We start from the raw sequence: 57,671 nt of genomic DNA, 5'->3' as shown, positions 1-57,671 counted from the left end.
AATCTCTACTTGTAAATTGCGTTCACGAACCATGTCAGCAACTTGTTTAATTTTTGGCAATACAGAATGAATGAACTTTTGACCACCAAAGCCTGGGTTTACCGTCATAAGTAGCACCATATCTGTATCTTCTAATACATGCTCAATCATCGAAACTGGTGTATGTGGATTTAAAACAACACCCGCTTTAATACCCTGCGACTTAATTAATTGAATCGTACGATGCAAGTGCGGACACGTTTCTACATGTACTGTAATAATATCCGCTCCCGCTTTCGCAAAAGCAGGAATGTACTGATCCGGATTTTCGATCATAAGATGAACATCTAGTGGTAAAGAAGTAATTGGACGAATTGCTTCTACAATCAACGGACCAATCGTAATGTTTGGAACAAAATGCCCGTCCATTACATCGACATGTATGTAATCTGCTCCACCTTTTTCTACATCTTTAATCTCTTCTCCCAATCTTGAAAAGTCTGCTGATAAAATCGATGGTGCAATTTTAATCATCATTAATACCTCGGCTTTCTATCTCTAATTTCTTCAACGAATTGCATATAGTGCTCATAACGATAGCGTGTAATGCTACCTTCTTCTACAGCATCTTTCACCGCACACTTCGGTTCAGAAAGATGTGTACAACCTCTAAACTTACAGTATTGACTCTGTTCTTTCAACTCCGGAAAACAATATGTGAGATCTTCTACTTCCATATCGATAAAATCCAGCGAACTAAACCCAGGTGTATCCGCAACAAGGCCGCTCCCTACTTCAATTAATTCCACATGCCTTGTCGTATGCTTACCCCGGCCTAAATGAGCTGAAATTCCACTCGTTTTTAACGCTAAATCTGGACGTAGCACGTTTAAAAGAGAAGATTTCCCTACACCAGATTGACCCGCTACAACAGAAACACAACCTTGTAAAAACGGCTTTAACACTTCTATACTCTCTGAAGTTGTTGTTGAAGTAAATACCACATCGTAACCAATTGCAATGTAATCCCGTGCATACGCTTCAATCGTTTCACGTGTTTTCTCATCTATTAAATCCATCTTACTAATACAAATAATTGGTTTAATATTATGAAACTCAATTAAAACTAAAAAACGGTCTAATAACAATGGATTAAACTCTGGTTCTACTGCAGAAAACACAAGCAGCGCTTGATCAACGTTGGCAACCGGTGGGCGCACAAGTTCATTTTTTCGCTCTGATATTTCTAGAACGTATCCTTCACTCGGATTTTCAGCTTGGAATACGACTTGATCGCCAACAAGCGGTGTAATTTTATGTTTACGAAATACACCACGTCCGCGGCACTGCGTTACCCCCTCTTCATGCTGCACATAGTAGAATCCACTTAAAGCTTTTATAATTTTCCCTTCTGGCATACATTCTCTCCTTCATTTATCTTGTTCTAAAGAACATAAAAAGCCAACTTCTTTTCATAGATATTCATACTGAACTTTAGAACGAGATTCGTTCAACTCACCATTTGTAAGCATTCCTAACGGGAGTTTCACTTTATTCTGTTGGATACAGAACATCTTTTTCAATTAACGTCGTTCCGTCACGAACAATTTTATAACGTCCTTTTTTTCCTTCTTCAATAACAAAATCAAGAGAAATTGTCGTAGACTCCGTTATCGTTCTCGTTTCAAACGGCTTATCCATAGTATTCTGCATATCTTCTTTATATATTTCAATTGTTTGTGGTTTTTTCTCTCCAGTTGCCGGTGCTTGGTACTCAATTGGAATATTGTCGACTTTTACAGTTTTCGTCGGCTTTTCTTTCGGTCCTTCAGAGACAACAATTGTTACTTTTGCCCCTTCTTTTAAATTCGTATCTGGCTTTGGTGATTGTGAAATAACAAGCCCTTTATCAACTGTATTTGAATACTCTCTCCTTATTTCTGGCACAAGCTTTTTCTCGTTCAAATAGCTGTTCACACTATTTTCTGTCCAACCGGAAAAATCAACGAGTCGAATTTGTTTCGGACCCTTACTAATCCACACTTTTATTTCCTGCTCTTCCTCTACAATAGATTGTCCTGCTTCAGGAATTTGTTCTACAATTTCATCCTTCGGCTTTTCGCTTTCAATATAATAAGGAACAACACCCTTATATTGAGTCAATTCATCTTTTATCTGACTATATTCTTTCCCAATTAAATTAGGCATTTTTTTCTTTTGTTTCCCACCTGATTGGAAAATCGTAATTTTTGTATTCTCTCTCACAACTCTTCCTGCAGCTGGATTTGTTTTAATGACCTTACCTTCTTCGACTTCATCTGTATATATAACTTGCGGTGCCGTCAATTCGAATCCTTTATCAACAAGTGTATTGACAGCTTTTTCATATGTCATATCAGATACATCAGGCACTTTAACTTCTTTTGGAATAAAGAAACCTGGAATAACTGTCACTGCCAATATTCCACACACAACTAAAAATATGAAAGTCGCAAGTAAAATCTTGAGCCATCGATTGCTTTTCTTTTTTTGTTGTTCTTCTTGTTTTAGTTCATTTTGCTGCTTTTCTTCTTTCGAATTTCCAGATAAAATAATTGTTTCTTCACTATTCGTATTTATCAATTGCTCCTGCTGAATGATAGGAATTGCTTTTGTTGCTTCCATATCTTCAGGTATATGGAAAGGTTGTTCATTTATTCGCTCTGGATATAATGCTGTTTCAATATCACGTTTCATTGCATTTGCAGATTGATAGCGATGAAATGGGTCTTTCGTTGTTGCTTTTAAAATAATATTTTCTACACTTTGTGGAATATCAGGATTCCACCTTTTCGGAGATGGTGTTTCATTTTGCAAATGTTTAAGAGCAATAGAAACAGCAGATTCTCCGGAAAACGGCGGCCTTCCTGTTAATAGTTCAAACATCACAATTCCAAGTGAATAAATATCTGATTGCTTATTGGCAACACCGCCTCTTGCCTGTTCAGGAGATAAATAATGAACAGAACCAAGAACAGAATTTGTATGTGTGATTGTCGTTGCGCTTGTCGCTGTTGCAATACCAAAATCTGTAACCTTCACAACACCGTCACTTCGAATTAAAATATTATGAGGCTTAATATCACGGTGAACAATTTCAAAATGATGCGCATGGGCCATCGCAGCAGTTAATTGTTCCATAATATCAAGTGCTTCTCCTACGGGAAGAAGACCTCGCTGTTGTATGTATTGCTTTAACGTTTGGCCAGGTACATATTCCATAACAAGATAATAAATTCCGTCTTCTTCTCCAACATCATACATATTAACAATATTTGGATGCGACAACGTTGTAACCGATTGCGCTTCTCGATGGAAACGCTTAATAAATTCCTCGTTATTTGAATAATCAAGCCGTAACATCTTTACAGCTACATCGCGATCAAGTATGTCATCATGCGCCAAATATACATTGGCCATTCCCCCGCCACCAATCATTTTAAGCAGCTTGTAACGGTCATTTAGGCGTCTTCCAATCATCACGTTGTAATTCACCTACTTTCGTTCGCCGAATCCGCATAATCAATAATGACAAGAGTAATGTTATCTTCCCCTCCAAGGTCATTTGCAAGCTGCACAAGTTGTTCACTTTTTGTTTGCAAAAGCTCATGAGATTGTAAAATCTCTTTCATACGACTCATTGCAACTTTATTAGATAATCCATCAGAACAGAGCAACAATAGATCTCCCTCTTCTAATACTAAAGTTTTCACATCTAATATAACGGTTTCTTCCGTACCAAGCGCTCTTAGTAAAACATTTTTCCTTGGATGATATTCAGCATCTTCTTTTGAAATTTCTCCATGTCGCACGAGTTCGTTTACAAGGGAATGATCTTCCGTTACAAGTGACATATAATTGTCCGATAATATATAACAGCGACTATCTCCAATATGGGCAATTGTAACAAAAGTAGCTGTGCATAAAGCAACAACGATTGTCGTTCCCATTCCACTACATTCTGGATGCTCTCCAGAATATTTGTATACTCGTTCATTAATAATTTGAGCATGATTATGTAACCATTGTTCTGCTTTTTTAGGCGTATCCATATTGTACGTTTGTTTCCAATAGTCATGGAACAATTGGATTGCCATCGAGCTGGCAACATCGCCTGCTCGATGACCTCCCATTCCATCTGCTACAACCGCTAAAACATCTCCATCTAGATTATGAAACACTCCTGTACTATCTTCATTATGTTGGCGAACTTTTCCTTTATCTGATAGAAACACGGTTTTCATCATTTCACCTCGTCTCTTCTTTGCGCTCCTTTGCACGCAATTGACCGCAGGCTGCATCAATATCATGACCTTGTTCACGACGAATCGTTACATTAACACCACGATCTTTTAATGTTTTTTCAAACAAGAAAATTTGTTCGCGCGGTGTTCTCACATAATCGCGTTCTGGTACATAGTTAACTGGAATTAAGTTAACATGACATTTCACACCTTTTAACAGCTGAGCTAATTCTACAGCATGTTCGACTTGGTCATTTTCTCCTCCAAATAAGCCATATTCAAACGAAACACGACGCCCGGTTTTCTCGATGTAATATTTGATAGCTTCCATTAAATCTGGTAGCTTGTATGCCCGGTTAATTGGCATTAATTTTGAACGCAGCTCTGTATTTGGAGCATGTAAGGAAACCGCAAAGTTAATTTGTATATTTTCTTCAGCAAACTTATAAATTTTCGGGATAATTCCACTTGTTGATACCGTCATATGACGCGCTCCAATGTGAAGTCCTTTTTCATGATTCACGATACGTAAAAACGCCATTAAGCTGTCATAATTATCAAACGGCTCTCCGATTCCCATAACAACAAGAGAGCTTACACGCTCATCTGTAGTATCTAGCTCACGTTGTACTTCGACAACTTGTGCAACAATCTCACCAGCTTCTAAATTACGTTTTAAGCCGCCAAGTGTTGATGCGCAAAACGTACAGCCAATTCGGCAACCAACCTGTGTTGTTACACAAATTGAATTTCCGTAATCATGGCGCATTAATACTGTTTCAATAGAATAGCCATCATGCAGTTGGAATAAAAATTTAATTGTTCCATCTGAAGATGTTTGCTTTACTAATGTTTTTAAAGTTGTAATATCAAAGGAATTCGACAATTTTTCACGCAATCCTTTAGAAAGGTTTGACATATCCTCAAAAGTTGTTACACGTTTTTTATAAAGCCAATCAAAAATTTGACCAGCGCGGAATTTAGGTTCCCCTTGTTCTTTTAACCATTGTTCCATATCATGAAGCTGCAGGGAATAAATAGACGTTTTTTTCGTTTCTAATTCTTTGTTTTGTTTTTTTGCAGTTGTTTCCATGATGCTACACCTTCTTTCTTAAACAAGCGATATAAAATCCATCCGTCGCAAAGTAGTGCGGTAAAATTTGTACTCCACCTTCTACTACATACGGATGCACTGCTTTTGGCAATCGTTCTTTCATTGTTGTATCCCATTCAAATTCAGGATGTGATTGTAAAAACAGCTCTACCACTTGTTCATTTTCTATTTTTTCAATTGTACACGTACTATAAACAAGGCGTCCTCCCTTTTTCAACAAAGGAGCTACCTTTTCTAAAATAGATAGTTGAATATTTGCAAGTCTTTCACTATCTTCTTTTTGTTTTCCAATTTTAATATCTGGTTTACGGCGAATGACACCAAATCCAGAGCACGGAGCATCTACTAATACTTTATCAAAACTCTCTTGTTCAAAATGCTCTTGTACTTTCCGTGCATCGAGGGTTTTCGCTTCTACATTTTCTAATTGAAGACGCTTTGCTTGCTGCTGAATTAAACGCACTTTGTGTGGATGTAAATCAAGAGAAATGACTTTCCCTGTTCCTTGCAAGCGTTCTGCAATATGCGTTGTTTTCCCGCCAGGAGCAGCGCAACTATCAAGGATAGTATCTCCCGCTTCTGGATTAAGTGCACGAGCTACAAGCATAGAACTTTCATCTTGAATAGATAGCAATCCTTCTTGAAATGCTTTTGTATGAGCTACATTTCCTTTTTCAATTTGAACTGCATCTTCTGACAAATCACCATATTTTGCTTGAATTCCTTCTGTTTCTAGCGTTTTAAGCGCCTCTTCTATAGACGCTTTCGCCACATTAACTCGGGCGGTTGGAACTGGTGGAAGTAGGTTTACTTCACACATTTTTTGTGCCGTTTCAATTCCGTATGCCTCTATCCATTCTTTTACAAGCCATTCTGGATGGCTTGTTGCAATTGCAAGTCGCTTTTCAGAACTTTTAATCTCATCTAATGATGGAACGCCTTCACGCTGAATGGAACGGAGTACTCCGTTAACAAGCCCTGCAATTCCTTTATGACCACGGCGTTTTGCAATTTCAACCGCTTCATGAATTACTGCTCGCTCTGGAACACGATCTAAATATAACATTTGATATAAAGATAAGCGAAGTAGAACTTTTACCCACAGTTCAATCTTTTTTCGCAAAAACGGCTGTAAATAATAATCAAGTGTATCACGTCTTTGAATTGTTCCATATACAATTTCTGTTAACAATCCAACATCTTTTTTATCAATATTGCTTTTTTCAATAAGATTGTTCAAAAGCAAATTACTGTATGCACCGCTTTTTTCAACTTGTACTAAACCGTCAAGAGCTAATTCACGAACGTTTTGTTTCATGCGTCTACTCCTAACTTCGTACCAATTTCAGGCTTTGTTCCACGCAAAAATTGTGAACAGCTCATGCGCTTTTTACCAGATGGTTGCAACTCGGTAATTTTAATTGCCGTTTTATTTCCTGTTGCCACAATAAAACCATCTTCTTCAACTGCTATAATTGTTCCCGCTTCGGCTTGCTCTTTTACAGAAACCTTTTCTCCCCACCATACTTTTACAACTTGTCCCGCTAAAGTCGTATAAGCAACTGGCCATGGGTTTAAACCACGAATATGATTGTAAACCTCTTCACCTGTTTTCATCCAATCAATCTTTTCTTGCTCGCGTTTAATATTGTAAGCAAATGTTGCTTCGTCCTCATTTTGTTTAATTGGTTCCAATTTCCCTTGTATTAACAGCGGAACAGTTTTTGATAATAAGTGCGCTCCAGCTTCACTTAATTTATCAAATAATGAACCAGTTGTTTCACGTTCTTCAATTTCTACTTCTACTTGCGTTAAAATATCACCAGCATCTAATTTTTCTGCCATATACATAATGGTAATGCCTGTTTTTTCTTTTCCTTGCATGATGGAATAATGAATAGGTGCACCGCCGCGAAGTTCTGGGAGTAATGAAGCATGAACATTAATACATCCGTACTTCGGTGCTTCTAAAATTTCGTTTGGCACAATTTGCCCGAACGCAGCTGTCACAATTAAATCAGGCTCTAGCGCCAACACCTTTTCATATTCATCTTTTTCACGAATTTTTAAAGGTTGTAACACCGGAATACCATGTTTTTCTGCTTCCACTTTAACAGGTGTTGGTGTCATAATCTTTTTTCTACCTACTGGACGATCCGGCTGTGTCACAGCACCAATCACATCATACCCATCTTCAATAAGACGACGAAGCACCGGCACTGAAAAGTCCGGTGTTCCCATAAATACAACTTTCACCATTCAAAAAACTCTCCTTTTACATCTCTTCTAATTCGTTTTCCTCATAATATCGCGTTACTTTAGATATAAATAATACACCGTGTAAATGATCGATTTCATGTTGAATTGCACGAGCTAAAAACCCGTCTGCTTCTAGTAAAAATACTTTTCCACGGCGATTTTGAGCACGTACTTTAATATACTCGGCACGTGTTACATCACCAAAAAGCCCCGGAAAACTTAAGCAGCCTTCGGGACCTACTTGTTCACCACGTTGCTCTAAAATAACAGGATTAATCAACTCAATTTTCCCGTTATCATCATCAATGTCTACAACAGCAACTTGCAGACTTACGCCAACTTGCGGTGCTGCTAAGCCAACACCATCTGCAATTAACATTGTTTCGTGCATATCTTTTAAAAGCTTCACTAACTTTTTATCAAAATTTATAACACGTTCACACGGCGTTTCTAATACTTCATTTGGATGTTTTACAATTTCTAACATTGCCATTTTTTCCTCCGCTACATTAACATAGTTGGATTAAAATCAATTGAGATTTGCAAGTCTTTCTGCATTTCTGCCTGATAATGTTCATTTACCATTTTGAGCACGTACTTTAAGTTTGGTTCCCGTTTGTATTTTATCACGCATTGGTAGCGATATCTATCTTTTATACGAGGAATTGCCGAAGCAACCGGACCTAAAATCATCGTTTGCTGGGCACAATGTTGCCGTAAAAAACCAACGATCTTCTCCGTTACCTGCACTGCTTTTAATAATTCTGGATGAGATACTGTAACTAATGCGACATAATAATATGGTGGATATTGCCGAATTTTCCTCATATACATCTCGCGTTCAAAGAACATATCATACTGCTGCTGTTTCGCTAATTGTACACTATAATGCTCGGGTGTATACGTTTGAATAACGACTTCACCTGGAAGTTCGTGACGTCCAGCTCGGCCGCTCACTTGCGTTAAAAGCTGATATGTTTTTTCGCTCGCCCTAAAATCCGGCAAATGCAGCATCGTATCTGCTGTTAATACACCTACAAGCGTCACATTTGGAAAATCAAGACCTTTAGCAATCATTTGTGTTCCAAGTAAAATATCTGCCTCTCCTGCACCAAATGACTTCAGGAGCTTTTCATGCATCCCTTTACGACTTGTCGTATCAACATCCATTCGAATGACGCGCGCTTCGGGGAACAGTTTTGTAATTTCTTCTTCAACCTTTTGTGTTCCTGTCCCAAAGAAGCGGATATAGGAACTATTACAAGCAGGACAAGCATTTGGTAAATTTTCCTCATAACTACAATAGTGACATTTCAAGCGATTATTCATCCTGTGATATGTAAGTGAAATATCACAGTGCGGACATTGTACTACATAACCGCAATCACGGCACATGACAAATGTCGAATGACCTCTTCTGTTTAAAAAGAGTACCATTTGTTCCTTTTTCTCTAACCGATCCGCTATTTTCTCATGAAGAAGCTGAGAAAACATAGAACGATTTCCCTCCCGAAGTTCTTCTCTCATATCAATAATCTCAACTGTCGGCAAATCTCTTTTATTCATACGCTTTGTCATTGTAAGCAGCTTATATACACCTTTTTTTGCACGAGCAAATGATTCTAGTGTAGGTGTGGCACTTCCTAGTACAACAGGACAATTGTGATATTCTCCCCGCCAAATTGCAACAGAACGTGCATGATAACGCGGATTGTCCTCTTGTTTGTAACTTGATTCATGCTCTTCATCAATAATAATGATTCCTAAGTTCTCAAATGGTGCAAAAATTGCTGAACGTGCCCCTACAACTACTTTTACTTCTTTTCGCAGAATTTTACGCCATTCATCATATTTTTCCCCAACAGATAGCGCACTATGAAGAACCGCAACTTGCGAACCAAAGCGCCCTTTAAAGCGATCAACCATTTGGGGAGTTAACGAAATTTCCGGTACAAGTACAATCGCTTCTTTTCCTTTTCGCAACACTTCTTCAATTGACTGTAAATACACTTCCGTTTTTCCGCTCCCAGTTACACCGTACAGTAAAAATGTCTCATGTTTCTCTTTTGTAATAGAAGTTAGGATCGGTGCAATAACTTGTTGTTGTTCTTCTGTAAGCGGGAATGGTTTTGTGCGCTCAAAAGCATCGTCATCATACGGATTTCGATATATCTCCACATATTTTTCAGCTAACAGACCCTTTTTCACAAGAGATTTTATCGGAGCATCTGTAATTTGCAATTCTTCCGTTATTATTTTTAACGGTATGGACCGATAATGTTCCATAAAGTAATACAATACATCTTGCTGTTTTTTACTTTTTAGGTTAAAGGCTGCTTCCTCTAATTCTTCATAAGACAAAACAGGTTGGATTATTTTTTGTTTTTTCTTTTGCGCCTTATCTTTTACTTCATAGACAACTTCCACTGTTCCTTTAGCAATTTCTGTTTGGACCGCACGGTATAAATGTGGTCGTTCATCGAGCACACTCCAATCGATACTTTCTTTTCCTTGAAAGAGAATTTTTACATTCTCAGCTATATCTTCAGAACGATGAAGATGTAACTGCTTTTTATATGTCGCTTTAATCGCTGCTGGCAGCATAACTTGGAACGCTGAAATTGTGAAACAAAGTGTTTCTTCCGTAAGCCAATTTCCAAGTTGCAACAATTCTGCATTTAATACAGGTGTTACGTCTAACAATTCATGCAATGTTTTCAACTTATTTACATCTACATCTACTGTATCTTTTATGTCAATAATGAATCCTTGTAATTTTCGTGGTCCAAATGGAACAACAACTCGCATGCCTGTTTGGACAAGATCTTCCCAGCGCTTAGGAATTATATAATCGAATGGCCTATCCGTTTGCCTTGCTGGAACATCAACAATTACGCTTGCAAATTTCATGCGGGATCCTCTTCCAGCATTTTTTCAATTTGTAGTAAAATTTCTCTAGCTACTTCCTGCTTTGTTAGCAGTGGCAATTTAATTATAGCGCCATTTCGTTTATACATCGTAACAATATTTGTATCCGTACCAAACCCTGCACCTTCTGCTTTTACATCATTAGCAACAATCATGTCAGCATTTTTCTCACGTAATTTTTTCGTTGCATACTCTTCAACATTTGTTGTTTCTGCTGCAAAACCAATGAGTAATTGATGTTCTTTTCGCTCACCTAATGTTTTAAGAATATCTATCGTGCGTTCAAGTTCAATAACCATATCGCCATTTTGCTTTTTCATTTTTTCATCAAAAACAATTTTCGGCCGATAATCTGCAACGGCAGCTGTTTTGATCACAACATCCATATTGGAATAATGATGTAAAACCGCCTCTAACATATCTTGCGCTGATTGTACTTGTATTGTTGTTACATTCGCAGGTGGCGTTAGTGCTGTTGGGCCAGAAACAAGAATGACTTCTGCTCCAAGACTTGCCGCAACTTCCGCAAGTGCATAGCCCATTTTGCCAGATGAGAAATTTGTCATAAAACGAACTGGATCAATCTTCTCACGCGTTGGTCCCGCCGTCACTAATATCCGTTTTCCTTGAAGTGGCTTCCCTTGTGAAAAATGTACTTCTAACATCGCTACAATGTTTTCCGGTTCTTCTAATCGACCTTTAGCGACATATCCACAAGCTAAAAATCCTTCACCAGGCTCAATAAATGTATAACCTAATTTTTTTAATGTTTGCATGTTTTTTTGAACAACTGGATTTTCGTACATATGAACATTCATGGCAGGTGCAATCCACACTGGAGCTGTGGTTGCAAGAAGCGTCGTTGAAATCATATCATCTGCAAGACCATTTGCTAATTTACCAATAATGTTTGCTGTCGCTGGTGCAACAAGAACAACATCAGCCCAGTCTGCTAAATCAATATGAGCAATGACTGCTGAATCTTTTTCATCAAATGTATCTGTATATACATCATGACGAGAAAGCGCTTGAAATGTAAGCGGTGCAACAAACTTCATTGCCGACTCACTCATTATTACTTTCACAAGCGCACCTGCTTGTGTTAATTTACTTGTTAACGCAGCTGCTTTAAATACAGCAATGCCTCCTGTAACACATAAAAGTATTTTTTTCCCTTTTAGCATAGGTCTCGTCCTCTTTCTTTCATGAAACTTAGTCCTACTCGAACTTCAAATCATTCACCATCACAACATAAAATACAAGCTGTCGTTATTCTCCATCCTATATGAATTCATTTTGATTTTTCGACATATAGATTGCTGCTATGTAGAAGAACCTGCACTCGCTTTCTCTCTTTGTTTTCACTTCGCATGTGGCAGAAAAAGGCCCTGACCGCTTCTATGCATGGCCAGATGCTCTCGCCCACCTAAAAAGAAAGCTTTTATGTCGTTTTTTTAATGTTGATTTATCTATATCGTAAAAAAATAACAACCTACTTGTAAATAGGTTGTTACTGTTACATAGAAAAGTATAGTATCTATGCCTCTATTTGTCGAAAAGAAAGCTTTATTTATCGTTATTATCTTCACTTGGTTCGTAGTTTAATAATTGTGCATTAATCTCTTCTAATGCTTTTCCTACAAACTTATGAGATACTGGTTGCTCAACACTACAATCGTTATGCTCTTGCATTTCACGAGCGCGCTTTGCAGCTACTGTTACTAGCGTATATTTAGAATCAATTTTTTGTAACAATGCATCAATAGATGGGTTTAACATATTACATTTCCTCCGTCATTTCTTTATAGTATTTTGCTACTCGCTCACGGCGACAATGTTCACCTATCACAATTGCCTTAATACGTTCGCAAGCAAGTTCCACTTCATCATTTTCTACTACGTAGTCATAAGCATCCATCATTTCGATTTCTTCTTTTGCTACTGTTAAACGATTTTGAATTACTTCTTCTGTTTCTGTACCACGACCAACAATGCGGTTTTTTAGTTCCGATAAACTTGGAGGAGCTAAAAAGATAAATACTCCTTCTGGAAAAGCTTTCTTTACTTGAATCGCGCCTTGCACTTCGATTTCTAGAAAAACATCTTTTCCTTGCTGCAATGTCTGCTCTACATAATCAATTGGTGTTCCGTAATAGTTTCCAACAAATTCTGCCCATTCAAGCAGTTTATTGTTACGAATCATCTCTTCAAACTCTTCTCTCGTTTTAAAGAAATAATCAACACCATCTACTTCTCCTTCACGTGGTTTACGCGTTGTTACCGAAATAGAGTACTGCAAATTTGTATCTTCTTGACTGAACAATTCCTTTCGAACCGTTCCTTTTCCAACACCAGAAGGCCCTGAAAGAACAATGAGCAACCCTCTTCTACTTCTCATATATATGTTAAACCTACCCTTCGTCACTTAAATCTTCTTTATTGTTTAATCGATGAGCAATTGTCTCCGGTTGTATTGGACTTAATACAATATGCCCATCATCCATAACAATAACTGCTCGTGTTTTTCGACCATAAGTAGCATCAAGCAGCACATTTTGTTCGCGAGCTTCCTGTACTAACCTTTTAATCGGTGCTGATTCCGGACTTACAATGGAAATAATTCGATGTGCAGATACGATATTTCCATATCCAATATTTAAAAACCGCATGGCCATAATTTGCGCCTCCTAGTAAGTCTATCCGATTTCTCTCTCTCGTATAACTCCGTATACAATTGACAGCTACTCAATATTTTGTACTTGTTCACGAATTTTTTCAAGATTATTTTTCATTTCAACAACATATTTTGAAATTGTTAAGTCATTTGCTTTCGAACCAATTGTATTTATTTCACGATGCATCTCTTGTACAATAAAGTCCATCTTTCTTCCAACTGGTTCTGTACTTTGTAGCGCCTCTTGAAATTGTTCTAAATGACTTTGCAGACGAACTAACTCTTCATGAATATCACAGCGGTCTGTAAACACCGCTATTTCTGTAAGTAATCGTTGCTCCTCTAATTCTTGATTATGTAATTCTTTCAAACGGTTCTCCAAACGCTCACGATATTTTTGAATAACTGACGGCGCATAGGGAACAATGGCATGCACGCACGTGTGAATTTCTTGCAAACGATGCTCCAAATCTTTATGTAGTCGTTCTCCTTCACCGTCACGCATCGTTTTTAACATACTAGCTGCGCGGCGAACCGCTTCATACAAACTATGTTCAAACGTTTCATTTACATTTTCAACTTCTTCAATTGCTGTCACTTCCGGCATTGCAATAAGCTGCTGTAATGTAATCGAATCCTGTAATTGAAATTTCTCTTTCGCTTCTTCCATAATGAGCTTATATTGCTCTAAAAGGGACCAGTCCACACGTAATTTCCGTTCAACGAGCCCTTCCCCTTCAACAATAATCGATACTTCAATACGTCCGCGGCCAACTTGTTCTGCAATTAATTTACGGATTTTATCCTCGAACACCATCATTTGCTTCGGAAGACGAATATTCATCTCTAAAAAGCGATGATTGACCGACTTCATTTCTACTGTAATTTGAAACGCATCACTTTCTACTTTTGCGCGTCCAAACCCTGTCATACTCGAAATCATTTTATCACATCCAAGCCATGATCTTACTCAATGAAAAAGGTAATAGAGACTCTACTCTACTACCTTTTGAAATTATATCATACTTTTATCCCATTTACTATTTCAAGTTTACACCTCTTTTATATACAATTGGTTTCTTCTTTTCAGGCTTCCCGGTTAGTAAAGATCCCACTAATAAGAATGTTGGAATAGAAGAAAGACCAACAATCAAGAGCCAATCTCTCGCTTTAATTGGCATGGTGTTAAAGATCGGTTGCAATGGTGGATAATAAATCACTACTAACATTAGTAAAATCGAAATAAGCACCGCTCCTACTAAGTACATATTTCCAAATGGATTACGGTGAAATACAGAATGCTCACTGCGACAATCAAACACATGAATAAGCTGTGCTAAAACAAGTGTTGCAAAAGCAACTGTTTGCGCATACTTTAATTCATTTGGATTTTGATTGTGTGCAATAATAAACGCTAAGAGTGTCATAGCGCCGATTAAAAAACCGCGGCTAACAATTTTCCATGCAAGTCCTCTCGCAAATACTCCTTCTTTTGGATGGCGCGGTTTCCTACGCATAACATCACCTTCTGGTGCATCAAGTCCGAGTGCCATTGCTGGTAAACCATCCGTTACTAAATTCACCCATAATATTTGAATTGGTACGAGCGGCAATGGTAATGCTAGTATCATCGCAAATAACATAACTAAAATTTCTCCAACATTGGATGCTAATAAATAACGAATAAACTTCCGAATGTTTTCGTAAATATTTCTTCCCTCTTTAATTGCTGCTTTAATAGTAGCAAAGTTATCGTCTAATAACACAAGAGATGATGCCTCTTTTGCGACATCTGTCCCCGTAACTCCCATCGCTACCCCAATATCAGCTGCTTTTATAGCAGGGGCATCATTCACACCATCACCGGTCATCGCCACAATATGATCTTTATTTTGCAGCGCCTTCACAATTTTCAATTTATGTTCCGGAGAAACACGTGCAAAGACATACGTTTCATCCACAATATCTTCTAATTCTTCAACCGACATGTTTGCGAGTTCAATTCCTTCCACAACGCGGCCACCAGGTGGTAAAATCCCAAGCTGCTCAGCGATTGCCATCGCTGTTACTTTATGGTCTCCTGTAATCATAATTGTTTTAATACCCGCATCTTTACATTCTTGCACCGCTTGCTTCACTTCTGGTCTTGGCGGATCAATCATTCCTTGCAATCCAATAAACATTAAATCTTGTTCTGCTTCTCGTTCATTTTGCAGGGGATCTGTTGTTTTTAATGGTTTAAAAGCAATTGCAATTGTACGAAGTGCTTGACTTCCTAAATGATGAATCGCTGTTTGCACTTCGTTTCTATACAATTCTGTTAATGGCTGCTGTTTATTTCCCCATAAAATAGTTTGACTCATTTTTAATAAAACATCAGGTGCTCCCTTTGTTATCACAAATTTTTTCCCTACTTTGTCACGAACAATTACACTCATCATTTTCCGCGTTGAATCGAACGGAAACTCGTGAATAATTTCAAATTGATCCTTTATACCTTCTCTTGAAATACCAGCCTTCATCGCTGCTGCAACGAGTGCCCCTTCTGTCGGGTCACCGTCTAATACATACGTTTTTTTCTTTTTCACAATATTTGCGTTGTTACATAAGCATCCGAATGTGAGGAGCTGATATAAGGAACGAGCCGCTGTTGGATTTATTTTCTTTTCATCTTTTATAAATTCACCTTTTGGTTCATAGCCCTGCCCCGTTACATTCCAGATCTCACCGCTCGACCAGACGTGTGTAACCATCATTTTATTTTGCGTCATTGTCCCTGTTTTGTCTGAACAAATGACAGATGCACATCCCAACGTTTCAACCGCTGGAAGCTTTCTTACAATTGCTTTTTTCTTAATCATACGCTGAACGCCAAGTGAAAGTGCTACTGTCACAATCGCAGGCAATCCTTCCGGAATCGCTGCAACAGCAAGCGAAACACCTGCTAAGAACATATGGTACATTTCATTACCTTGATAAACACCAACTAATACAACAAGTGCCGTTAAAATTAATGCGACGATAATTAATATTTTCCCCAGCTGCTCAAGTCTTCTCTGCAGCGGCGTTTCATTTTGCTCGGCATTTTGCAGCATATTTGCAATTTGTCCCATTGCTGTATTCATTCCTGTGCCAATAACAACTCCAATGCCTGATCCTCTTGTAATCATAGTACCCATAAATGCCATATTTGTTTGATCACCAATTGAAACATCCGAACCATGCAAAACATCAATTTTCTTTTGCACTGGCACGGATTCTCCTGTTAATGCTGATTCTTCAATATATAGACTCGAAGCTTCAATGAGGCGCACATCAGCACCGATACGATCCCCGCTTGAAAATTTAATAATATCTCCAAGCACAAGGCCTTTCGAAGGAATTTTCATCCACTTTCCATTTCGAAGTACAGTTACTTGCGGGGCGGCAAGCTCTTTTAATGCTTCCAACGATTTCTCTGCTTTTCTCTCTTGAAAGAAACCGAGGATTCCATTGATAATGACAATTGCAACAATAGCAATTGCATCAACATATTCTCCTAAAAAAGCAGAAATAATCGTTGCTCCAAACAAAACAAGTACCATAAAATCTTTAAATTGTGCTAAGAACACGACAAGTGCAGAAGGACGTTTTGCTTCTTGGAGTTCATTTGGGCCAAGTTTTTTTAGTCGACCTTGCACCTCTTGCTCTGTCAACCCTGTCTTTACATTTGTATTCGTTCGTTCTTCAACTTCATGTGCACGCAGTTCATACCAATTCATCTCGCCACCTACCTCCTGATTGCAGACATGCTCTAATGAAAGCTTATTCAGCCTCGTCCGAAAAAATGCTATAATTAACTTTTAGTGAGAAAGGAGTGTTCAACGTGGCATTCGATGGATTATTTACTAGAGCGATCACACACGAAATTGCAAATTCTCTTCAAACGGGAAGAATTTCAAAAATATATCAACCGTCAAAATATGAAATTTTGTTACATATTCGGGCAAACGGAAAAAATCAAAAACTACTTCTTTCCGCACACTCAACGTACGCGCGCATGCATCTTACAACACAAAATTACGATTCTCCTGCATTGCCGCCAATGTTTTGCATGCTTCTTCGTAAACATTTAGAAGGTGGATTTATTGAGAAAATTGAACAAATTGATTTAGAACGAATTATTCAAATTACGATTCGTAGTCGCAATGAAATTGGTGATGAATCGTTAAAAACATTAATTATTGAAATAATGGGGCGTCATAGCAATATCATTTTAGTAGACTCCAAAACAAATATAATTTTGGATAGCCTAAAACACGTTTCCTTAGCGGTAAACCGTCACCGCATTGTATATGCTGGAGCTGAATATATTGCACCGCCTGCACAACAGAAAATCAATCCATTGCAAATTGAAACGCAAGAAGAATTTATTCGACCGCTAGACTTTTTAGCAGGAAATATGGATAATCAACTCGTAGGAGCTTTTATGGGGATTTCTCCCCTATTTGCAAAAGAAGTAGTTGCAAAGGCTGGAATGGTGAATGAACATGCATTATCCGAAGTATTTTTCACATTACAAAAACTATTACTAAAACATCAGTATACTCCTTCGATGACCATAGCTAAGGGGAAAGAATTCTTTTATTTATTCCCACTTTCACACTTAAAAGGTGAAGAGAAAGCATTCTCATCTGTAAGCGAATTACTAGATCGTTTCTTCTTCGGGAAAGCAGAGCGGGATCGAGTGAAACAACAAGCCCATGATTTAGAACGTTTTATGCAAAATGAAAAAGCAAAAAACGAAAAAAAATTAATTAAATTGCAAAAAACTTTAGAAGACGCAAGTAAAGCAGATAAATATCAACTATTTGGTGAATTGCTTACAGCCAATATGTATGCAGTAAAAAAAGGCGACAAAGAAGTTGAGGTTATCAATTACTATGATGAAAATAGCGGAACTGTAAAGATCACCTTAGATCCATTACGCACACCGTCAGAAAATGCACAGCGTTATTTCCAAAAATATCAAAAAGCAAAAAATTCTGTAGTAATCGTTGAAGAGCAAATTGAAAAAACAAATGAAGAAATATTTTACTTTGATAGTTTACTACAGCAAATGGAAGTTGCTTCTTCTAAAGATATTGAAGAAATTCGTGAAGAACTAGCCGAAGAAGGATATATGCGTAATCGCAAGTCAAAAAACGCAAAAAAGAAACCATCAAAACCTGTATTAGACAAATATATTGCAAGTGATGGAACAGAAATTTTAGTCGGAAAAAATAACAAACAAAACGACTATTTAACAAATAAACTTGCACGCCGTGATGAATTTTGGCTTCATACGAAAGACATTCCAGGCTCACACGTTGTCATTCGTTCATTAGGGCCAAGCGAAGAAACATTAATTGAAGCGGCAAAGCTCGCTGCTTACTTTAGTAAAGCAAAAAAATCGAGCTCAGTTCCGGTCGATTATACAAAAATTCGTCATGTGAAAAAGCCGAGCGGAGCGAAGCTTGGATTTGTTACGTATGATAACCAGCAAACGGTGTATGTAACACCTGATGCGGATACTGTTATGAAGTTGAAGGCTTAAAGACAAAGAGATGATTACAATATCGTAATCATCTCTTTCAATATGAAGAAGCCTGTTATTTTTGTTCCACACCAACAAGTAATCAGAACCTATTTTCTTTCACTATGACTTAGTGAGAAAAGCTATATTCTTTTGTTTTCTTAAACTGGATAACCTCCACTCGGTGGCGGCCATGCCTCAAATAAACGACGCAGCAATACAATTTCTCCTAAATGGTAACTATTATGTGAAGCAATATTACGTAACGTATCGGCCCGCGTTACATCTGGATAATGTGCTAAAGGCTCATCAAGTTTTGTAGTTTGAGCAATTGTACAAGCAGTATCAATTCCCGCTAGAAATTGTCTTATAATCTCCGCCCATTCTTCTTGATTTTTCGCCATATTTTCAACTGGCCAACTCTCCTTCACGTGCGCTGGAAGTTGTGGTTTTTCTCCATGTAAACCACGTAAGAGGAAATCTTGCCAATACTTCATATGCATCACTAGTTGGTAGATGGAATACGGAATGTTTTCTACTTGTTTTCCTGATAGTTCCCAATCAATATCTGCAATTGCATTTTTAATTGGAATATGCCCGCGTTCTCCTTGTAATGATTTTACTAACGTTCTAGCAAATGATTCATTCAGCAAATGCTTGCTTTCTGTATGCACATCATCCCATCCTTTTCCTTTTCAATTGATTTTTTATAGATTACCAATCTTAATATCGATTACCAAACGTATCACCAATAGGTGCAATCGTATTTAAGTATGCTAGTTCTTCTTTTGTTAAAGTTATTTCAAGAGCCGCTACGTTTTGCTCCAAATACTTCACTCGCTTTGTTCCTGGAATTGGTACGATTTCTTCACCTTGTGCAACGACCCAGGCAAGCGCTAATTGTGCAGGCGTACATTCTTTCTCTAATGCAAGCTGTTTAATTCCTTCAACAATTTTCATATTAGAAGCAAATGCTTCTTCTGAAAAACGTGGATTATAGTATCTCCAATCATCAGGTGTTAATTGATCACGGCTTGTTAAATTACCCGTTAAAAATCCGCGGCCAAGTGGACTATATGGAACAAACCCAACTCCTAATTCACGACAAATCCCTAAAATATCTTTCTCTGGATCGCGAGACCAAAGAGAATATTCTGTTTGAACAGCTGAAATTGGATGAATTGCATGAGCTGTTTTTAATTGCTCACCCGTTACTTCAGACAGTCCGATATAACGTACTTTTCCTTCTTGCACTAACTCTGCCATCGCACCTACAGTTTCTTCAATTGGTGTATTTGGGTCAACGCGATGTAAATAATATAAGTCGATATAGTCTGTCCCTAATCTTCTTAAACTTGCTTCACATGCTTCCTTCACATATTGAGGGGAACCGTTGTATCCTAACGCTTTTGTTGCATTTCGCAGCGCTCCAAACTTTGTTGCAATTTTCACATCATGCCGAAATTTCTGTAACGCTTTCCCTACTAGTTTTTCATTTGTTCCCATTCCCTCTTCATCATATCCATAAATATCCGCTGTATCGAACATTGTAATTCCAAGTTCAAAAGCATGATGAATTGTTTTTGTCGCCTCTATCTCATCTGTCTGACCATAAAATTCAGACATTCCCATACAACCTAATCCCATTTCCGATACTTCTAATCCTTGTGAACCTAACTTCTTCTTTTTCATAAGTTCGCCTTCTTTCGAAAAGATAATGTAAAAAGAGAATAGCATACATCTGAAAACAAGTAAACTTTTTTTACTTTTTTAGTTCAATTAGTTTAATTTGTATAAATTCATAAATTTATTTATAATAAATGAATTGCAAGGAGGGTTGTTATGTTAAATAAAAATATTGATAATCAAGTAGAAATGAGAAAAAAGCTCATATTCAAATTATTACCGATCGTAAAAAAACAAGGAATAAGCCCGTTACGAACAGATGATATTGCTCGTTATATGGATATTAGTAAAGCAACTATGTACAAATACTTCTCATCAAAAGAAGAAATTATCCAATACATCGTCAACATTTATGCCGAATATATTACTAGTATTGATCAAACCATTTTTGAAGAAACAGTTCCGTTTGGAGAACGATTTCAAAAAACATTTGAACAATCATTACTCATTTCTTTTTACATATCTGATGCCTTTCTATCAGATTTAAAACATAATGCTCCAGTACTATATGAACAAATAATACAAGCTCAAAACGAACGAAATAATCAATTAAAAAAATTCTATGAGGAGCATATAGAAAAAGAAGTGTTCAACGCTGTAAATCCAGTACTTATCCTTATCCAAGACGATGTACTACTACGAAAGCTCTTTGAACCTACAATCTTAATTCAAAACAATATGACTTTATATCAAGCACTCTTTGATTATTACATGCTAAAAAAACAGCAAGTCATTCACCATGAATATAGAAATAATGTAGATGATGAAAAAATGAAAGCAACGATACAATACATCGTGCAAAAAGTATCCAATTATATATAGACAGGACACCAACTAACACTTGTTTCGTCTAAAGTGAACTTAAATACACGAAAAAGCAGCTCTATAATTCATACTAAAAATATGAATTATAGAGCTGCTTTCATTTTGTTTTACGCAATACAACAGGAATCTCCTCCTATTACGAGAAATTAGATAAAGTGAAACTTCCATCAGTGGAGGCCTTACTGCCCGCAAATAGCGGGATAAAAGATTGTATTTCATAACAGGGGGATTTCTATGGAAAATTTATTTTTAATTGATAAGATTGACGGATTAAAACACGACAGAGCACGCCTATTCAGTAGAAGCGTGCTCTGATGATTATTGGATTAATATGTTATATTTATTCCCATCATGAATTTAACTTATATGTTTTAGTTGTGTGTCTTCTTTCTTTCTACTCCGTCCTTTAAGTAAAGCCAAACCAATTAAAATTGCTAAAGTTGTAAAACAAACCACTGTTCCGACTGAAATTCCATTACTAAACGTTGAGCCTATGAAAATAACACATAATCCCACGATTCCAATAATAGTCGTAGTTGGAAAAAAACTCACTTTAAAATTAGGCATTGTTGAATAATTAGGACGTAATTTAAGTTGCGCAAAGCAAATACTTAACCAAAGCAATAACATTGTAAATCCTGGAATTGTCATCATTGTTCCAATAATACTATCTGGAGCAAAGAATGCTAGTCCTGCACCTATCAATAATAATAAGCCATTAAAAGAGATTGCAATGATTGGTGCACCTGATTTTGCAGTATGTTTCAATATTTTTGGCGCTTCTCCTTTTTCAGCTAACGCAACCATTGTTCTGGAAGTAGCATAAACTCCTGAATTCGCAGCTGAAAGAACTGCAGTTAATAAAACAAAATTCATGATGTGTGCAACACCTGGGATACCAATGGCATTCATTACTTGTATAAACGGACTTACATTTCCTGCAACCTCATTCCAAGGTATTAATCCCGCAATAATTGTAATAGGTAAGATATAAAATATGATAACGCGCCAAACAACACCCTTTATCACTTTAGGTAAAACCTTTTCAACGTCTTTTGTCTCAGAAATTGCTACCCCTATTAACTCAGATCCTCCGAACGAAAACATTACAATAAAACAAGCACTAAATACCCCTTTAATACCATTTGGAAAGAATCCCCCATGCCCAAGTAAATGTTCCGTTGGTGTCGATGGGGCAAAACTCGTTAGCCCAAATAAGACTGCTCCACCTAAAAGGATGAATAATACAAGTGCCAAAATTTTTATACTAGCAAACCAAAATTCCATTTCGCCATAAAATTTCACTTGAAAACTGTTAATTCCCACAACTATAAGCGCACAAATAGCACTTAGTAACCAAAGAGGTACATTCGAAAACCAAAATTGTAAAAAAGAGCCTGCAGCTAATATTTCTACAATTGTAACAAGTGTCCAGTTAATCCAGTATAGCCATCCAACTACAAATGATACATGAAATCCAAAAGCCTTATGAACTAAATGTTGAACATTATGATTTGGATAAACAACAGCCATTTCAGCTAAAGCCACCATAACAATCATCATTAATAATCCACCAAGTAAGTACGAAATAATTACGCCAGGCCCGGCAATCCCTAGAGTATCTCCACTCCCTTTGAAAATGCCCGTACCAATCATTCCCGCTAACGCTAAAAATTGAACATGTCTAGGTAATAACTCTTTCTTTAAGCCATCCTTCTTCATTCTTTTTTCCTCTTTCTGTTCCTAATTTTTTTAATTGTTTTGCAAGTAATTTTAAATAATAATAGCCATCTTCCATGGCTATTCACCTCCTTTACATCACTATTTTTACTTGGTGAATGAATTGATTTATATGATCAAAATCCATTTTTTAAGAATAAAGGTCTGTAAGCCTCATCCACAATGAAGCCTCCTAAAAACATAATCATCATTCATACATTTAGGTACTTTCACTTTTAAAAACAAATAAAAAATCCCTACTGAAATTAATCAGTAGGGACGATTTTATTCGCGGTACCACCCTAATTATTGACAAACTTTATATGTCAATCTCTTCATTCTCTATAACGGCTCTTCACCGTCTTCCCCTTACAATTCGCTCGAAGAAGATGCTCCTGGACTGTAATTCATGTTGTTCTATGTACTGACTTACACCAACCGTCAGCTCTCTTTAACAGGGAGAACATACACTACTTTATTCCATTCATCGCTTATATATTATTTAGTTGTTATGAAAATACAAAAAATCCCTACTGAAATTAATCAGTAGGGACGATTTTATTCGCGGTACCACCCTAATTATTGACAAACTCTATATGTCAATCTCTTCATTCTTTATAACGGCTCTTCACCGTCTTCCCCTTACAATTCGCTCGAAGAAGATGCTCCTGGATTGTAATTCATGCTGTTCTTTGTACTGACTTACACCAACCGTCAGCTCTCTTTAACAGGGAGAACATACATTACTTTATTCCATTCATCGCTTGTCTTATTTACTTATAAAGTATCCTATAATAAATATAATAAAAAATCAATATTTTTTATTCCTGTAATTTTCTGTTAACTATACCCATATCCTTTACGAAACATCATCTTAACCATTACAAAAATACAGGATTTACTAATTTTTCGTACGAGTATTAGAGAGAGGAATTGTTTCCCCTTCTGATGAAATTAGATTAATAGAACAAAATAAACATCACATAACAATTGCCTTCGCAAATGACATCATGCACCATGATAAACATAATATAGAAGGAATGCAACGTATATTAGCAGTTAATCCCTTGTCAAAAAGCTGGCGAAATACATTTACAAAGCGATTAGAAGGAAAAGAAACGAGTGCAAAAAAACGTTTAACAGGAAAATAATAAATTTATAGAAAAGAGGGCAGCGCATGAGTGAATTTATATTCGTATTATTTGTTTGTCCATTACTTATCTTTATTTTTTCTGTTATTGGTACACGAATTACAAAGACGTATTATATAATGCCTATTATTACGTTTGCGATTTTTCTTATTGTAGCAGTAGCGTTATTTAATCGATCATTTTTCTTTTGGGTAGGGATGTATAGTATTTTTTCGTTTCTTGTTTCTTATGTGACTTTATTATTTGTAAAGAGGGATGAAGCTGTAGAGGGAAAACACTAATATCTTTTCTTTACGAAATTTAACGGTTCTGTTTAAAAATCATATTGGTAATTAGTAAAAACTTAGGACTTCTATTCGGTAGTCCTATTTCTTCGTATACAAGTAATCATCACCCAACGAAATTATTATTTATCCCGCTATTTGCGCCCCACCTCAAAATTCAGCAAAAGCATAGAAGTTAGGCGGGGATAGGGATGCCCGTAAAAGCTCGATTCGTGAAGGCTAATAGTCAGCGAGGGATGAAGAACCCCCCCACTGATTAAAGTTTCACTTTATTAATTAAATAATCTTTCAATAAAAATTTGCCTTCCTTGACATTAAGGACGGCGAATTTTTAAGTTTCCTATTAATTTGGATAATATATCGTCATACTTAATCTAACTAGCGTTTTCCCCGAATTATAATATGTATGTGGTCTATCAGCTTTAAATCTGATTGAATCACCACTTTTTAATTTATACTCACCTTCACTAACACGAATCGTTACTTCTCCATCAAAAACGGTGATAAATTCCTCGGTTCCCTCTCTATGAGAATCCGAACTTAATATCCCTTCTTTTTCAATTTCAACAGAATAAATTTCAAAGCGCTTATCCTCTTGGAAGGGAAAGGAAGGGTATACTCTATACCTTCCATTGTCTTCAGACAATACTTGCATTTCATCCCTAAAAACAACTGTAGTGTCAGGCTGTGGACTATTTATCAGAGAAGTAAAGGAAACCTTTAATCCATTCGCTATTTTCCAAATCGTTGTAAGCGTTGGACTTGACTCTCCTCTTTCAATTTGTCCGATCATCGTTTTGCTTACTCCACTTAATTGAGAGACCTTTTCTAAACTTAATTTTTCCTTCTCTCTGATAGCTTTTAAATTTTTTGCAAGAATAAGCTGAATTTCCTCCATAAAACCCCTCCTATACTGTATACATTATAGCGACCGTTATGTATAATAAAAAGCACAACGTTATATTGTTCATTTTGGACATTATAACATACAATCGTAAAAGGGAGGTCCAAAAATGCCTTTATTTTCATTTTTACTATTTGTTTTTATTAGCAGTTTTACTCCAGGTCCCAATAACATCATGGCAATGACGTTTGCGAATAAACATGGATTAAAGAAAACATTTACGTTTTGTTTAGGAGTCAGTTTTGGATTTTTTGTTCTCACATTATTGTGTAGTTTTTTTAACATCATACTCACAAGTGCTCTGCCAATCATTGAATTTCCTTTGACCATTTTGGGTGTAGGTTATATGTTATATTTGGCTTTTAAAATACTTACCAGTAAAGGAAATACGGGTGGAAATGATGAAGAGAATCGAAATCTTTTCTTGATAGGTATCTTGTTACAATTTGTGAATCCAAAAGGTATTCTTTTTGGGCTTACAGTAGTCGTAACCTTTATTCTCCCCTATTACAATTCTTATTCCAGCTATCTTATTTTCTCATTATTTTTAGGAATGGTCGGTTTAACGAGTACATTTAGTTGGAGTCTATTTGGCTCGATTTTTCAAAAGCTCTTACTACAATATAGACAGCAATTTAATATGGTTATGGCAGTTTTATTGGTATTTAGTGCTGTTTCAATTCTTATCAAATAGCGTAAATAGTAAAACCATATTACCGATAAAAAACTTAAAATTCAATTTTTTTGAATCTATTTCCCTATAAAGAAAAAAACACGACCGAGTTCCCCTCACGGTCGTGTTTTCTTTATCATTACGCCGTAACCCAAGCCTCATTAGCTGGATTTTTGCGCCATTCTTGTAGTTTCTTCGTTTCTGCTTCTCCGATCATACCTTTTTCTGCTGCTACTTCTGTAAGTGCACTGTAGTCGCTTAAAGAGTATGATGCAACGTTTGCTGCTGCTAATTTTTCTTTTCCTGTTTCAAGTTCGTATGTGAAGATTGATACGATTCCTAATACTTCACAGCCAGCTTCGCGAAGTGCCTCTACACAAGTAATTGCACTGCCGCCAGTTGAGATTAAATCTTCTACTACGACAACTTTTTGGCCTTTTTCTGCTTTACCTTCGATTTGGTTTCCTTTTCCATGACCTTTTGCCTTGCTGCGTACATAACACATTGGTAAGTTCATACGATCGCTTACCCAAGCAGCATGTGCAATCCCTGCTGTTGCTGTTCCTGCAATAACCTCTACAGTTGGGAAGTGTGTTTGAATTAATTCTTCTAATCCTGCCGCAATCGCTTGACGTACTTCTGGATATGATAATGTTAAACGATTATCACAATAAATTGGTGATTTCATTCCAGAAGACCATGTAAATGGATCATTTGGTTGTAAGAATACTGCTCCGATATCTAATAAATGAGATGCGATTTGTTTTTTCATACTGTTACACCCTCCCACTGTTCTTTTACAATTTGATACGCTGCGCGCGGATTTTCTGCTTTTGTAATACTACGTCCTACTACGATATAACTAGAGCCTAGTTCACGCGCACGTTTTGGCGTCGCTACGCGAACTTGGTCATTTACATCATCGCTTGCGAGACGAATCCCCGGTGTTACTGTTACGAAAGCATCTCCGCATACTTCACGCAATTTTGGTACTTCCAGCGTTGAACAAACAACGCCGTCCAGACCGATTTCTTTCGTTAATTTCGCATAATGAGCAACCGCTTCTTCTAACGTTTTCTCAATGCCGATCTCTTTTTTCATTACTTCTTCCGATGTACTTGTTAGTTGTGTAACTGCAATACAAATCGGTCTCTCTTTTCCTTCTTTCTTACCTTCCTCTAATCCCTCAAGCGCAGCTTTCATCATACTGCTTCCCCCAGCAGCATGAACGTTTACCATATCCACATCTAGACTAGCTAGGCTGCGCATTGCGCTTTTTACCGTATTCGGAATATCATGAAGCTTCAAATCTAAAAAGATTTGATGTCCTTTTTCTTTTAGGTACGTAATAATAGCAGGTCCCTCTTTGTAAAACAGTTCCATACCAACTTTGACAAATAATTGTTCCCCTTCAAAGTGACTTAAAAACTGTTCTACCTCTGCTTTACCTGGAAAATCCAGTGCAACAATTAAAGATTGTGACATGTTTGCTTCCAGCTCCTTCCTTGACATTCCGAAATGTGTTCAAATCCTAATTCATCTAAAAGTGCTGGTAATTCTTCAATAATTGTTGGACATACAAACGGATCAACAAAGTTTGCTGTTCCAACTGCTACTGCACTTGCACCAGCGTAGAAGAACTCAATTACATCTTCTGCTGATTCAATACCGCCCATTCCGATAATTGGAATGTTCACAGCTTGACTCACTTCGTGCACCATACGAATTGCCACTGGCTTAATCGCTGGTCCAGATAGTCCCCCTGTACGGTTTGCTAAAATTGGTTTTGCTGTTTTTAAATCTAAACGCATGCCAAGCAATGTATTAATCATCGTTAATCCGTCTGCACCAGCGTTTTCGATTGCTTTTGCAATCTCCACAATATTTGCCACGTTCGGTGACAATTTCACATATACCGGTACTTCAGAAACCTCTTTTACTCGCTTCGTTAAATCAGCAGCAATTTCTGGAACTGTACCAAAAGCGATACCGCCTGTTTTTACGTTTGGACAAGAAATATTTAATTCTAGTGCATGAACATTTGGTGCTTTCGAAATTTCCTTTGCTACTGCTACATAATCCTCAGCTTGTGAGCCCGCAACGTTCGCAATAATCGGAAGATCAAATTGTTCTAGCCATGGTAATTCAGACGTCATTACCTTTTCTAACCCTGGGTTTTGAAGCCCAATTGCATTTAGCATTCCGCCTGGTGTTTCCGCAACACGAGGAGTTGGATTTCCATAACGAGGTTGTTCCGTTGTTGCTTTAATCATGATTGATCCAAGTACACTTAAATCGTAGAACTGTGCGTACTCACGACCAAATCCGAAACAACCAGATGCCGGGATAATTGGATTCTTTAATGATAATCCTGGTAATTCAACTTGCAATCTGTTCATAGTACAACCTCCCCGATTGGAAATACTGGCCCGTCGCTGCACACCTTCTTATAAGAATGTCCACTTGAATCTTCTTGCAAGTGGCATACACATGCGAAACACGCTCCAATCCCACAGCCCATACGTTCTTCTAATGAAATGTATGCTTTTTTCTCTTTATAGCGGCCTTCTAATGCACGAAGCATTGCTAAAGGTCCACATGAGTATAAAATGTCAAAGTCAATTCCATACGCATCGATCACATCTGTTACAAATCCTTTTGTACCATGTGTACCATCGACTGTTGCGACATACGTATCACCAAGCTCTGCAAATTTCTCTTCGTAGAAGACAACATCTTTTGTTTGGAAACCTAAGATGTGAATGACACGTACTCCTTTTGTAACAAGGCGTTGTGATAACTCATAAAGTGGTGGCACACCAATTCCGCCTCCTACTAAAAGAGCCGTCTGCCCTGCCTCTGCTTCTTCTACAGGAAATCCATGGCCTAATGGTCCTAATACGTCTACAAGTTCACCTTGTTTTTTCTTTGCTAATGTTTTTGTTCCTTGTCCTTCCGCACGATAGAGCATTGTAAATTCGTTCTTTTCTTGATCAACATTACAAATACTAATTGGGCGGCGCAGCAGAGGCGCAATGCCTTCTGCTACTTTAATGTGTACAAACTGCCCTGGTTCGTTCATTTGCTGTACAAGATCACCTTGAAGCACTAGTTCATAAATATTTTTTGCGATTTCTTTTTGGTTAACGACGATCATATTTTGCTTTTGCATCATGCACGTACCACCTCGTGACGCTCGGTTGGCGCAATTTCTTTCATTGCGTGAGCTGAAAATGTCATAGATTCTAGTACACGTAAGATTGCTCTTGTTGTATCTAGTGATGTTAAGCATGCTACTCCATTTTCTACAGACTCACGGCGAATACGGAAGCCATCACGCGCTGGTTGTTTACCTTTTGTTAAAGTGTTAATTACAAACTGAGCTTTCCCTTGGCGAATAATATCAAGCAAGTTGTAGTCTTCAGAATCGATTTTGTTTACAACTTGAACTGGAATACCTTGGTCTGTTAACGTTTGTGCTGTTCCTGCTGTTGCTAATAAGTTATAGCCAATTTCATGGAAGCGTTTTGCAATTTCCATCGCTTCTTCTTTATCTTTATCCGCCACAGTAATGATTACTGATCCGTGCGTTGGAATGTTAATTCCTGAAGCAACAAGTCCTTTATATAGTGCTTTTTCAAGCGTTAAGTCTTTACCCATTACTTCCCCTGTTGATTTCATTTCAGGCCCTAATGTTGTATCAACTGAACGTAGTTTTGCAAATGAGAATACTGGAGCTTTTACATACACTTCATTCTCTTCTGGGCGATACCCAGTTTCATATCCTTGTTCTACAAGATTTTGACCTAAAATAACTTTTGTTGCGATATTCGCCATCGGTACACCTGTAATTTTACTTAAGAATGGTACTGTACGGCTCGCACGTGGGTTTACTTCAATTACATACACTTCGTCTTTGAATACTACAAACTGGATATTCAGTAATCCAACAATGTTTAATCCTCTTCCAAGTGCAATTGTATTTTCGATAATTTGTTCTTTCAGTTTTGCAGATAAGCTTTGCGGTGGGTATACTCCAATTGAGTCACCAGAGTGAACTCCAGCGCGTTCAATATGTTCCATAATACCTGGAATGAATACATTTTCACCGTCTGAAATTGCATCTACTTCAATTTCTTTACCAACCATGTAACGGTCAATTAATACTGGATGATCTGCATGAACTTTTACTGCATTTTTCATATAGTGCAGTAGTTCTTCTTGACGATATACAATTTCCATCGCACGTCCACCAAGTACGTAAGATGGTCTTACAAGTACCGGATAACCAATTTCTTCAGCGATTGCTACTGCTGCTTCTACTGTTGTTGCTGTTTTACCAACTGGCTGCGGGATACCAAGCTGTGTTAAAGCTGCTTCAAACTTATCACGATCTTCTGCACGGTCTAAATCTTCAAGTGATGTTCCTAAAATTTTCACACCGTGTTCTTCTAATTTAGCAGCTAAGTTAATTGCCGTTTGTCCACCGAACTGAACGATAACACCTTCTGGCTTCTCTAAATCAATGATGTGCATTACATCTTCGATTGTTAATGGTTCAAAGTATAATTTATCAGAAATACTGAAGTCTGTTGAAACTGTTTCTGGGTTGTTATTTACAATAATCGCTTCGTATCCAGCTTCTTTAATTGCCCACACAGAGTGAACTGTTGCATAGTCAAACTCAACACCTTGACCAATACGGATTGGACCAGATCCTAGTACGACTACACTCTTACGATCTGTCACAATTGATTCGTTCTCGTCACCGTATGTGCTGTAGTAGTATGGTGTTGCAGATTCGAACTCTGCCGCACAAGTATCTACCATTTTGAATACTGGTGTCATATTATTTTCTTTACGCATATCGTAAATTTCACGCTCTGTTTTATTCCAAGCAGCTGCAATGTAGTGATCACTGAAGCCCATTTTTTTCGCGTCTTGTAATACTTCCATATTTCCTACATTCGCTTTTACTTCGCGTTCCATGTTTACGATGTTTTCAACTTTTTGTAAGAAGAAGAAGTCCATTTCACACCATGCGTTGATTTCTTCTTTTGTTACACCTTGGCGGATCGCTTCTGCTACAACAAACAGTCGCTCATCATCAGCTTTAATAATGCGTTTTTTCATTGTTTCTTTATCAAGCTCTTTTAAGTGGTCTAACTCTAAGTGATAAATGCCAAGCTCTAGAGAACGAACCGCTTTTAATAATGATTCCTCTAAGTTACGTCCGATTGACATAACTTCACCTGTTGCTTTCATCTGCGTACCAAGCGTTCTGTTTGCTGATTCAAACTTATCAAATGGCCAGCGCGGAATTTTTGAAACAACATAGTCTAATGCCGGCTCGAAGCAAGCGTATGTTTTTTGTGTTACTGGGTTTACAATTTCATCTAATGTTAAGCCGACTGCAATTTTCGCTGCTAACTTCGCAATTGGATATCCAGTTGCTTTAGATGCTAGTGCAGATGAACGACTTACACGTGGGTTTACTTCGATTACATAATATTGGAAGCTATGTGGATCAAGTGCAAGCTGAACGTTACATCCACCTTCAATTCCTAACGCACGAATAATTCTTAATGAAGTGTTACGTAACATTTGATACTCACGATCACTTAATGTTTGGCTCGGCGCTACAACGATAGAATCACCTGTGTGAACACCAACTGGATCAATGTTTTCCATATTACATACTACGATGGCATTATCATTGGAATCACGCATTACTTCATATTCAATTTCCTTGCAACCAGCAATACTTTTTTCTAATAAACATTGTGTTACTGGGCTATGTTTTAAACCACTTGTTACGGTTTCAATTAATTCTTCTTCGTTATGACAAATACCACCGCCAGTTCCTCCTAATGTGAACGCTGGACGAACGATTACTGGATAACCAATTTCTTTTACAAAGTCATATGCTTCATCAAGCGTATGAATGATTTCACTTGGTGGTGTTGGTTCATTTAATTCTTGCATTAATGTACGGAATAGGTCACGATCTTCCGCTTGCTCAATTGCTGATAATTTTGTTCCTAAAATTTCAACTCCGCACTCTTCTAGTACGCCTGATTTTGCAAGTTCAACAGCCATGTTTAATCCTGTTTGTCCGCCAAGTGTCGGCAGGATTGCATCTGGACGTTCTTTACGAATAATACGGCTTACGAATTCTAATGTTAATGGTTCAATATATACTTTATCTGCCGTTGCAGTATCTGTCATAATTGTTGCTGGGTTAGAGTTGACAAGGATTACTTTGTAACCTTCCTCTTTAAGAGATTGACAAGCTTGTGTGCCAGAGTAATCAAACTCCGCTGCTTGCCCAATTACAATTGGTCCTGATCCGATTACTAAAATTGTGTTAATGTCTAGGCGTTTTGGCATAACTCTTCCCCTTCTTTCTTAAAGTTTGCGATCATTGCTAAGAAATCTTCAAATAAATCATTCGCATCTTCTGGTCCTGCTGATGCTTCTGGATGGTATTGTACTGTAAATGCTGGGAACTTCTTATGGCGAAGACCTTCTACTGTTCCATCATTTAAAGCAACATGTGTAACTTCAAGATCTGTATTTTTCACAGACTCTTCTTCTACTGCATAACCGTGGTTTTGAGAAGTAATTGCTACTTTTCCTGTTTCAATATGTTTTACTGGATGGTTTAAGCCACGGTGACCAAATTTGAGCTTGATTGTATTCGCACCAGATGCTAAGGCAAACAATTGATGCCCAAGGCAAATTCCGAATAACGGTACCTTCCCAATGATACCTCGTAACATTTCGATTGCTTCTGGTACATCTTTTGGATCTCCAGGTCCGTTACTTAGCATAATTCCATCTGGGCTTAAACGTAGAATTTCTTCTGCTGATGTATTGTAAGGTACAACGATTACATCACAGTCACGTTTATTTAGTTCGCGCAAAATACCGTGCTTCATTCCGAAGTCAACAAGTACCACGCGGTAGCCACGGCCTGGACTTGGATATGGATCTTTTGTTGATACACGCTTTACATGATCTGTAAAGACTGTTGCTTTTAATTGACTTACAATGTAGTCTACATCTGCATCCATGTTACAAAGGCGTCCGCGCAATGTTCCATATTGACGTATTTTTCGTGTTAACTTTCTTGTATCAATTCCTGCTAAACCAGGAATATTTCTTTCTTTTAAGTATTCATTTAATGAAATTTCATTACGGAAGTTTGAAGGATGATCACAAATTTCATTTACGATTAAACCGTGTACAGATGGTTGAATAGATTCAAAATCATCACGATTAATACCATAGTTTCCGATTAATGGATACGTAAATGTTACGATTTGACCGCAATATGATGGATCAGATAATGTCTCTTGATACCCTGTCATCCCTGTTGTAAATACGACTTCACCTGATTTTTCAATTTCTCCGCCGAAGCCTTTTCCAATTAATACTGTTCCATCTTCTAAGATAAGCTGTCTTTTCATACTAATGCACTCTCCTTTTGCCATGCGATCTTACCGCCAACTAATGTCATAACCGGCCATCCTTGACACTTCCAGCCTGCAAATGGCGTATTTTTTCCTTTTGATAAGAATGTTGCTGGATCAATCTCTTCTTCTTGTTCTAAATCGATAATTGTAATATCAGCGGCTCTTCCTTCTTGCAGGCGGCCTGCTTCTAAACCAAATGTGTCAGCTGGTTTTTCTGTTAAGAATTGAATTAACTGTTCTAATGTGATAATTCCCTTTTTCACAAGGTTTGTATATAGTAGTGGGAATGCTGTTTCAAAACCAGTAATTCCAAATGGTGCTCTTTCAATACCTTGTGCTTTTTCTTCTGCTGCATGCGGTGCATGATCTGTTGCAATTATGTCGATTGTTCCATCTAATAATCCTTCAATTAAAGCCTCATGATCTTCTTTTCCACGAAGCGGTGGATTCATTTTAAAGTTTGGATCCATGCCTGGGATATCATCTTCACATAATACTAAGTGATGCGGTGTTACTTCTGCTGTTACTTTAATTCCAGCACGCTTTGCATCACGAATCACACGTACAGATCCTTTTGTACTTACGTGACATACGTGATAGTGACACCCTGCTGCTTCTGCAAGTAATATGTCCCGGGCAATATGTACGGACTCACATACTGATGGGATACCGTTTAAGCCGTGTTTCTCAGAAAACTTGCCTTCATGTACACACCCTTTATTGATTAGCGTATTTTCTTCGCAGTGTGCAACAACTGCCATATTTAATTTTGCTGCACGCTTCATCGCTGCCAGCATCATGCTTGCATCCTGTACGCCTACTCCATCATCAGTAAACGCGAATGCTCCAAGTTCTTTTAATGTTTCAAAGTCTGTCATTTCAGAACCTGCTTGGCGTACTGTAATCGCTCCATATGGCAGTACATTTACATGTGCTTTTTCTTTAATTCGTTTTTGCAAGTCTTCCATATGCTCTCTGCTGTCTGGTACTGGACGTGTATTTGGCATTGCGCAAATTGTTGTAAATCCACCTTTTGCTGCTGCAAGTGTACCTGTTTCAATTGTTTCTTTATGTTCACCACCTGGTTCGCGAAGATGAACGTGTACATCTACTAATCCAGGTGCAATTAATTTTCCGTTTACATCGATTACTTCAGCATGATCTGCCGTAATATTTTCTGCTACTTTCGCAATTTTACCGTCTTGTACGAGAAGATCTGTTGCTACGATTTTTCCTTCTTCATTCAAATAACGTCCATTTTTAAATAAATAGTTCATGTTTCATTCCTCCTAATACATTTGGTAATGCGCGTTTTAGTACAGCCATTCTTACGTAAACTCCATTTTCCATCTGTTTGAATATGCGTGAACGCTCACACTCGACGAGTTCACTTGCAATTTCTACATCACGGTTTACAGGAGCCGGATGCATAATAATGCTTCCTTGTTTCATACGCTTTTCTCGTTCAATTGTTAATCCGTGCTGCTCATGATACTCTTTCATGATATCTGTTTCATAATGATCATGACGCTCATGTTGCACACGAAGTAACATCATCACATCAACTTCTGGAACAAGTTCATCTAAACTTCTGTATGTTCCAAATGGGTTCGTTTCATCTTTCCACTCTTCAGGGCTAGCAAAGTAAATTGTTGCTCCTAGTTTTGTTAAAGCTTCAGCGTTAGAACGTGCTACTCGGCTATGGCGAACATCTCCAACAATCGCAATCTTTAATCCTTCAAATTTTCCAAACTCTTGTTTAATTGTTAGAAGATCCAGAAGACACTGCGTTGGATGATTTCCACATCCATCACCAGCATTCAAGATTGGAATGTTTACTTGATCCTTTAGCTCATCAAAGTAGCGATCTTGTTGATGGCGGATGACCACTGCTTTTGTTCCAATTGATTCGAGTGTTCTTATCGTATCGTATAGTGTTTCTCCTTTTTGTACGCTAGAAGACTCTGCCGAGAAGTTCAGAACATCGAGCCCTAATCGCTTCTCTGCTACTTCAAAGCTAAAGCGTGTTCTCGTACTGTTCTCAAAGAATAAGTTTGCAACAAACGTTTGCTCTGTCGTTTTTATTCCTTTTCCACTTGCGAAATCTTCTGCATCTTTTAGGATTTCTGAAATCTCCTGCTCCGATAATTCACTCATCGTTAACAAATGGTTCATTGTCATCCCTCATCTTTCTGATTTTTATCATAGCATCTTTGCATATATATAACAATAACTGCATAAAAATACCCTAGTCATGTGAGACTAGGGTGTAACAAATTACACACCCTTTTCGGTCTCACAGGACTGAATTAAAAGGTTGTTTTTATGAAGCAATGTTCTTTGATTGTTGTTGTTTTTGTTTCAGTTTAGGTAGTACTAAGTTTAGGATTACCCCTACAATTGCTGCAAGAGCCATGCCTTCTACTTGGAATGATTGACCGATATGAAGCACTGCACCGCCGATGCCAATTACAAGTATGACTGATGCTATTACTAAGTTTCGTTTATCCCCAAAATCTGTTTTCTCATCTACCATCATGCGTAAACCGCTTGATGCGATAACACCGAATAGTAAGATTGAAACTCCGCCCATAACTGGTGTTGGGATCGAATGAATAAGAGCTGAAATTTTACCAATAAATCCGAACATGATTGCCAATATTGCTGATCCAACGAATAAATATACGCTGTATGCTCTTGTAATTGCAAGCACTCCAATATTTTCACCGTACGTCGTATTTGGCGGTCCTCCAATTGTTGAAGCAATGAATGTTGCAATTCCATCTCCCATAATAGAGCGGTGTAAGCCTGGCTTTTCAATTAAGTCTTTATTTATGACATTTCCAAGTACAATTTGATGTCCAATATGTTCTGAAACTGTAACGATTGCAACAGGTACCATTACTAATACTATTTTCCACGAAAATTCTGGTGTATATGTGACAAATGGTACTACGAAATCCGGTACATCAAACCATTTCGCTTCTATTACTGGTTTCAAATCGACTAAGCCTTGGACGTAAGCAAAGGTATAACCGCCTATGATTCCTATTAAAACTGGTATGATGCTTAAGAATCCTCTTCCAAAGATTGAGCAGATGATTGTAATTGCTAATGTGACAAGTGCAACTGAAAAGTGTGTAAAGCTATATTTTCCATCTGCATTATTCATTGCCATATCTACTGCTGTATGTGCAAGCCCAAGTCCAATTACCATAACAACTGGACCAACTACGATTGGGGGCAAGAGATTCATAATCCAATTAGATCCAGATTTTTTAATCGCAAGTGCAATCAACATATAGACAAGTCCTGCCATCATTCCGCCAAGCATTGCTGCTCCTGGGCCGCCTGCTGCTTTTGCTGTAATAATCGGTGCAATGAATGCAAATGATGATCCAAGGTAAGCTGGAACTTGCCCTTTCGTGATTAACAGAAATGCTAACGTTCCTAGCCCACTCGAGATTAAAGCAACTGCTGGGCTTAATCCTGTTAAAAATGGAACAAGCACTGTCGCTCCAAACATAGCGAATAAATGCTGTATGCTTAACAGTAACCATTTTCCTGGTTTCGGTACTTCATGAATGTCTAACACTGGCTTTTGTTCCATTATTATATCCTCCTCCAATGTTGAAAACTTGCAATAAAAAAACTCTTTGCGCCCTATGCACAAAGAGTCTTATACTTTCGTATGTCAAATTAGACATATGAAAGCCAAGACCCTTTGGCAGCCTCACAGGACTACATTTAAAAGGGCTTTATTTTTCGTATATGCTTACTCGATCTTGTTTGTCTGTTTCTTGAAGTCCTACTTCAATGCGTTCTTCGCTTGATGTTGGAATGTTTTTTCCTACATAATCAGCGCGAATTGGTAGTTCACGGTGACCTCTATCTACAAGAACAGCTAACTGAATTTGCGATGGTCTTCCAATATCCATTAGAGCATCCATTGCAGCTCGCACAGTTCTTCCTGTATATAATACATCATCAACAAGGATAACTTTTTTATTCGTAATATCAACCGGAATATCCGAACCTTTTACAAGCGGTTCTTTATTTTTAGATTGCAGTGTCAAGTCATCACGATATAATGTAATGTCTAATTCACCAACTGCCATCTCTTTTCCTTCAATTTGACTAATTCGTTCTGCTAAACGCTGTGCGATAAAAATACCACGTGTTTTAATCCCAACTAGAACACAATTTTCAACACCCTTATTGCGTTCTACAATTTCATGACTAATGCGTGTTAAAGCGCGGCGAATCATTTGATCATCTAGTACCACTGCTTTTTCTTTCATGCTCTTCACCTCCAAGCTTTTTTCTTGCGTGAGAGGAATGGTATAAAAAAATCCTCTCGTCGTGTGCGAGAGGATTTTTTGAAAAAGGGTATACGTACCCTACGTATTTCAAACCGTTACCTTCTCAACCTCACGGGGCTGTGTTAAAGGACTTATTCAACTGCTGTTATTATGGCAGTTTTTATAACGATTGTCAATATTATTTTCGCAACTCATCTAAAAGATCTACAAAAATTTGTGGAACTGGTGCTTCAAATTCTAAATATTCACCTGTACGCGGGTGAACGAAGCCTAAAATACCCGCATGTAATGCTTGACCATTTATATCAAACGTTTTCTTTGGACCATATTTCGGGTCACCTGCAAGCGGGTACCCAATATATTTCATATGTACACGAATTTGATGCGTACGACCTGTTTCTAGTTGACATTCCACATGAGTGAAATTATTAAAACGTTCTAATACACGGAAATGAGTTACAGCATGTTTTCCCTTTTCCTCAACAGTCATACTTTGACGATCTTGTTTATCACGTCCAATCGGCGCATCAACGGTTCCTTTATCATGCGGAATAACTCCATGAACAATCGCTTGATAGCGTCTTGTTACTGTTTTTGCCACAAGCTGATTTACAAGTGCTTCATGTGCCATATCATTTTTTGCCACCATCAATAATCCAGACGTATCTTTATCAATGCGGTGCACAATTCCTGGGCGCATTACACCGTTAATACCCGATAAATCTTTACAGTGATACATTAAACCATTTACTAACGTACCGCTCGTATGCCCTGGCGCGGGGTGTACAACCATACCACGCGGCTTGTTTACGACAAGTACATCACTATCCTCATAATAAATATCTAAATTCATATCTTCTGGAAGAATATCTAATGACTCTGGTTCTGGAATAGTAACTGTAATTCCGTCATTTGTTTTTACCTTATAGTTCCCTTTGATGTCCTTTCCGTTTACGGTTACAACACCATCTTTAATCCATTGTTGCACTTGTGAACGAGACCATTCACTGTTCACCCCTGCAACAAATTTATCAATCCGTTCGTTTTTTTGCTCTTCTGTAACTGTTACTTGTACTACTTCGCTCATTATTTACTCCTTTGTTTTCTTTCCTTCTAGTAATGTTTGAATAATAATTAACATAACACCAACACATAATGCCGAATCTGCAATGTTAAATACCGGGAAGTTGTATGAGAAAATATACGTATGAATAAAATCAACAACTTCTTTTCGGAATACACGATCAATAAAATTACCAATTGCTCCGCCTAGAATAAGTCCAAGCGAAATGCCGAGAAGCTTGTCTGTCTTTGCATATTTTTGCATATAAATCACAATAAAAATAACAAAGATGACTGTGATAACATAAAAGAACCACATTCTATTTTCTAAAATGCCCCATGCAGCCCCGGTATTACGGTGAGACGTTATATACAGCACATTATCAATAATCGGAATGCTCTCACCTAAATCCATTTCCTTCACGATAATCCATTTTGATACTTGATCAATGGCAATCACAAATAATGCTATTAAATAATATATCATTTTCGTTTCCCCCACAATGACAGTGTACCTCAAAATTTTAGCATAGCTGCTATGTTTTCACAATGAAGCATCGTAAAGGAGCATAAAATAAAATGAATTAGGTAATATAATATTGTTGTCTTTAAATCGTTTTTACTTTTTCATAGAAACATTCATGAACTGTACGTGCTGTTGGCATACCTTTCAATTGTCTAAGTGTCATTCTTTGTCCGGTTTCTTCACAAATTCCATACATGCCTATTTCCATTTTCAAAAGTGCTCGCTCGACATCTTTTAAATCTTCTCTCATATCATGCAATAATAATTTATTTTTCACATCTATTTTGGCTATACCTAGAAACTCCTCTCCAAATTCTACATCATACGTATACGTCTCTTCTTTTGCTAATCGCTCCTGTAGTTCTCGTTGCATTAATTGTAGCTCTTCTTGAATCTCCATGTATGTGTCAGTCACAAGCGCGTCCCTCCCGGCTGGAATGTATCGTTAGTTTATCCGAAAAGCACACGATTACCGCACACACATTTTTCCTTCCAAGGAAGAAAAAAATCGACTGCTTACAAGGCAGTCGATTTTCCTCATTTTATTATTTTACATAATGTTCTTTTACAACTTCTCCGCAGCGTTTACATAACGTTGGATGGTCTGCATTACTTCCTACTGTTTCAGAAACAACCCAGCAACGTTCACACGTTTCACCCGTTGCTTGTGTTACAACGACAGCTGTATGTTCATATTTCGGTGCATCAGCTGGCGCTTCTTCCATTGTTCCACCAAGATGATATTCAGAAACAATAAATAATTGTTTTAAATCTTCGCTAATAGACTCTAACATTTGTTTCATTTCTGCAGTTGGGAATAGGGTAATGCTCGCATTTAACGATTTACCAATCGTTTTTGCATTACGTGCCACTTCTAACGCTTTTAATACATCATCGCGAAGTGTCATAAATGCATCCCATTTTACTTTTAACTCTTCCGCACCTTCTACTTCTACAGCTTCTGGCATATCAGTTAACTGAACGCTTGCTTCTACTACACCAGGAATATATGGCCATACTTCATCCGCTGTATGAGGTAAAATTGGCGTTACAAGTTTTGTTAACGCAACAAGAACATCATACAATACCGTTTGAATTGCACGGCGATCGTGATTATTTTCTGCTTCGATATATAAAATATCTTTTGCAAAATCTAAATAGAATGAACTTAAATCAATTGTACAGAAGTTATGAATCGCATGATATACAGCTGCAAATTCATACGTTTCATAAGCATCTTTTACTTTTGTAATTAAGTCATTTAATTTCACTAACATGTAGCGGTCTACTTCACGAAGTTCTGCAGCAGGTACCACATCTTTACTTGGATCAAAGTCAGCTAAGTTTCCTAATAAGAAGCGGAATGTATTACGAATTTTACGATATACTTCTGCTACTTGTTTTAAGATATCATCAGAAATACGTACATCCGATTGATAATCAACTGATGATACCCATAAACGTAAAATATCGCCGCCTAATTGGTCCATAATTTTCTTCGGTACAACAATATTTCCGATAGACTTACTCATTTTGCGACCTTCACCATCAAGTACGAAGCCGTGACTTAAGACACCTTTATACGGTGCTTTACCCGTTACCGCAACTGCTGTTGATAATGAAGAGTTAAACCAACCGCGATATTGGTCAGATCCTTCTAAATATAAATCAGCTGGACGCTGCAGATCATCACGCTCTTCTAATACAGCTTGATGAGAAGAACCCGAATCAAACCATACATCCATAATGTCTGTTTCTTTACGGAATTCGCCATTTGGGCTAGATGGATGTGTAAAACCTTCTGGTAATAAATCTTTCGCTTCACGTTCAAACCATACGTTCGAACCATGTTCACGGAATAACGCTGCTACATGATTAATCGTTTCATCTGTAATAATTGGATCACCGTTTTCTGCATAGAATACAGGAATCGGAACACCCCACGCACGTTGACGAGAAATACACCAGTCACCGCGGTCACGCACCATGTTATGAAGGCGCGTTTCCCCCCAAGCTGGTACCCATTTTGTTTCCTCTACAGCTTGTAATAATTCACTGCGGAACGCTTCAATAGATGCAAACCATTGTGCAGTTGCACGGAAAATAATTGGTTGTTTCGTTCTCCAGTCGTGTGGATAAGAATGCGTAATAAATGTTAATTTTAATAATGCACCAACCTCTTCTAATTTTTCCGTGATTGGTTTATTTGCTTTATCGTAGAATAACCCTTCAAATCCAGGCGCTTCACTTGTTAATACACCTTTATCATCAACTGGACAAAGAACTTCTAACCCATATTGTTTCCCAACAAGGAAGTCATCTTCCCCGTGTCCTGGTGCTGTATGTACACAACCTGTACCAGCATCTGTTGTAACGTGTTCACCAAGCATAACAAGAGAATCACGGTCATAAAATGGATGCTTAGCCACTGTATACTCAAGTTCGCTACCTTTTACTGTTTTAACAACTTCTGTGTTTTCCCACTCTAATGTTTTTGAAACTGCTTCAAATAGCTCAGAAGCAATGATATATTTTGCATCATCTACTTTTACAATGCTATATTCAAGTTCTGGATGAACAGAAATACCTAAGTTAGCTGGCAATGTCCAAGGTGTTGTTGTCCAAATAATGAACTTCTCGTCGCCTTCTAAAACATTTTTTCCATCTTTAACAGGGAATGCTACGTAAATAGATGCAGATTTTTTATCTTTATATTCTATTTCCGCTTCTGCTAATGCAGATTCACTTGTCGGAGACCAGTAAACAGGTTTTTGTCCTTTATAGATGTAGCCCTTTTTCGCCATTTCACCAAATACTTTAATTTGCTGTGCTTCGTACGCTGGCTTTAATGTAATGTATGGATTATCCCAATCACCACGTACACCTAAACGTTTAAATTGCTCACGCTGACGGCTTACTTGCTCGTATGCGTATTCTTCACAAAGTTTACGGAACTCAGCAACTGTCATTTCTTTACGTTTAACGCCTTTATTTGTTAAAGCTTGTTCAATTGGCAAACCATGTGTATCCCATCCCGGTACATATGGTGCACAGTATCCAGTCATTGATTTGTAACGAACAATAAAATCTTTTAACACTTTATTTAACGCATGTCCCATATGAATGTCACCATTCGCATATGGAGGTCCGTCATGTAGTACAAATAGGGGACGCCCCTTTGTACATTCTTGTACTTTTTCATAAATGTTCATTTCAGCCCATTTTTCTTGCATTACAGGCTCACGTTTCGGTAAATTTCCACGCATTGGAAATTCTGTTTTTGGCATTAATAATGTATCTTTGTACTCCATGCTTAACTCCTCCTTAAATATATAAAAGAAAGGCATTTTTTCTAAATAAATGGAATAAAAAAGAGACCTTCTCATCCCCCAAAAAAGGGACGAGAAGGTCTCCCGCGGTACCACCCTAGTAGACTACTACATATAGCAATCCTCTTTATATTCTTAACGCGAATACACGCCTGCGCTTACTTTATTATTCAGCGAGGAACTCCAGGGTGATATTCCCATTCTCTCCTTATTCTGAGCTTCCACCGTCCTCAGTTCGCTATATAAGGTATGAAAAAAGTACTTATCCCTATCTTCGTTTTTCTAAAAAATTATGTTGTATAGAATTATATGTAATAATGAGAAAAACGTCAAGCTTACACTGTTTCTTCTTTCTTAAGAAGTTCATCTACTTCTTCTTCTAACTCAATTAGCTTGTCCCAATCATCATTGTTTAGCATTTCAAGCTGTGCTTCTATTAGCATACGGAAACGTGTACGGAACACTTTTGCTTGCTTTTTCAATTCTTCAATGTCAAATGCCACTTTTCTTGATTTTACTAACGCTTCGTTAATAATACGGTCCGCATTTTTCTCTGCTTCACGAACAATTAACTTTGCTTCTTTTTGTGCATTACGTTTTACTTCTTCTGCTGCTTCTTGCGCTATAACAATAGATTTATTTAATGTATCTTCAATATTGGAGAAATGTTCTAATTTTCCTTCTAGTTGTGCGACTTTTTCTTCTAACGCTTTCTTCTCACGAATCACTAATTCATAATCTTTAATGACTTGATCAAGAAATTCATTTACTTGATCCTCATCATAGCCGCGAAAGCCACGACTAAATTCTTTATTATGAATATCTAACGGTGTTAACGGCACAAACGCCACCTCCAAGTAGGTTATCTAAAATTTCCTTTTTTTAATTATATCTTTTCTTCGACAAAATGGGAGATTTTCCTTCTAAAAAAAGAAATCATTTTAAGATTCCATACAAAATTCTCCATTTATCGCGTTTTGTTTTTCCATCAACGGTGAGTAATTTACTCCTGCCATAACCTCTGACAGAAAATACATCTCCTGGAAAGCAGTCATACGCAGATTGCTCAACTACTTTCCAATTCACTTTCACAAGACCATTTTTAATAAACGGCTGTGCTTTTTGACGAGATATATGAAACATTTCCGCTATTAATACATCTAATCGAAGCGCCGAAACTGTCCCCGATTTTTCATCCCACTGTTCTTTCATATGTAACACATGATCAGATGAGACAGGTGCTAAAGACACTTTTGTTCTTCCAATTGATTGTAAATTCATTCCTATGTACGAAACAACTTCTTTTGCAACTACTATTTGGGCACGATTTTGCTGGAGCCAAATATCTCCGCATTTTTCTCTCTTTAATCCAAGAGACATAAATGCTCCTAATATTTGACGATGTTCCAGTGTATAAAATTTAGAAGGATAGTCAATTTCTAATACTTCTACTTGAAACTCTTCCTCATTCGGCATAAGATAATTTGGATAAATTAATGCCCGCTTTCTTTCTGCACTCGGAGTAACTCCATAGAATTGAAACGCAGCATCTCCTTGATGTCCAACAATCATAGAAACAATTTGCTGTTCACGTGGGTCAAGAAAATCAGTAAGTTTCACTTGATGATTTTCCTCTGCCGCTTGCTTCCATTCTAACACTTTATCAACGAAAACTGTTTCTTCAGATCTAAAATGTTCATAGATGCTCATGTATATATATCCTCTTACCTCACAAAAAATTCAAATACGCGTATCAATCCTGAACTAGCTAAATTTAGTACAATAATTGCTACAATTGGTGAAATATCAATCATTCCAATTGGCGGGATAAAACGGCGAAACGGTTCCAAATACGGCTCACAAATTCGTGCTAAAAATTCTCCGAATGTTGATTCTCTTGCTCCCGGAAACCAAGATAGTAGGATATAGATAATAAGCGCCCAAGAATAAATTTTTATTACATAGAGCAAAATTTGTAAAATCATCAGCATAGCGCACTACCACCTCTTTATATTTGTATCTTCCTCTTCACCGAACAATTCAGAAATTGCTCCAACAATATCTACATTATCCGGTGTACATATAAATGTTTTTGGACCTAATTTTTGAATGTCTCCGCTGATTGCATATACAGTGCCGCTTAGAAAGTCAACGATACGTAATGCTTGATCTGTAGACATGCGCTGTAAATTAATCACAACCGCACGGCGACCTTTTAAATGATCAGCAATGCCTTGTGCCTCTGAATACGTACGCGGCTCTAATAAAACAACTTTTGAAGGGTGTTTTGCTTTTTCAATACTTACCACGTTTTGTTTCGGTTGTACTTTTGTAAGCGGAATATCCTGTTCTGGTTCCTGCTGTTTTTTCATTTCATTTTGCTCCTTTTCATAAGCATAATGCGCTTCTCGCTCTTCTGGTGTGTCAAAAAAGAAATACTTTACTTTTGACCAACTCATAATAAAATTCTCCTTCCTTCTATTCTTTTCCTACTAAAATCGTTCCCAAACGAATAAATGTAGCGCCTTCTTCAATTGCAATTGTATAATCATTTGACATTCCCATCGATAACTCCGTACACGGAGCATGTGATAAGTGTAAATCTTGTACTTGCTTTTGCAGTTTACGCAACATTTGAAAACAACTACGAATTTGCATTTCATCATCCGTGTAAGGTGCCATTGTCATAAGTCCAACAACTTCAATTTTATCAAATTGCTGTAAATTGCGAATAAACTTAATCGTTTCATCTATAGCTATCCCTTGTTTGGACTCTTCCTCGGAAGTTTTCACTTGTACAAAGCAGCGAATTAATTTAGTTGCTCGTTTTTGAATTTCTTTTGCAAGTGAAAGACGATCAAGTGAATGTAAATAATCAATCTCATTTATAATCTCTTTTACTTTTCTAGATTGCAATGAACCGATAAAATGCCACGTCGCTTTGTTTCCGAAATACTCATATTTCTGTAACAAGCCTTCATTACGATTTTCACCAAGGTGCACAAGCCCAGCTTGCAACACCTCACTTGTTTTTTCAATACCTACTGTTTTGGTAACAGCAACAAGTGTAATTTCATCTAAAGATCTATTCACTCGTTGGCATGCTTGTTCAACTTCTTGTTGAACATATGTTAAATTTCCTTGTACTGTCACTGCTTTCACTCCTCCTTAAAACCGATAAAGCTAAGCATTCTTCCCGTCTTTCCATGATCGCGGCGATGTGAGAAAAATAATTGCGTTTCACAGCTTGTACAAAGAGAGGACATGGCAATATGCTCTTCCTTAATCCCAGCTTGCAAACAGAGCAAACGATTTATTTCTTTTAAATCAATTGCATACTGTCCATCAGAAATCACTTCATATGGAACAGAACTATGAATCACTTGTTTAGCCGCAGATAACACACGTTCATCCACAACGTAACAACACGCACCAATAGACGGACCGATGGCAACATGTATATCATCAAGCGGTATCCCTTCGTCTTTCCACTTTCTAATCATTTCACTCGCAATTCCTTTTACGGTTCCTTTCCAGCCAGCATGTGCAAGTCCAAGCATTTTATAAGATGGCGAATAAAAATATAATGGAACACAATCCGCATAACAAGATGTTAATAACACGTCTGTATCTGTCGTATATATGCCATCTGTATTCGGGATACCATCTTTATAGGAAAAGACTCCTTTTCCCTTCTCTTGCTTTCCTACTTTTGCAACATGATAGTCATGAACCTGTTCAGAACAAATCCACTTTTCTAATGAAACATGTAACTTTTCTGCTAAAAGACGCCGATTTTCATGAACATCTTCCACTTTGTCATGGACGTGTAGCCCTAGATTCATTGTATGAAACGGTCCGGTGCTCACTCCACCTTCTTTTGTAGTAAATCCAGCTATGATGGGTCCAAGTTTTTCCCAAACATGTAAATATAACATACCGTCCTTATATGTAAATGGTTCTCTCATAAAAAGGCTCCTTATAATAAAATAACATAAAAAGTATGGTACTTCTTGTCTATTTTACCATACTTTTATTTTTCCATAATGACAACATAAAAAAAAAAGGAATTTGTAATATTTTTTAAGAAATTGTCGGTGTTTGTATTGTTTCTGTTATTTTATTAATATGATCCGCTCGAACTAAGATAACATCTTCTCCTATTTTTACAATTTGTTTCCAAGGAATTACAAACTCTTCTTCTTTTCCAAATAAACCTAGCATTTTCCCTTGTTTTGTAATAATAACTGCTTGAATTTTTCCCGTCTTCATATCAATATCGATATCTCCAATATTTCCAAGTTTCTTTCCGTCTGACACATCGACAACATCCTTCATTTGAAATTCTGAAATACGTATCATTGCCATCCTCTCCTTTGTTTCATACTTAACTGACAATTATAATTCCACCTCAATGCATAAAGTGAAACTTCCAGCAGTAAGGAATATACCCTTCACGTACAAAATCTTATCTTTATAGCCATTATATGAACCCACCATTCTTCCTATGAGCAGAATCTCTCTTCAAAACTTTAAAAGATCTCATCATAAATGATGAGACCTTAGCCTTGAATTGTTTTATTCATTTGTTTAATTGCTGATTTTTCAAGACGTGACACTTGCGCTTGAGAAATCCCAATTTCCTCCGCTACTTCCATTTGTGTTTTTCCTTGAAAGAAACGCTTGCGAATAATCATCTTTTCTCGTTCATTTAATCGCTTCATTCCCTCTTTTAATGCTAGTTCTTCGACCCATTGCTCGTCCCTTTGTTTATCATCACTTAACTGATCCATCACAAAAATCGGATCTCCACCATCATTGTATATTGGCTCAAATAATGAAACTGGATCTTGAATCGCATCAAGCGCAAACACAATTTCTTCGTGCGTTACATCAAGTACTTTTGCTATATCCATCGCTGTTGGCTCTTTCGAATTTTCAGCAATAAGCTTTTCTCGTACTTGCAATGCTTTATACGCAATATCACGCAATGAACGCGAGACGCGTATTGGGTTATTATCACGCAAATATCTTCGGATTTCTCCAATAATCATGGGTACAGCATATGTTGAAAATTTAACATTTTGGCTTAAGTCAAAGTTATCAATGGATTTCATAAGTCCAATGCAGCCAACTTGAAATAAATCATCAACAAACTCCCCTCTGTTGTTAAATCTTTGGATGACGCTCAGTACAAGACGTAAGTTTCCGTTTACTAGTTTCTCCCTTGCGCTTATATCACCGCTTTGCATTTCTCGAAATAACTGTCGCATTTCCTCATTTTTTAATACTGGAAGTTTAGATGTATCAACACCGCAAATTTCTACTTTGTTTCTCGTCAAAGTGTTCCCTCCTATCGGGAGTTGCTGTACAGTGTAAAGTATCTCCTTTGGAGGGAATTTTATGCATATATTCATTTATCCCGCATTACTAAATGAAACGTTTTCTTTTCTAAAATGAAACTTAAATTACTTATAAAAAAGCAATCGACCAAGCGCCTCAAGTAAAAAATATTCGTTAGAGAATGCTTAACTTCATACCATTTTGTTAAATTCTTTACGAAGCCTTTTAATAATCCGTTTTTCTAAACGCGAAATATAAGACTGTGAGATACCAAGCATATCCGCAACATCCTTTTGCGTTTTTTCTTCTCCGCCATCTAATCCAAAACGAAGTTCCATAATTTGCTTCTCTCGATCATTTAATTGATGCAATGCTTTCATAAGTAAGTGGCGGTCAACAGTTGCTTCCAAATCTTTTGTAATAATATCTTCATCCGTTCCAAGAACATCTGATAGCAATAGTTCATTTCCATCCCAATCAATATTAAGAGGCTCATCAAATGATACTTCTGAACGATTTTTATTATTTCGTCGCAAATGCATCAAAATTTCATTTTCAATACACCTTGAAGCATATGTTGCAAGTTTAATTTTCTTTTCCGGATTAAATGTATTAACCGCTTTGATTAAACCAATGGTTCCAATACTAATCAGGTCTTCAATATTAATTCCTGTATTTTCAAATTTCCTAGCAATGTATACAACAAGACGTAAATTGCGTTCAATTAAAAGCGATCGCGCTGTTTCATCTCCCTTTGGCAGTTTTTTCAGCAATATTTCTTCTTCTTCTTTCGTTAATGGAGGTGGTAACGCTTCACTTCCACCGATATAATAAATTTCATCGGTCTTAATTCCAAGTTTTAGTAATAATTTATACCAAAGATAAGTTAAACGAAATTTTAATTTCAACATAAAATCCCTCCTTTTTTCATTAAGCAATTGTCACTTTGTGAGACAATAACATTTTTGGATGTAAAATACATTGATACTCACCATTTGCTGATAGTTGCTGTGTATTCAAACCAATTAATACTTTATTTACGGTAACTGTAGTACCTTCATGATAAACTCGTACAATGTCAGGTTTAATTGCCCACAAAAATTGTTGATTAACACCTACAGCACGATAAGGAATTAACCTCAAACGTGTTGCCCACTGTGATTCTTCATCTGGTATATATGGAATTGTTGTTTTCATTTGAACTTGTTCTATTAGCCACTTTGGAAGCACATGTTCTAAAGAAGAAACATGTATAATCATAACTGGTGTTTTTGTAAGCGGGTCATACAATTGATTTCCACTATCAATCAATCCATCTAGTTGAATATCATTTATATCAATTTTGATATCTACTTTCACAATTTGCTCATAATGGATTTTTGTCACTTCTACATCTGCAATTCTCTTTTTAGAAAAATAGTACATAATCGGAAAGCCAATCATAACAAACACCCAACTTACAGGATCACCATATGAAATGGATTTTGTAGAAATAAGTCCATTCACCATGTCATTTGTTTGAAGAAAAAAATGTGTTCCAACAAGGCCGCCTCCTACCATAAATGTCACAAAATAAAACGTTAAAACGGTCTGTAGAAATGTCCGAAAACGAATAAAACCAAATGCAGTATAAACAATGAGGAATGAATATAATAATTTCATTACAGGATGTGTCATCACAGATGCTAACGGTGTGAATACAAAAATAACAATTGTTGAACCGATACATGCGCCCAGTACAAGTCTCCATCTTTTTACTTTTCGCTTTAAAACAATTGCTGTTAATAAAAGTAAAAGGAAATCAATGCAGACGTTTAATAACCAAATAATATCGGCGTAAACAACCAAACGGTTCACCTCTTTTTTATAAAGTTTAGACTAGTATAATGCATATCCTATGGAAAAGTGTGTCAATTCACGGAAGGGATTTTTTGTTATTTTGAAGCTTTCAGGCATAATTTGTCATGTTTAAAAACTACCAAATAGTCCTTTTAGCTAGAAGGAAAAGATTATGTAGACATAAAAAAGAAGGCCTAAAAAGGCCTTCTTTTTTATTTAAAAATCAAGATATTTAACTGACTATTAGTCGCGATAAAATTTCAATTCAATTATCGTCTGCGACGGTTACGTAAAAATGCTGGAATGTCAATGTCGTCTACGTCTGCACTACGCTCATTTACAACCGGCTCTTCGCGTTTCACTTCACGCTTTATTTCACGTTGTTTAACTGGTTGTACTGGCTGTTGCACATTTTTAGTAGTCGCTGTAGGACGAATAATTGGCTTTGGTGGCTGCATTGAAATGCTATCATCAAAACCTGTTGCAATTACAGTTACAACAATTTCATCTTTTAAACTCTCATTAATTACAGAACCAAAAATCATATTTACTTCTTGGTCTGAAGCTGAAGCTACAATATCTGCTGCTTCTTGTACTTCATATAAGCTTAGGTTTGTGCCACCTGTAATATTCATAATAACACCTTGTGCACCATCAATAGATGTTTCTAGCAATGGACTAGAAATTGCACGTTTTGCAGCTTCCGCAGCGCGGTTTTCACCAGTCCCCACACCAATACCCATTAATGCAGAACCTTTGTTAGACATAATTGTTTTTACATCTGCAAAGTCTAAGTTAATGAGACCTGGTGTAGCAATTAAATCAGAAATACCTTGAACACCTTGGCGCAATACATTATCAGCCTCACGGAACGCTTCAAGCATCGGTGTATTTTTATCAACGATTTCTAGTAAACGGTCATTGGGAATTACGATTAATGTATCTACATTTTCTTTAAACGATGCGATACCAGACGCAGCTTGCGTTGCACGCTTACGACCTTCAAATGTAAATGGACGTGTTACAACACCAACTGTTAGTGCTCCTAGCTCCTTTGCAACTTGTGCAATAACTGGAGCTGCACCAGTCCCAGTTCCTCCGCCCATACCAGCTGTTACGAAAACCATATCCGCCCCACGAAGTGCTTCTTGGATTTGTTCTTTACTTTCTTCAGCGGCTTTTTTCCCTACCTCAGGGTTTGCACCAGCACCAAGTCCGCGCGTTAATTTTCCACCGATTTGCATTCTTGTTTCAGCTTTTGATAGATTTAAAGCTTGTGCATCTGTGTTTACTGCAATAAAGTCTACACCTTGTACACCATGCTCAATCATACGATTGACAGCATTGTTTCCGCCACCGCCAACACCGATAACTTTTATATTTGCTAATTGATCTTGAGTAGTATCAAACTCTAACATGTCGAAATCCCCCTAGAACCTCATTTTTCGCGCTCAAATCTAATCCCATAAATATCGGAATACACGCTTCACTTTTGACATCATTCGTTCATTATTATTATTGTTATTGTTATTGCTATTACGCGGCTTTTGTTTTACAGGTTGTTGCACTGCAGCAGGTACTGGTGCATGTTGTAATTCATAACTTTCTTGCTTCTCCTGAACACTTTTTCCTCGTAACTTAGCTTTTTGATAGGCATTTTTAATAAGTCCAACACCAATCGTATATTGCGGTTCACGTACACCTATATAATCTGGCGTTGCAATACGAACATTTTGATGTAGAATATCGTAGGCAAGATCAAGAATACCTGACATAGAAACAACACCACCAGTAAGTACATAACCAGCCGGTAACTGTTTCAAACCAAGTTTTTGCACCTCATCTTGTACAAACATAAGAATTTCCTCTACACGAGCTTCAATGATATCTGCTAACTCTACTTGAGAATATTGCTCTGTTTGATCACTGCCCATAATTGAAACAGTAAATAACTCTTCCTCAGATGCCGTATCATAAAAAGCATGTCCATATTTTAGTTTAATTTGGTCGGCATTTTCCGTTGATGTTTTCAATCCAATGGCTATATCTTTTGTAATATGATCTCCGCCAATCGGTAATATGCTTGCTGTTTGTAATTCTCCATCTTGGAAAATTGATAACGTTGTTGAACCTCCACCGATGTCAACGAGAGCAACACCTCGATTTTTCTCATCACTTGACAAAGCAACCGTTGATGCTGCTAATGGTTGAAGGCAAATATCAATTATTTCAAGACCCGCTTTTTCTACACATCGAAGTAAATTATGTAACAATGTTCTCGAGCCTGTAATTAATGTGCCTTCCATTTCTAAACGTACACCAATCATTCCGCGCGGATCATTAATTTCATCAAGACCGTCTACGATAAACTGTCGAGGTACCACATCAATAAATTCACGCTCTGGTGCAATTGACACAACTTGCGCTGCATCAAGTACACGAAGCACATCTTCGTTTCCGATTTCACGATCTTCATTTGAAACAGCGACTACTCCATGACAAGGAAGAAGCTGTACTTGATTTGCGTTTACACCCACAACAACGCGTTCAATGTGTATCCCTACCATGCGTTCTGCTTGTTCAATCGCCTTTTTAATCGATTGCACAGTCTCATCTATGTCAACAATGGAGCCTTTTTTTAAACCATTTGACTTTACATTTCCAACACCAATAATGTTTAAAGCGTCATTGACCATCTCGCCAATAATAACTTTAACATTGGATGTACCGATGTCAAGACTAACGTATATTTCATTGCTGTTCATTCTTTGGCACCTCCTTCTTTATTTATACCACAAAATTCAATATATGGAACAACAATCGTTGTTTTACTATGTTATAAGAAAAATATTCAACGTATTTATGTGTTTCCCTTTTTTAACACTATATTTTTCTTATTTTTGTTTGGCATTCTTTCATTTTTCTAACAGTAAGATGCAAATCACTGCTATATTTTGAAACAACCTTATCCGACTACAAAGATTGCTGCCAAGTATAAGTCTACACCAAGATGTACTCCTAGAAAAGCTAAACTTGCAGCTAAGATTATCTTGAAAAAGAAAATAGAGAAAAATATGACTTAATTACATATTTTCTAAGAGTGAATTCCTATATCTCTTTGAAAAAACTATTTTACAGTTAAAATAGCTGCTTTATTAATCCCTTATTGATTAATTCACATATTCCGTATATGCCCCTACTTCCAAATGAATAATTGCCTTTTTATCTGGTGATAAGTTTTTAATAATAAGAGGATAAGCTTCCATTCGTTTTGCAAAATCTTGAATTACTGTACTTACTTCATATCCCTCATTCATATATAATGTAAGATGATCTGCGTACAAATCTGTTGGCTTGTAATGAATTTCAGAAATAGACCGAAGAACAGTTGGTGTTAATTTTTCTAATTCAGCAATCAATTCTTTCATTTTCTTTTCTTCAAATGGAACGAAAATCGGGGCAGCAATTGGCAATTTCCCATTCGAAAGAGCATCTAGTGATTTTCCATTTTCTAAAAGCGGATACAGTTTTCCTTCTTTATTAATGTAGCCAATTGTCACATATTCCTCAACATCGATAACAATTTGATTTGGAAATTTTTTCTTTACATGAGCCTCTTTAATCTCTTTTTGCTTCTTTAAATTTGTTTCTGCTTGCTGTGTCATTACACGAAAATAGCTTGTTGCATGTGTAATGCCTGCTTGCTCCATTATTTGTTCATCTGTCATATAGTGATTGCCGTGAACCGTAATTTTCTTTATATTGCTAAGCGGAGATCGAAAATAAATTAAAAAAAGCACCAATAAAAATAAAATCGATACATATAAAATTAATCGTTTATTTACCTGTTTCTTCTTCTTTTGATTTTTTAATTTTGGTACACGATCTTGTAGTTTAATAACTTTACTATTTTTCATGTACGATCCCCCTATGTAACATAAAGAACGGCATGTTATGCATGCCGCTCTTCTCTTTCTATTATATCATAAATGACAATGGGTGGGACAAACAACTATTATCTTCCAATAATCTCTACTTCTGTATGCATATTAACATCAAATTGTTCTTTAATCGTTTTCTTCACAAAAGCAATTAAATCAAGAACATCTTGCGCAGAAGCGGTTCCTGTATTAACAATAAAGTTCCCATGCATTTCCGAAATTTTTGCACCGCCAATTTGATAACCACGTAGTCCAGCCTTTTCAACTAAATTACCAGCATAGTTTGGTAGTGGATTCCTAAAAATACTTCCTGCACATGGGTGATTCCAAGGTTGTGTATCACGGCGATAATCTTTATTCTTTTGCATAATCGCGATAATGTCTTCACGATTACCTGCTTTTAATTGTAACTCTGCTTCCAATACAATGCCAGGACGCTTCTTTTGTAAAACAGATGTGCGATAAGAAAATTCTAGCTCTTCTTTCGTTAGCCATTCAATCGTTCCATCTTCAAACATAACACGAGCTCTCGTCAAAATTTCAGACATATCCGATTTATGAGCACCTGCATTCATATAAACAGCTCCGCCTACGCTTCCAGGAATACCACTAGCAAACTCTAATCCTGCTAATCCTTGGCGGCTCAATAAAGTTGACAGTTTAACGAGAGAATACCCTCCACCTACTCGTACAGTAACACCATCTACTTCTAAATGATCTAGTCCTTCTCCTAATCGAATCACAACTCCTTCAATACCTTTATCCGATACAAGAAGGTTGGAACCGCGACCAATTGCAGTCCATTTTGTCCCATGCTTTTTCACAAGCTTTAATGATTTTTCCACATCTTCAACACTACTTGGAACCACTAAAATATCCGCTGGACCACCTATTTTCATAGTTGTATAGCGAGCTAATGGTTCGTTTTTTAGTACTTTTCCTACCTGTGCTTCCATAAGTTCTTTTGCTAATTGTTTCATGATGCTCCCCCCATATTAAGTCTCCGTACTACAGTAGTATGCAGGGCATTCACCTAACGTTATTTTCTACAAGTTTTTTCATAACTTCAAACAACTTGTTTGCTGCATCTGGCATTCCTAACTGCTTTGCAGCTAGTTTCATATTTTGTAATTTTTGTACATCTAGTAAAATTTCATCAATATCACCAATAAGCGTTTCACCTGTTAAATCTTTTTCAAGAAGCATTTTTGCTGCACCTTTATCAACAACAGAAAGAGCATTTTTTTCTTGGTGATTGTTTGTTACATACGGACTCGGAATTAAGATACTTGGTTTCCCTAAAGCTGTCAATTCAGCTAGCGTTGTAGCACCTGCCCGCGAAACAACAAGGTCTACCCCAGTAAGTACTTCTGGCATATTATCAATAAACGGCTTAATAATAACATTTTGCGGATTCCCTTTTTGTTTCACAGCTTCCATTACTTTATCATAATGCACTTCACCTGTAACGTACAATACTTCATAATTTTTATTACCAAATTGTTCAATTGCTTCTAAAAACGCATCATTAATCGGTCTAGCGCCTCGGCTTCCTCCAAAAATTAATACTGATTTTTTTGAAAGAGATAATCCCACAGAATGCTTGCCTTTCATACCATTTTGGTTCATTACTTCCGAAGCACGAGGATTTCCTGTCATCACAACTTTATTTTGCGGGAAATGTTCTGCTGCCGCATCAAAACAAACCGCTACTTTATTCACGTAACGACTCAAAAATTTATTTGTTACACCAGGTACACTATTTTGTTCATGTACAATTGCTGGAATACCAAGTTTGGCAGCTGCATATACAACTGGACCACATACATAACCACCTGTTCCAATTACAACATCTGGATTAAAACGGCGAATATAACGTTTACTATCTTGTACACCTTTTACAAAACGCATCACCGTTTTCACATTATCCATTGATAATTTCCTTTTAAACCCGCTAATAACAATGGATTGAAATGGAATGCCGGCTTTGCGAACAATATTACTTTCCAAACCATTTTCCGTACCAATATATAAAAATCTTGCCTCAGGATGTATTTTTTTGATTTCTCGAATTAACGCAAGAGCTGGATAAATATGCCCACCTGTTCCACCACCGCTGACTAATACTCGCACTGCCTGTTCCTCCGCTTCTTTTTTCTATTATCCCGCTGCTCACGGGCAGTAAAAGTCTAATTGATTCAACTAAACCTTACTGATAGAAGTTACACTTTATGTATGCCATTCATATATCAATCGCTTTGTTTCCGTTTTCACACACGAAAAACCCTGTCATAAAAACAGGGTTTAGTAGCGAGAATGACGACTTATATTTAGTAACACTCCAATCGCCATTAACATAAGGGTCAAGCTAGACCCACCATAGCTTAAAAATGGCAAGGTAATTCCTGTAACCGGCATTAGTCCAGTTACAACACCGATGTTAATCATCACTTGAATCGCAATCATCGCCACAATCCCGACTGCTAAAAAAGTACCGTATAGGTCTGGCGCTCCTAACGCTACACGAATCCCACGCCATAACAACAGACTAAATAATAATAACACAAACGAACCACCAATAAAACCTAATTCTTCGGATAGTATCGCAAAAATAAAGTCTGTTTGTGGCTCTGGTAAGTAAAAAAATTTTTGTCTACTTTGTCCAAGACCGAGCCCAAATAATCCCCCCGGTCCGATTGCAAGTAACGATTGAATAATCTGAAATCCACTTCCTAGCGGATCCGACCATGGATCTAAATATGATGTAATACGCTTTATTCGATACGGTGCTGATGCAATAAGCCCAACAAATCCTGCAACTCCTATCAACCCTAACATTGCAAAATGAAAAATACGTGCTCCCGAAACAAAAATCATAACAACACATGTTCCAACCATTACCGTACCTGTCCCCAAATCGGGTTGTAACATAATCATACCAAATGCAACAAACACGAAACTAAGTGCAGGAAGTAATCCTCGTTTGAAAGACGTAATCATTTTTTGTTTTTCCGATAAAAATTTCGCTAAAAAAATAATCATCGCAAACTTCATAAACTCAGAAGGCTGAATAGAGAATGCACCTATACCAATCCAACTTCGAGCTCCGCCTCGCACCAGTCCAATTCCAGGAATTAAAACTAGAATAAGAAGAACGAAACAGATAAGTAAAATCACCTTGGAGTATGTACGCCACACCCAATAATCAATCTTCATGATAAAAAACATAGCAACGACACCAAGACTAGCAAATAACAATTGACGTTTTGCAAAAAAGAATGAATCTCCCATTTTATACGAAGCCCATACAGCGCTAGCACTGTATACCATCACCATTCCTATCGTCAAAAGTAACAATGTCACAATAATAAGAATAAAATCAGGAGTCTTCTTTGTTGGCAATGAGCATCACCTCTTTGAAAGCAGCTTTTCGTTAGCCCTACTTTTTTCACAAACGAAGCATCATTTATCTCTGGCTACTTGCAGGCAGTATGACTCTCACCTCAAGATTGCAAGAAATCAAAGAAGATAGGTGTGAGATAACTCCCTGTAAGAACCCCATTGGTAAAAGCTTTTCATCAGTGGAAGACGAAGAAAAATCCCGCCAATAGGAGTTTCATTTTATCTACCTATAAAAGAATCATCAGTAGGAACAATCCACTGATGATTCTTTCACTTTATACTAGCTTATGCACAGCTTGTATAAACATGTCTCCTCTTTCTTCAAATGTTTTAAATTGGTCCCAGCTTGCACATGCAGGAGATAAAAGAATTACGTCTCCCTCTTCTGAAAGAGCA

The 57,671-nt window shown here is 37.2% G+C and carries 55 protein-coding genes, 1 pseudogene and 3 other annotated features (2 of these 59 running past the window's edge); of the genes and pseudogenes, 5 read left to right on the top strand and 51 right to left on the bottom strand.

Annotated features, from left to right (window positions below; translation table 11 throughout):
- From rpe to LRP84_RS01475, 15 genes are all read right to left on the bottom strand, one after another.
- A protein-coding gene (gene rpe / locus LRP84_RS01545; RefSeq protein ID WP_230573461.1) for a ribulose-phosphate 3-epimerase crosses the window boundary here: on the bottom strand, window positions 1-513 show its 5' portion. Its footprint begins 132 nt before the window's first position; only the first 513 of its 645 coding nucleotides appear in the window; the start codon lies at window positions 511-513; the stop codon falls past the left edge of the window.
- Window positions 514-515: 2 nt separating this feature from the next.
- Window positions 516-1,397, bottom strand: coding sequence for a ribosome small subunit-dependent GTPase A (gene rsgA, locus LRP84_RS01540; protein ID WP_230573460.1), 882 nt, complete (start codon window positions 1,395-1,397; stop codon window positions 516-518).
- Window positions 1,398-1,530: 133 nt separating this feature from the next.
- Entirely contained in the window at window positions 1,531-3,501 is a 1,971-nt protein-coding gene (gene pknB / locus LRP84_RS01535) for a Stk1 family PASTA domain-containing Ser/Thr kinase (protein ID WP_230573459.1), read from the bottom strand.
- Window positions 3,502-3,509: 8 nt separating this feature from the next.
- Entirely contained in the window at window positions 3,510-4,262 is a 753-nt protein-coding gene (locus tag LRP84_RS01530) for a Stp1/IreP family PP2C-type Ser/Thr phosphatase (RefSeq protein WP_230573458.1), read from the bottom strand.
- Between the two features lie 4 nt (window positions 4,263-4,266).
- Window positions 4,267-5,355: a dual-specificity RNA methyltransferase RlmN gene (rlmN, locus tag LRP84_RS01525; protein ID WP_230573457.1), complete on the bottom strand. Its 1,089-nt coding sequence runs from the start codon at window positions 5,353-5,355 to the stop codon at window positions 4,267-4,269.
- A 4-nt stretch (window positions 5,356-5,359) separates the two neighbouring features.
- Window positions 5,360-6,694: a 16S rRNA (cytosine(967)-C(5))-methyltransferase RsmB gene (rsmB, locus tag LRP84_RS01520; RefSeq protein WP_230573456.1), complete on the bottom strand. Its 1,335-nt coding sequence runs from the start codon at window positions 6,692-6,694 to the stop codon at window positions 5,360-5,362.
- Complete coding sequence (gene fmt, locus LRP84_RS01515; protein WP_230573455.1) at window positions 6,691-7,635, bottom strand: methionyl-tRNA formyltransferase; 945 nt, start codon at window positions 7,633-7,635, stop codon at window positions 6,691-6,693. Before fmt ends, rsmB begins: the two co-directional genes overlap by 4 nt.
- 16 nt (window positions 7,636-7,651) lie before the next feature.
- Complete coding sequence (gene def / locus LRP84_RS01510; RefSeq protein WP_230573454.1) at window positions 7,652-8,128, bottom strand: peptide deformylase; 477 nt, start codon at window positions 8,126-8,128, stop codon at window positions 7,652-7,654.
- Window positions 8,129-8,139: 11 nt separating this feature from the next.
- Window positions 8,140-10,545, bottom strand: coding sequence for a primosomal protein N' (gene priA, locus LRP84_RS01505; RefSeq protein WP_230573453.1), 2,406 nt, complete (start codon window positions 10,543-10,545; stop codon window positions 8,140-8,142).
- A complete protein-coding gene (coaBC, locus tag LRP84_RS01500; protein ID WP_230573452.1) occupies window positions 10,542-11,747 on the bottom strand; it encodes a bifunctional phosphopantothenoylcysteine decarboxylase/phosphopantothenate--cysteine ligase CoaBC in 1,206 nt (401 codons plus the stop codon). Before coaBC ends, priA begins: the two co-directional genes overlap by 4 nt.
- 382 nt (window positions 11,748-12,129) lie before the next feature.
- Window positions 12,130-12,342: a DNA-directed RNA polymerase subunit omega gene (gene rpoZ, locus LRP84_RS01495; protein WP_230573451.1), complete on the bottom strand. Its 213-nt coding sequence runs from the start codon at window positions 12,340-12,342 to the stop codon at window positions 12,130-12,132.
- 1 nt (window position 12,343) lies between these two features.
- Entirely contained in the window at window positions 12,344-12,961 is a 618-nt protein-coding gene (gene gmk / locus LRP84_RS01490) for a guanylate kinase (RefSeq protein WP_230573450.1), read from the bottom strand.
- 13 nt (window positions 12,962-12,974) lie between these two features.
- Window positions 12,975-13,238, bottom strand: coding sequence for an extracellular matrix/biofilm regulator RemA (gene remA, locus LRP84_RS01485; protein WP_020059206.1), 264 nt, complete (start codon window positions 13,236-13,238; stop codon window positions 12,975-12,977).
- A 66-nt stretch (window positions 13,239-13,304) separates the two neighbouring features.
- Complete coding sequence (locus tag LRP84_RS01480) at window positions 13,305-14,180, bottom strand: YicC/YloC family endoribonuclease (RefSeq protein WP_098311139.1); 876 nt, start codon at window positions 14,178-14,180, stop codon at window positions 13,305-13,307.
- Window positions 14,181-14,277: 97 nt separating this feature from the next.
- Window positions 14,278-16,998 (bottom strand): calcium-translocating P-type ATPase, SERCA-type, encoded by a 2,721-nt coding sequence (locus LRP84_RS01475; protein WP_230573449.1) that lies wholly within the window; start codon window positions 16,996-16,998, stop codon window positions 14,278-14,280.
- A gap of 104 nt (window positions 16,999-17,102) precedes the next feature.
- On the opposite strand from LRP84_RS01475, the gene LRP84_RS01470 reads away from it, so the two are divergent.
- A complete protein-coding gene (locus LRP84_RS01470) occupies window positions 17,103-18,812 on the top strand; it encodes an Rqc2 family fibronectin-binding protein (RefSeq protein WP_230573448.1) in 1,710 nt (569 codons plus the stop codon).
- A 140-nt stretch (window positions 18,813-18,952) separates the two neighbouring features.
- Here the strand turns inward: LRP84_RS01470 and LRP84_RS01465 are convergent, their stop codons facing one another.
- Window positions 18,953-19,465, bottom strand: coding sequence for a DinB family protein (locus tag LRP84_RS01465; RefSeq protein WP_230573447.1), 513 nt, complete (start codon window positions 19,463-19,465; stop codon window positions 18,953-18,955).
- Between the two features lie 49 nt (window positions 19,466-19,514).
- Window positions 19,515-20,483, bottom strand: coding sequence for an aldo/keto reductase (locus LRP84_RS01460; protein ID WP_230573446.1), 969 nt, complete (start codon window positions 20,481-20,483; stop codon window positions 19,515-19,517).
- Between the two features lie 150 nt (window positions 20,484-20,633).
- Here LRP84_RS01460 and LRP84_RS01455 point away from each other — a divergent pair, with 150 nt between their 5' ends.
- The gene (locus tag LRP84_RS01455) at window positions 20,634-21,299 is read left to right on the top strand and encodes a TetR/AcrR family transcriptional regulator (protein ID WP_230573445.1); all 666 of its coding nucleotides are present in this window, start codon (window positions 20,634-20,636) and stop codon (window positions 21,297-21,299) included.
- A 360-nt stretch (window positions 21,300-21,659) separates the two neighbouring features.
- Here LRP84_RS01455 and LRP84_RS01450 read toward each other — a convergent pair whose 3' ends face one another.
- On the bottom strand, window positions 21,660-23,024 hold the full coding sequence (locus tag LRP84_RS01450) for an amino acid permease (RefSeq protein ID WP_230573444.1): 1,365 nt from the start codon (window positions 23,022-23,024) through the stop codon (window positions 21,660-21,662).
- 269 nt (window positions 23,025-23,293) lie between these two features.
- Window positions 23,294-23,518: a binding site (T-box leader), on the bottom strand.
- A 48-nt stretch (window positions 23,519-23,566) separates the two neighbouring features.
- Window positions 23,567-23,791, bottom strand: a binding site (T-box leader).
- Between the two features lie 270 nt (window positions 23,792-24,061).
- On the opposite strand from LRP84_RS01450, the gene LRP84_RS01445 reads away from it, so the two are divergent.
- Together LRP84_RS01445 and LRP84_RS01440 are read left to right on the top strand one after the other, a co-directional pair.
- Window positions 24,062-24,172 (top strand): 3-alpha domain-containing protein, encoded by a 111-nt coding sequence (locus tag LRP84_RS01445; protein WP_230573443.1) that lies wholly within the window; start codon window positions 24,062-24,064, stop codon window positions 24,170-24,172.
- A 26-nt stretch (window positions 24,173-24,198) separates the two neighbouring features.
- A complete protein-coding gene (locus LRP84_RS01440) occupies window positions 24,199-24,453 on the top strand; it encodes a YbeF family protein (protein ID WP_230573442.1) in 255 nt (84 codons plus the stop codon).
- 346 nt (window positions 24,454-24,799) lie between these two features.
- On the opposite strand, the gene LRP84_RS01435 is transcribed toward LRP84_RS01440, so the two are convergent.
- Complete coding sequence (locus tag LRP84_RS01435; protein ID WP_230573441.1) at window positions 24,800-25,354, bottom strand: helix-turn-helix domain-containing protein; 555 nt, start codon at window positions 25,352-25,354, stop codon at window positions 24,800-24,802.
- A gap of 115 nt (window positions 25,355-25,469) precedes the next feature.
- On the opposite strand from LRP84_RS01435, the gene LRP84_RS01430 reads away from it, so the two are divergent.
- Window positions 25,470-26,054, top strand: coding sequence for a LysE family transporter (locus LRP84_RS01430; protein ID WP_230573440.1), 585 nt, complete (start codon window positions 25,470-25,472; stop codon window positions 26,052-26,054).
- 118 nt (window positions 26,055-26,172) lie between these two features.
- On the opposite strand, the gene pyrE is transcribed toward LRP84_RS01430, so the two are convergent.
- From pyrE to murD, 32 genes and pseudogenes are all read right to left on the bottom strand, one after another.
- Complete coding sequence (gene pyrE, locus LRP84_RS01425) at window positions 26,173-26,805, bottom strand: orotate phosphoribosyltransferase (RefSeq protein ID WP_230573439.1); 633 nt, start codon at window positions 26,803-26,805, stop codon at window positions 26,173-26,175.
- A complete protein-coding gene (gene pyrF, locus LRP84_RS01420) occupies window positions 26,802-27,518 on the bottom strand; it encodes an orotidine-5'-phosphate decarboxylase (protein ID WP_230573438.1) in 717 nt (238 codons plus the stop codon). Before pyrF ends, pyrE begins: the two co-directional genes overlap by 4 nt.
- Entirely contained in the window at window positions 27,503-28,432 is a 930-nt protein-coding gene (gene pyrD, locus LRP84_RS01415; protein WP_098305512.1) for a dihydroorotate oxidase B catalytic subunit, read from the bottom strand. The genes pyrF and pyrD overlap by 16 nt, the downstream gene beginning before the upstream one ends.
- On the bottom strand, window positions 28,429-29,208 hold the full coding sequence (pyrK, locus tag LRP84_RS01410) for a dihydroorotate oxidase B electron transfer subunit (RefSeq protein ID WP_230573437.1): 780 nt from the start codon (window positions 29,206-29,208) through the stop codon (window positions 28,429-28,431). The genes pyrD and pyrK overlap by 4 nt, the downstream gene beginning before the upstream one ends.
- Window positions 29,205-32,423 carry a carbamoyl-phosphate synthase large subunit gene (gene carB / locus LRP84_RS01405; RefSeq protein WP_230573436.1) on the bottom strand — a complete coding sequence of 1,073 codons (3,219 nt, stop codon included), beginning with the start codon at window positions 32,421-32,423 and terminating at the stop codon, window positions 29,205-29,207. The genes pyrK and carB overlap by 4 nt, the downstream gene beginning before the upstream one ends.
- Window positions 32,408-33,505, bottom strand: coding sequence for a carbamoyl phosphate synthase small subunit (locus tag LRP84_RS01400; protein ID WP_230573435.1), 1,098 nt, complete (start codon window positions 33,503-33,505; stop codon window positions 32,408-32,410). The genes carB and LRP84_RS01400 overlap by 16 nt, the downstream gene beginning before the upstream one ends.
- Complete coding sequence (pyrC, locus tag LRP84_RS01395; RefSeq protein ID WP_230573434.1) at window positions 33,502-34,788, bottom strand: dihydroorotase; 1,287 nt, start codon at window positions 34,786-34,788, stop codon at window positions 33,502-33,504. Before pyrC ends, LRP84_RS01400 begins: the two co-directional genes overlap by 4 nt.
- On the bottom strand, window positions 34,772-35,686 hold the full coding sequence (pyrB, locus tag LRP84_RS01390; RefSeq protein ID WP_230573433.1) for an aspartate carbamoyltransferase: 915 nt from the start codon (window positions 35,684-35,686) through the stop codon (window positions 34,772-34,774). The genes pyrC and pyrB overlap by 17 nt, the downstream gene beginning before the upstream one ends.
- Before the next feature lie 148 nt (window positions 35,687-35,834).
- Window positions 35,835-37,121 (bottom strand): solute carrier family 23 protein, encoded by a 1,287-nt coding sequence (locus LRP84_RS01385; RefSeq protein WP_230573432.1) that lies wholly within the window; start codon window positions 37,119-37,121, stop codon window positions 35,835-35,837.
- Between the two features lie 148 nt (window positions 37,122-37,269).
- On the bottom strand, window positions 37,270-37,812 hold the full coding sequence (pyrR, locus tag LRP84_RS01380; protein WP_098305526.1) for a bifunctional pyrimidine operon transcriptional regulator/uracil phosphoribosyltransferase: 543 nt from the start codon (window positions 37,810-37,812) through the stop codon (window positions 37,270-37,272).
- A 199-nt stretch (window positions 37,813-38,011) separates the two neighbouring features.
- Window positions 38,012-38,920, bottom strand: a complete 909-nt coding sequence (locus tag LRP84_RS01375; protein WP_230573431.1) for an RluA family pseudouridine synthase — start codon at window positions 38,918-38,920, stop codon at window positions 38,012-38,014.
- 3 nt (window positions 38,921-38,923) lie between these two features.
- Window positions 38,924-39,382, bottom strand: a complete 459-nt coding sequence (gene lspA, locus LRP84_RS01370) for a signal peptidase II (RefSeq protein ID WP_230573430.1) — start codon at window positions 39,380-39,382, stop codon at window positions 38,924-38,926.
- Window positions 39,383-39,503: 121 nt separating this feature from the next.
- Window positions 39,504-39,836 carry a TraR/DksA C4-type zinc finger protein gene (locus LRP84_RS01365; protein WP_230573429.1) on the bottom strand — a complete coding sequence of 111 codons (333 nt, stop codon included), beginning with the start codon at window positions 39,834-39,836 and terminating at the stop codon, window positions 39,504-39,506.
- Window positions 39,837-39,966: 130 nt separating this feature from the next.
- Entirely contained in the window at window positions 39,967-42,732 is a 2,766-nt protein-coding gene (gene ileS, locus LRP84_RS01360; RefSeq protein WP_230573428.1) for an isoleucine--tRNA ligase, read from the bottom strand.
- Between the two features lie 82 nt (window positions 42,733-42,814).
- Window positions 42,815-43,034, bottom strand: a binding site (T-box leader).
- Between the two features lie 51 nt (window positions 43,035-43,085).
- Complete coding sequence (gene divIVA, locus LRP84_RS01355) at window positions 43,086-43,592, bottom strand: septum site-determining protein DivIVA (protein ID WP_230573427.1); 507 nt, start codon at window positions 43,590-43,592, stop codon at window positions 43,086-43,088.
- Window positions 43,593-43,686: 94 nt separating this feature from the next.
- The gene (locus LRP84_RS01350) at window positions 43,687-44,460 is read right to left on the bottom strand and encodes a YlmH family RNA-binding protein (RefSeq protein ID WP_230573426.1); all 774 of its coding nucleotides are present in this window, start codon (window positions 44,458-44,460) and stop codon (window positions 43,687-43,689) included.
- A gap of 14 nt (window positions 44,461-44,474) precedes the next feature.
- The gene (locus tag LRP84_RS01345; RefSeq protein ID WP_098305540.1) at window positions 44,475-44,741 is read right to left on the bottom strand and encodes a YggT family protein; all 267 of its coding nucleotides are present in this window, start codon (window positions 44,739-44,741) and stop codon (window positions 44,475-44,477) included.
- A 6-nt stretch (window positions 44,742-44,747) separates the two neighbouring features.
- The gene (locus tag LRP84_RS01340) at window positions 44,748-45,209 is read right to left on the bottom strand and encodes a cell division protein SepF (protein ID WP_230573425.1); all 462 of its coding nucleotides are present in this window, start codon (window positions 45,207-45,209) and stop codon (window positions 44,748-44,750) included.
- A gap of 19 nt (window positions 45,210-45,228) precedes the next feature.
- Window positions 45,229-45,903 carry a YggS family pyridoxal phosphate-dependent enzyme gene (locus LRP84_RS01335; RefSeq protein ID WP_230573424.1) on the bottom strand — a complete coding sequence of 225 codons (675 nt, stop codon included), beginning with the start codon at window positions 45,901-45,903 and terminating at the stop codon, window positions 45,229-45,231.
- 5 nt (window positions 45,904-45,908) lie between these two features.
- Window positions 45,909-46,718 (bottom strand): peptidoglycan editing factor PgeF, encoded by an 810-nt coding sequence (gene pgeF, locus LRP84_RS01330; protein ID WP_230573423.1) that lies wholly within the window; start codon window positions 46,716-46,718, stop codon window positions 45,909-45,911.
- Between the two features lie 115 nt (window positions 46,719-46,833).
- A complete protein-coding gene (locus LRP84_RS01325; RefSeq protein ID WP_098305548.1) occupies window positions 46,834-47,112 on the bottom strand; it encodes a YlmC/YmxH family sporulation protein in 279 nt (92 codons plus the stop codon).
- A gap of 200 nt (window positions 47,113-47,312) precedes the next feature.
- Entirely contained in the window at window positions 47,313-48,092 is a 780-nt protein-coding gene (gene sigG, locus LRP84_RS01320; RefSeq protein ID WP_098305550.1) for an RNA polymerase sporulation sigma factor SigG, read from the bottom strand.
- Window positions 48,093-48,284: 192 nt separating this feature from the next.
- Window positions 48,285-49,004 carry an RNA polymerase sporulation sigma factor SigE gene (gene sigE, locus LRP84_RS01315; RefSeq protein WP_230573422.1) on the bottom strand — a complete coding sequence of 240 codons (720 nt, stop codon included), beginning with the start codon at window positions 49,002-49,004 and terminating at the stop codon, window positions 48,285-48,287.
- Between the two features lie 19 nt (window positions 49,005-49,023).
- Entirely contained in the window at window positions 49,024-49,941 is a 918-nt protein-coding gene (spoIIGA, locus tag LRP84_RS01310; protein ID WP_230573421.1) for a sigma-E processing peptidase SpoIIGA, read from the bottom strand.
- 260 nt (window positions 49,942-50,201) lie between these two features.
- Window positions 50,202-51,350 carry a cell division protein FtsZ gene (ftsZ, locus tag LRP84_RS01305; protein WP_230573420.1) on the bottom strand — a complete coding sequence of 383 codons (1,149 nt, stop codon included), beginning with the start codon at window positions 51,348-51,350 and terminating at the stop codon, window positions 50,202-50,204.
- 39 nt (window positions 51,351-51,389) lie between these two features.
- A complete protein-coding gene (gene ftsA / locus LRP84_RS01300; protein ID WP_230573419.1) occupies window positions 51,390-52,697 on the bottom strand; it encodes a cell division protein FtsA in 1,308 nt (435 codons plus the stop codon).
- A 150-nt stretch (window positions 52,698-52,847) separates the two neighbouring features.
- Window positions 52,848-52,999: pseudogene (locus tag LRP84_RS01295) on the bottom strand (DUF1290 domain-containing protein); the annotation flags it as partial.
- Between the two features lie 103 nt (window positions 53,000-53,102).
- On the bottom strand, window positions 53,103-53,849 hold the full coding sequence (locus tag LRP84_RS01290) for a cell division protein FtsQ/DivIB (protein WP_230573418.1): 747 nt from the start codon (window positions 53,847-53,849) through the stop codon (window positions 53,103-53,105).
- 98 nt (window positions 53,850-53,947) lie between these two features.
- Entirely contained in the window at window positions 53,948-54,853 is a 906-nt protein-coding gene (gene murB, locus LRP84_RS01285) for a UDP-N-acetylmuramate dehydrogenase (RefSeq protein WP_230573417.1), read from the bottom strand.
- A 49-nt stretch (window positions 54,854-54,902) separates the two neighbouring features.
- A complete protein-coding gene (murG, locus tag LRP84_RS01280) occupies window positions 54,903-56,006 on the bottom strand; it encodes an undecaprenyldiphospho-muramoylpentapeptide beta-N-acetylglucosaminyltransferase (protein WP_230573416.1) in 1,104 nt (367 codons plus the stop codon).
- 171 nt (window positions 56,007-56,177) lie between these two features.
- Window positions 56,178-57,275, bottom strand: a complete 1,098-nt coding sequence (spoVE, locus tag LRP84_RS01275) for a stage V sporulation protein E (protein WP_230573415.1) — start codon at window positions 57,273-57,275, stop codon at window positions 56,178-56,180.
- A gap of 275 nt (window positions 57,276-57,550) precedes the next feature.
- A protein-coding gene (gene murD, locus LRP84_RS01270; protein ID WP_230573414.1) for a UDP-N-acetylmuramoyl-L-alanine--D-glutamate ligase crosses the window boundary here: on the bottom strand, window positions 57,551-57,671 show its 3' portion. It continues 1,232 nt past the right edge of the window; 121 of the gene's 1,353 nt are visible here — the last part of the coding sequence; its start codon lies beyond the right edge, outside the window; it ends in the stop codon at window positions 57,551-57,553.

It is taken from the genome of Bacillus rhizoplanae (assembly GCF_917563915.1).
In the GTDB taxonomy this organism is placed as follows: Bacteria; Bacillota; Bacilli; order Bacillales; family Bacillaceae_G; genus Bacillus_A; species Bacillus_A rhizoplanae.
Note: the sequence above shows the minus strand (reverse complement) of the source record. Positions and strands in the feature narration are given on the sequence as shown.

Coding starts and splice junctions, on each gene's coding strand:
- LRP84_RS01325 (WP_098305548.1), bottom strand. CDS start 47,112: ATGATACGTATTTCAGAATTTCAAATGAAGGATGTTGTCGATGTGTCA.
- fmt (WP_230573455.1), bottom strand. CDS start 7,635: ATGGTGAAAGTTGTATTTATGGGAACACCGGACTTTTCAGTGCCGGTG.
- LRP84_RS01440 (WP_230573442.1), top strand. CDS start 24,199: ATGAGTGAATTTATATTCGTATTATTTGTTTGTCCATTACTTATCTTT.
- remA (WP_020059206.1), bottom strand. CDS start 13,238: ATGGCCATGCGGTTTTTAAATATTGGATATGGAAATATCGTATCTGCA.
- LRP84_RS01455 (WP_230573445.1), top strand. CDS start 20,634: ATGTTAAATAAAAATATTGATAATCAAGTAGAAATGAGAAAAAAGCTC.
- LRP84_RS01400 (WP_230573435.1), bottom strand. CDS start 33,505: ATGAAAAGACAGCTTATCTTAGAAGATGGAACAGTATTAATTGGAAAA.
- LRP84_RS01460 (WP_230573446.1), bottom strand. CDS start 20,483: ATGAAAAAGAAGAAGTTAGGTTCACAAGGATTAGAAGTATCGGAAATG.
- pyrF (WP_230573438.1), bottom strand. CDS start 27,518: ATGTCACAATCTTTAATTGTTGCACTGGATTTTCCAGGTAAAGCAGAG.
- sigE (WP_230573422.1), bottom strand. CDS start 49,004: ATGTTGAAATTAAAATTTCGTTTAACTTATCTTTGGTATAAATTATTA.
- LRP84_RS01480 (WP_098311139.1), bottom strand. CDS start 14,180: ATGATTTCGAGTATGACAGGGTTTGGACGCGCAAAAGTAGAAAGTGAT.
- rpoZ (WP_230573451.1), bottom strand. CDS start 12,342: ATGTTAAACCCATCTATTGATGCATTGTTACAAAAAATTGATTCTAAA.
- murB (WP_230573417.1), bottom strand. CDS start 54,853: ATGAAACAATTAGCAAAAGAACTTATGGAAGCACAGGTAGGAAAAGTA.
- pyrB (WP_230573433.1), bottom strand. CDS start 35,686: ATGAACCATTTGTTAACGATGAGTGAATTATCGGAGCAGGAGATTTCA.
- LRP84_RS01345 (WP_098305540.1), bottom strand. CDS start 44,741: ATGCTGATGATTTTACAAATTTTGCTCTATGTAATAAAAATTTATTCT.
- LRP84_RS01340 (WP_230573425.1), bottom strand. CDS start 45,209: ATGAGTTGGTCAAAAGTAAAGTATTTCTTTTTTGACACACCAGAAGAG.
- pyrK (WP_230573437.1), bottom strand. CDS start 29,208: ATGATGCAAAAGCAAAATATGATCGTCGTTAACCAAAAAGAAATCGCA.
- gmk (WP_230573450.1), bottom strand. CDS start 12,961: ATGAGAAGTAGAAGAGGGTTGCTCATTGTTCTTTCAGGGCCTTCTGGT.
- carB (WP_230573436.1), bottom strand. CDS start 32,423: ATGCCAAAACGCCTAGACATTAACACAATTTTAGTAATCGGATCAGGA.
- pyrR (WP_098305526.1), bottom strand. CDS start 37,812: ATGAAAGAAAAAGCAGTGGTACTAGATGATCAAATGATTCGCCGCGCT.
- coaBC (WP_230573452.1), bottom strand. CDS start 11,747: ATGCTAAAAGGGAAAAAAATACTTTTATGTGTTACAGGAGGCATTGCT.
- rsmB (WP_230573456.1), bottom strand. CDS start 6,694: ATGAAACAAAACGTTCGTGAATTAGCTCTTGACGGTTTAGTACAAGTT.
- rsgA (WP_230573460.1), bottom strand. CDS start 1,397: ATGCCAGAAGGGAAAATTATAAAAGCTTTAAGTGGATTCTACTATGTG.
- pgeF (WP_230573423.1), bottom strand. CDS start 46,718: ATGAGAGAACCATTTACATATAAGGACGGTATGTTATATTTACATGTT.
- ftsA (WP_230573419.1), bottom strand. CDS start 52,697: ATGAACAGCAATGAAATATACGTTAGTCTTGACATCGGTACATCCAAT.
- LRP84_RS01475 (WP_230573449.1), bottom strand. CDS start 16,998: ATGAATTGGTATGAACTGCGTGCACATGAAGTTGAAGAACGAACGAAT.
- LRP84_RS01445 (WP_230573443.1), top strand. CDS start 24,062: ATGCAACGTATATTAGCAGTTAATCCCTTGTCAAAAAGCTGGCGAAAT.
- LRP84_RS01385 (WP_230573432.1), bottom strand. CDS start 37,121: ATGGAACAAAAGCCAGTGTTAGACATTCATGAAGTACCGAAACCAGGA.
- LRP84_RS01430 (WP_230573440.1), top strand. CDS start 25,470: ATGCCTTTATTTTCATTTTTACTATTTGTTTTTATTAGCAGTTTTACT.
- lspA (WP_230573430.1), bottom strand. CDS start 39,382: ATGATATATTATTTAATAGCATTATTTGTGATTGCCATTGATCAAGTA.
- LRP84_RS01530 (WP_230573458.1), bottom strand. CDS start 4,262: ATGAAAACCGTGTTTCTATCAGATAAAGGAAAAGTTCGCCAACATAAT.
- LRP84_RS01290 (WP_230573418.1), bottom strand. CDS start 53,849: ATGAAAAATAGTAAAGTTATTAAACTACAAGATCGTGTACCAAAATTA.
- priA (WP_230573453.1), bottom strand. CDS start 10,545: ATGAAATTTGCAAGCGTAATTGTTGATGTTCCAGCAAGGCAAACGGAT.
- ileS (WP_230573428.1), bottom strand. CDS start 42,732: ATGGAGTACAAAGATACATTATTAATGCCAAAAACAGAATTTCCAATG.
- ftsZ (WP_230573420.1), bottom strand. CDS start 51,350: ATGTTAGAGTTTGATACTACTCAAGATCAATTAGCAAATATAAAAGTT.
- pyrD (WP_098305512.1), bottom strand. CDS start 28,432: ATGAACAGATTGCAAGTTGAATTACCAGGATTATCATTAAAGAATCCA.
- LRP84_RS01375 (WP_230573431.1), bottom strand. CDS start 38,920: ATGAGCGAAGTAGTACAAGTAACAGTTACAGAAGAGCAAAAAAACGAA.
- def (WP_230573454.1), bottom strand. CDS start 8,128: ATGGCAATGTTAGAAATTGTAAAACATCCAAATGAAGTATTAGAAACG.
- pyrC (WP_230573434.1), bottom strand. CDS start 34,788: ATGAACTATTTATTTAAAAATGGACGTTATTTGAATGAAGAAGGAAAA.
- rlmN (WP_230573457.1), bottom strand. CDS start 5,355: ATGGAAACAACTGCAAAAAAACAAAACAAAGAATTAGAAACGAAAAAA.
- LRP84_RS01350 (WP_230573426.1), bottom strand. CDS start 44,460: ATGAGCATCTATGAACATTTTAGATCTGAAGAAACAGTTTTCGTTGAT.
- LRP84_RS01435 (WP_230573441.1), bottom strand. CDS start 25,354: ATGGAGGAAATTCAGCTTATTCTTGCAAAAAATTTAAAAGCTATCAGA.
- LRP84_RS01450 (WP_230573444.1), bottom strand. CDS start 23,024: ATGAAGAAGGATGGCTTAAAGAAAGAGTTATTACCTAGACATGTTCAA.
- pyrE (WP_230573439.1), bottom strand. CDS start 26,805: ATGAAAAAACAAATCGCATCTCATTTATTAGATATCGGAGCAGTATTC.